This is a genomic window from Priestia sp. FSL W8-0524, from assembly GCF_038005965.1.
GTDB lineage: Bacteria > Bacillota > Bacilli > Bacillales > Bacillaceae_H > Priestia > Priestia zanthoxyli.
Genome location: NZ_JBBOUG010000001.1, coordinates 57,672 through 115,342 on the forward strand (window position 1 = coordinate 57,672; position 57,671 = coordinate 115,342).

Genomic DNA, 57,671 nt, shown 5'->3' on the forward strand with positions numbered 1-57,671 from the left:
AGAAAGCTTAACGGAGCATGTTCACACACTCGTTCGTTATATTAACGAATCCGAGGGGGATATATTAATTCAAAAGCAAAAAGCTGTGAATATTCCATTTCAGCTTGATAAACACACGCTTGATTATAATGAAAGATTTGCAAGGATGCTGCGGACATTGGATCACCAAGTGGGCATGACCAACTCAATTCCAAATAGCGTTTCATTCTTAGAATTATTTAAAGCAAGAGAAATTGGTGAGCTGGATATCGTGCAAAGGTGGCACACCAATGAATCAGCTAAGTCGCTAGCGGTTCCAATTGGTTTAAAAGGAAAAGAAGATATTGTTGAACTAAATCTTCACGAAAAAGCTCACGGCCCTCATGGATTACTTGCAGGTACGACGGGGTCAGGGAAAAGTGAATTTTTACAAACGTACATTCTTTCTCTAGCGGTGAATTTCCACCCCCATGAAGTCGCATTTTTATTGATTGACTATAAGGGCGGAGGAATGGCTCAGCCGTTTAAAAACATGCCTCACCTGCTTGGAACCATTACAAATATTGAAGGAAGTAAGAATTTTAGTACAAGAGCCTTAGCTTCTATTAAAAGTGAATTAAAGCGGCGCCAACGCTTGTTTGATAGATATGAAGTCAATCATATTAATGATTATACAGATTTATATAAGCAAGGTATGGCAGAAGAACCTCTGCCTCACTTATTCTTAATCTCGGATGAATTTGCTGAGTTAAAAAGTGAAGAACCAGAGTTCATTCGCGAATTAGTCAGCGCGGCGCGAATTGGACGTAGTCTAGGCGTTCATTTAATTTTAGCAACACAAAAGCCAGGCGGTGTTATTGACGATCAAATTTGGAGTAATGCGCGCTTTAAAGTAGCGTTAAAAGTCCAAGATGCCGCTGATAGTAAAGAAATCTTAAAAAATGCAGACGCTGCTTCTATTACGGTGACGGGTCGAGGCTATCTGCAGGTTGGAAATAATGAAGTGTATGAACTGTTTCAGTCAGCTTGGAGCGGCGCGCCGTACATGGAAGATACGTATGGAGCTGAAGATGAAGTAGCCATTGTCACGGATCTCGGGTTGATTCCTTTATCTGATGTATCTACTCAGCAGACGTCATCCAAACAAGCGGAAGCAGAAATTGATGTTGTGGTGCAAAAAATCGAACAAATGCAGCAGGAATTAGGTATCAAAAAATTAAATAGTCCATGGCTGCCGCCTCTTAAAGAGAGATTGCTTCGCAGTGAGTACAAAGAGAAGCGAGACGGCGTATTCCCAATTGGCTTAATTGATGAACCTGAAAAGCAAAGTCAAACGGTATATAACTATCAGCTGATGGACGATGGAAACATTGGTATATTTGGTTCGTCAGGATACGGTAAATCGTTTACAGTCATGATGTTGCTTCTTAGTCTAGCTGAAAGACAGAGCCCAGAGCAGCTTCATTATTACATTTTTGACTTTGGGAACGGTACGCTGCTGCCGCTTCGTCAGCTGCCTCATACGGCGGATTATTTCTTAATGGATCAAATGCGTAAAATTGAAAAATTCATGACGATTATCAAACAAGAAATCGCAAGGCGAAAGCAGTTATTTCAACAGCAGGAAGTTAGCAATATCAAAATGTATAATGCTTTAAGTTCAGAAGAGCTTCCTCTAATTTTTATCACGATTGATAATTTTGATCTTGTCAAAGAAGAAATGCAAGATCTAGAAATGCAGTTCACGCAGCTTGTGCGTGACGGTCAGTCTTTAGGAATTTATATGATCTTTACCGCGACGCGCGTGAATTCTATTCGTCAGTCACTTATGAATAACTTGAAAACGAAGGTGGTTCATTACTTAATGGATCATTCAGAAGCGTATTCTATTTTAGGACGTACGCCGTATGCGCTAGAGTCTATTCCAGGCCGGGCTATTATCAAAACGGATCAACCTTATTTTGCACAGCTGTTTTTACCTGCGGAAGGAAAAGATGATTTTGAAATTTTTGATGCAGTTAAGCTGCACATTCAACGATTAAAGAATCAATACGCTGATGCTATTCTTCCGGAGCCGGTGCCAATGCTGTCATCGAAACTTGTACTTGCCGAATTTATGACGGACAGAAGAGTTATTCGCGAAAAAGGAGTTATTCCTCTTGGGTTAGATGAAGAGTTTGTTCGACCGGTGCATATGAACTTTACGAAAAATAAGCATTGTATCGTCATGGGGCAGACGCAAAAAGGAAAGACAAATGTAGTGAAAGTCATACTGCAAACAGCGCTTGAACAAGGCGTGAAGCAAATCGGACTATTTGATTCGGTTGACCGTGGTTTATCAAGCTATGCAGCTGAAGAGCAAGTTGTTTACATGGAAACAAAAGAACAGATCGTCGACTGGCTTGACCTAACCGAAGAACGATTGCAGCGACGTGAAAATAAGTATTTGGAAGCAGTGCAGGAAGGAACCGTACACGGTCTTTCATTTGCCCCAATCATGCTTGTAGTAGACGGATTTGTACGATTCCAGCAAAACTTAGACAGTGTCTTGCAGGATCGTATTACAAAATTGATGAAAAATTATAGCCACCTGGGCTTTAACTTGATTGTTGCAGGGAACAACAATGAGTTTTCAAAAGGATTTGACGCGTTAACAACAGAAGTGAAGCAAATTGGCCAAGCTGTGTTGTTGATGAAGAAAACAGAGCAAAGCTTATTTACACTTCCTTATGACCGAAAAGAAGCCGACGTTAACCCTGGCTTCGGTTATTATATTAAAAGTGGAAAAGAAACAAGAATTCAAATCCCGCTATGTGTAAGTGAAAGGAAGATCTTAACATGACCGAACAGCGTAAGTATACACTTAAAGTCATATTAGCTGTTGTTTTAATTTTGGCTCTTCCTTCTTTCTTTTTCCAGTATATTGGAGACAACCCGCTACAAGTCACAGAAAACTCAACAAGAACGATTGCGGTTGTTAACGAAGATAATGGAGTAAAAGAAAACAGTGAAAAAGCGATAGAATTTGGAGAAAAAGTGACTCCTCTTTTACAGGAGGGGTCGGATTATCAATGGACCGTGCTTGGACGAAGCGCAGCTACAAGCGGTTTACAGAATGGGAAATATGATGCGGTTATTTATATTCCCTCGACTTTCTCACAAAATATTTTATCGTATCAGGAAAAAAAGCCAGAAAAAGCTACTTTGGAATACAAAGTTCAAAGCCAGCTTAACGCAGTTAATAAGGAAAAAGTAGTAGGGGAATTAGAAGATGCTACTACAAAGGTTAATAATGAAATGTCCTCTTTGTACTGGAGTTATGTATCACAGGAAGTGGATAAGGTACGCGGACAGTTCGATAAAATTCTAAATAAAGAAATCGCCTTTCAAAAAACAATGGTCGCTTTTTATAAACCGAATTCAAAAGATTTAGCAGGTGAATTAAATGATCAAAAGAAAATTCTTCAGCAAATCCAAGATAATGTAAATAAAGCAGAAAAAGGTTCTAGCGACAGACAAGGCGACGTAGAACAGGTTGAAAAGAATTTAAACAGCTTCATTGAATATGTAAATCAATATCAAACATATCAAGAAACACAGAAACAAATGCTTGAAAAAACGCAGGCTCAAAGCGTCGCTGCGATTCAACAAGGGTTGTCTTCCCTTGAATCTAATCAGCCAAGCTCTAAGCAAAATTTTAATGAGCAGGCCAATCAAGTGTTTAGTGGCTTATCTTCCATTCAACAGCAGCTGGATGAAAATCAAAAAGCCGTTGGAGAACTTGGAGATCAACAAGCAGATAACGTCAGTGAACAAGAAAAAGCTCTGCAAGATTTGAACGGCCAAATCATCAGTTCATACAAACAGCAGTCTGAGCAAACAACCTTAAATCAAATTGAAAGTAAGCTAAAGCCGCTTCGTGCGCAGCTAGAGACAGCTTCATCAAATGATAGTGGTGGAGGCTCAACAGATCCAGGGGAAAGTGATGGAACTCAGCCAGATCCTAATCAAGACGGAGAGACGCCAACGGACCCTGGAGAAGGTGACGGAACTCAGCCAGATCCTAATCAAGGTGGAGAGACGCCGACGGATCCTGGAGAAGATGATGGAACTCAGCCAGATTCCGGTCAAGGCGAAGGAACGTCAGAACCAATTCAAGTGGATTTATCTCAGCAAACAGCAAAGCTTGATGATATATCAAAAGGGCTTGAAGACTTAGAACAGCAGCTCCAAGGAATGGTAAATGAAACACCTGAAACACCTGAAACACCTGAAGCGCCTGAATCATCTGAAACACCTGAGGGAACAGAAACGCCAGAAACGACTGAAACACCGGACACATCAGGTACATCCGATGCTGTGAAAAGTGCGCTTGAAAAAGTGGCTAATCTGAAAACACAGGTACAGGCAGTCAAAGATGAGCTGCAAAATGTAACCGTTCAGCCTGAAACTTCAGGAGAAAATACGGATGCGCTGAAGCAGAAAATTGTCAGCTTGGAAGCAGACGTTGAGTCTTTGACAGCACAGAAAAACAAAGCAGAGAAAGACTTAGAAGAAGCAACCAAGTCGTCGAGCAGTCAAATTGCTAAGCTTCAAGAAGAAAATGAACGATTAAAAAAAGAGAATGAAAAGTTGAAAGAAGACGGCAAAAAACCTTCTAAAGGCAGTGCGGATGTTGATGGTCTCATTACGATGATTAAAAACAAAGAAGATAAAATCTTATCTTCTCCAAACCTTTCAGCTTCTCGAAAGGAAAAGCTGAGCAATACATTCTCAGGTAAGATTAAAAGCAGCAGTGCCGAAAATCTGTTAAAGTACTACGGTGATTTATCGCAGTATGATTTGACTTTAGCTCAAGTAGGAAATATAGACATACAGAACAGCGTCCTTAACAATGACTCTATTAAAGGAAGTTTGCAGCAGGCGTTAGCTGGAACCGTTTCTTCTCAAGACGCGCGTAAGCAAATCCAACAAAACCTGTCTCTAACAAAAGAAGAGTTAGCACAGTTCCAAAGTTCAGTGCAAGATTTTGCTGATCAATATGGACAAACAGTTGATGCTGAACAAGCATCGATTATGGAAGAGCTATCAGCTATTCAAGAAAAAGCAAATGCAATGAATCAAGAGCTTCAATCTAGCGCAGGTGAAGATCAAGCATTAGAAAAGAAAGAAGCTCCGGACGTAACAGGCTTAATGACGCTGCAGCAAAGCATGGGTCAAGAGTTGAAGGGAATGAACGAACTCATTTCATCTTTAGGTGAAAGACAAGCTAATGTTGTCACGTACACAGATGAATTGCAGAAGCGTGTAAATGAAGTTCAGGATAAGGCTGACACGCTTAACAGCAAGTGGGCCCAAAACGTGGATTCAACGAAGTTGGTGCGAGGCCAGGTATACCGCTTGTTAAATAATACATTAGTAGATGGACAGAATAACGATTACGTTTATCATTATTTAGCAAATCCTCTTCAAGTAAGCGGTGAAGTGCCGGCTGAAAAAGTAAAAGAGGTTCCACCGGTTGTCATTTTGGTTATTATCTTAATCAGCAGCCTACTAATTGGCTATTTCAGTCAATACTACCGACATGCACCGATGCTTGTAAAAGGTACGCTCTTTGGATTATTGAATTTGATTGTAGGGTTAATGGTAAGTATCTTTAGCCTTAATATTTATTCGTTATCGGGAGACCGGGCAATGGAATGGTCAATCTTTACGATCGTCTTATTGCTTGCTTCATCTACACTTGTACGTATTGCTTTCTTATTAGGAAGCTTCGCTGGATGGGTGACGACAGTAGGGTTGATTTTATTTTATATTACCCCGCTTCTTAACTTATCTATGCCAAACTTTAATTACGAAGATCCAGTATCTAAAGTGTACATGTCCATTCAATATGATACGCAGTCTCTGTTTGGACAGGCGCTTATTGTATTACTGGGAATGACTGCCGTTTTAAGTGTTCTGCCATCTATTATTCGTGCTTTAAAGACGACTAAAGAGGTTGAAAATGATGAAACCTATAGTGCTTAGTAAGAAGATTGGAAGTGTTGTTCTTATTTTTTCACTTTTTTGTTTCCCTATAGCAGCAGCGGCTGAAGCTGATGATGGAAACGTTGAAGAGATTAAACCAAATGTATATAAAGATGATCCCATTAACTTAGACCCCGAATCTTTGCTAGAAAATAAAAAAGAAGTAGGAAATATTCCGGAGGAAATAAAGGATCTTACATTTGAAAAAGAGGAAGATGCAGAGAAAGAGAGTTTAAAAGAAAGTCTTTTTGCGAACGCATCAGCTGAAGATAATACGATTTCTGCGAAAGCAAAAGAATATAACTTGTTTTCTTCTAAAAACACTTCCTACAAGAAAGATCGGACAGAACAAACGGCTTCTGAAAAGTCATCAGATCTACAATGGTTTTATTTATTATTGATTGGTGTGGGGGTTGTTGTATTATTTGTGGTTTTAATACCGCGCATTAGCCCTCAGCCTTCTGTGAAAAAATGAAAAAACCTCGCTGTTAATCAACAGCGAGGTTTTTGCGTATAGACGTAAATTTACAGGCGGCGGAAGCCTTCTTCAAACAAATAATCTTCTGCTTCTTCGTAAGATAAAAATGCTGCCTCTAAATTCAAGCCAGAATAAATATTCCACAGGTCATCTTCATGAACAAGTAAAAGCATTGCATTGTCTGGGCCGTTCCAGCGCTGTTCATTTCCATTCCCTACAATAGCTTCTTCTCTAGCTGTATCAGGAAGGGTAGACAAAGATTCAATAGAAGCTTCAATAATTGATCGAAGATCTTCTTCAGTGTAATCACGGATATTCACAAGACCTTTGTCATTTGTTTCATATCCTTTTAAAAAACCTGCATATACAAATCCATTTCCGTTAGGATGCAGATGATGCACAACAACCGTTTTATCGTACACGCTTTCTTCATAATGAAAATTCACGCGTCCTAAAGATACATCTTTTCGATGCAGCTCTGGAAACGATGAAATAATAGCTAATTTTTCGTCAAAACTAAGCATAGACAATCCTCATTTCTATTTAAATCATTTCATTTTCTGAAATGGTATAAGCTCTTTTACGATTCGGTTGATTATACCATATATAAAGAAAGACACATAATGCTTTTTCCAGTGTGGACTTTTAAAAATATAACCCTTCGCATAAAGCAGCCGCCACTGTAAAGAAGAACACATCTTTTTCACTATAAAACTTAACAAAAAACAGGCAGGGAATTCACAGTGAAAAAATAATATAAAGAGGTGGAAGGAAACGAGTTTTCAAACCTATCATAAGGAGGAATAAAAAAGTGAGATTACATGCTCTGTGTAAAAAAACATGGGTAATGTCCCTGCTTGTTTTTGCTCTTGTAGTGAGCTTAACTCCTGTTAGTCAAGCAGCGGCATCTTTATCTGTGTCACAAGCTCTTGAAAATCAAAACAATAGTGTACAAGCTGTTAAAGGATATGTAGTAGGTCAACCTACAGGCACATCTACAGTTATTACGAGCAATTACCCAAACGATTATGCACTTGCTCTCGCTGACAGTGCAAATGAAACCAACACAGACAAGATGGTATACGTTCAAATTCCTTCAAATTTGCGAAGTACATTTGGACTTCAAAGTCGCTCGGAGTTAAAAGGGAAAAGTCTTACTGTTACGGGCACACTCACCCCTTACTTTTCACACCCAGGAATAAAATCAGTTACTTCTATCAGTACAGAAACAGGAGGAACTGATCCGACTCCAGACCCCACAGAGCCAACTGTTCCAGTAGAAGACTATTATCGTACCGCAGCTGGAAAAACAGGAAACACCTTAAAAACACAGCTTCATAACATTATTGACCATCACACAGAACTTTCGTATTCAGCCGTATGGGAAGCTTTAAAGAAAACGGATGAAGATCCAGCTAACGCAAATAACGTTATTTTGCTCTATACGGGGCGTTCACAGAGTAAGAGTACAAATGGAGGCGGAGTGGACGATTGGAATCGTGAGCACGTCTGGGCAAAGTCTCACGGGGATTTTGGAACAGCTATGGGTCCTGGAACAGATCTTCATCATTTACGTCCAACCGATGTGTCTGTAAATGGTACGAGAGGAAACTTAGATTTTGATAACGGAGGGACGGAACATAGCGAGGCACTCGGAAATTATTTTGACAGTGATTCATGGGAACCTCGAGATGAAGTAAAAGGTGATGTGGCTCGTATGTTGTTTTATATGGCCGTACGCTATGAAGGCGATGTAAGTGATGAGCCTGACTTAGAACTTAATAACACAGTGAATAATGGCACTGCTCCTTATCATGGGAAATTATCTGTGCTTCTTCAATGGAACGCCGAAGATCCAGTAGATGATCGAGAACGACGCAGAAATGATATTATTTATTCAGACTATCAGCATAACCGCAATCCGTTTATTGACCATCCTGAATGGGTGAATGAGATTTGGAACTAATGTAGGAGGCGTCCTGGCGGGGCGTCTTTTTTTTATAAAAGAAAAAGGAAAAAACTAAAATCCGCCGAATACCTATAGGTGATTTTGAAAAAATGGAGGGAAGCTATGAAACAGCTATGTAAAAAAGGATTGGCTTTTATTTTGGTGCTCATTTTTGTTAACGCTTTCATTTTGAATCCACTTAATGGAGCGGCTGCCGTAGATGGAAAATCAATGAATCCTGGTTACAAAACCTACTTAATGGCGCCTTTAAAAAAGGTAACAGACTATACAACATGGGAAGCGTTTGAGAACGATTTACGCAAAGCGAAACAAAATGGATTTTATGCGGTGACAGTAGACTTCTGGTGGGGAGATATGGAGAAGAACGGCGATCAGCAGTTTGATTTTTCCTATGCTCAGCGCTTTGCTCAAGCTGCTCGTAATGCAGGTATAAAGATCGTTCCTATTATTTCTACTCATCAGTGCGGCGGTAATGTTGGAGATGATTGTAACGTTCCGCTTCCGTCTTGGGTATGGAACTTAAAAAGTGATGACAGCCTTTACTTTAAATCTGAAACAGGTACGACAAATAAAGAAACGTTAAGCCCGCTTGCAACTGACGTTATTTCTAAGCAATACGGAGAGCTCTATACGGCATTTGCGCAAGCGTTAGCACCTTATAAAGACGTGATTGCTAAAATCTATTTATCCGGAGGCCCTGCAGGTGAAATTCGTTATCCGTCCTATACAGCAGCAGACGGAACCGGCTATCCGTCTAGAGGAAAATTTCAAGTGTATACGAACTTCGCCAAAAGCAAGTTTCAATCATATGCTTTGACTAAATACGGTTCACTCGCCGGCGTCAATCAGGCATGGGGAACCAATTTAACCTCTGCATCGCAAATTTTACCGCCATCAGATGGCTATCAGTTCTTAAAAGATGGTTATTCAACAGCTTATGGAAAAGATTTCTTAGCATGGTATCAAGGAGCTTTGGAAGATCACACAAAACGTATTGGACAGTTAGCTCATCAGGCTTTTGATGCCACCTTTAACGTACCAATCGGTGCAAAAGTGGCGGGAATTCATTGGCAGTATAATAATCCGACGATTCCTCATGCTGCAGAAAAACCTGCTGGATATAATGATTACAATGCGCTTTTAGACGCTTTTAAAACAGCTAAATTAGATATAACGTTTACGTGCTTAGAAATGACGGACAGCGGAAGTTATCCCGAATATTCTATGCCAAAGACGCTTGTACGCCAAGTAGCAGGTATTGCGAATGCAAAAGGAATTGTTTTAAACGGGGAAAATGCTCTAACTATAGGCAGTGAAGATCAATATAAAAAAGCAGCTGAAATGGCCTTTAACTATAATTTTGCAGGATTTACTTTGCTTCGTTTCTACGATGTCATTAACAATGATACGCTGATGGGGCAATTTAAAAATACGCTGGGCGTTACACCAGTTGCGCAAACGGTTGTAGTAAAAAATGCGCCAACTGCGGTAGGAGAAACGGTTTATATTGTTGGAGACAGAGCTGAGCTAGGTCAGTGGGATACGTCCCTTTATCCAATTAAATTAACATATAATTCATCTACAGCCGATTGGAGAGGCACCGTCTATTTTCCTGCGAGTCAAAATGTTCAATTTAAAGCAATTGTGAAGAGAGCTGATGGCTCGTTAAAAGCATGGCAGCCTTCGCAGCAATATTGGAGCGTGCCGTCAACAACAGCAACTTATACAGATAATTGGTAAACAAAGCCGCATAGCAAACGCTATGCGGCTTTGTTTTGAACATAAGAATTATTTCCAGTTCGCTTGAATAAACTCATCTCGACCAGACTTAGCGCGGTCTTCTTTATAATGCTTTGGATTTTTCTTGTGGAAATCTTGGTGATACTCTTCCGCTTCATAAAACGCAGAGGCAGGAAGGATGCTTGTCACGATTGGTTTTTTAAAACGTCCGCTTTTTGCGACCTCTAGCTTTGTCTCTTCAGCTTCCTGCTTTTGGCTATCGTTATGGTAAAAAATTGCTGTTCGATACTGCGAGCCTCGATCTTGGAATTGACCTCCATCATCTGTTGGATCAATTTGCGGCCAATAAAGATCTAACAAACGTTTATACGGAAACACTTCAGGGTCAAATGTGATTTGAACCACTTCGTAATAACCGCTTGTGCCAGATTTTACTTGCTCATAGGTAGGGTTATCCACAGTTCCCCCCATATATCCTGATACAATGCCGTGAATACCTTCTAGCTCTTCAAATGGTGTAACCATACACCAGAAACATCCACCTGCAAATGTAGCTTTTTCCATACGTAATCCCTCACTTAATCCGTTGTTATGAAGGGTATTATAACAAATTTATATTGAAACAGCTAGAAAAGGGTTTGTAGGTTGTGTAAAAGCTGTGGATAAAGATAAATATCCACAGCTTTTACACAATAAACTCGGCTATGTTGAAGATTGAAAAATGCAGGAGAGAAGAAAGAAAAAATGATAGAATAGATGAGGTGTATATATCGATGTAGCAGAGATTAGGCGGCAGAAGCAGGATCTATGCGGCATCTAGATAAATAAAGTTAGTACGTTAGTAACAAGAGGTAAGAAACAGCATATTCGCGCTGTTAAATAAATATACAAAGATAATAGGAGAGTTGAATATGTTACAAGATAATCTCATCCTAGAGCACTATGGATTAAATGAATTAAATTTTGATACGATCAAAAGCTACCGGGATCGATTTGCTGAAGTAAAACCAGCTCATCCTTGGAATGCGCTTGAAACAAAAGAGTTTTTATACAAAGTAGGAGCATGGGGAAAGGTAAGAGATACCCATAAAGAAGGAGTTACGCTCGCAGGCCTGCTTTTATTCAGTGAAGAACGGATTATCACAGAAGTTTTACCACAATACTTTTTAGAATACCGGGAAAGTAAAGGGAATGAAGAATGGACAGAGCGTTTTACCTCTCAAGACGGGACGTGGTCAGGAAATATTTTCGATTTTTATTTCCATATTCATGAAATTGTTCGCAATAGCGAACCCCAGTCGTCAATCGCTTCCTCTTTAACAGAAGTTTTAATCAATATGCTTATTCATGCAGATTATAATGGCGAGGGCGGCGTTATTTTAGAAAAGCAACCTTCTCATTACGTTTTTTCTAATCCAGGTCTTTTGTTAGTACCTACAGATTCAGTTTTTAGTAAAACCGTTAGTCAGCTTCGAAACCCGAATATCGTTAAGCTATTCAGTTTACTAGGGCTATGTGAACGTTCGGGCTCTGGCTTGAAAAAAGTGAAGCAAAACTGGAGCTTGCATCATTATAAAAAGCCTTCTGTTGATCAAGATGTTTCTATGCATCGTACGGTAGTCACGTTATCTCTGTCCACTCAAGAAAGACAGGTTAGTTCTTCTGAAAAAGACACTTATCATACGTCTGTAACTGATTTGGGAAATAATTTTAAAAGTGTCGAAAAATATCAAAACATACCTGAAAACAATGTCGAAAATAACTCCTATAATAAAAATAAAGACTCTTATAATAAAGATTTATTAGAGGAGTTAAACTCATGTAATAACGACAATAACTCTTATAATAAAGAAGAAAACTACTATAATAGTGAACTTAACTCATATAATAAAGATGATTACTCCTATAATAGTTATCAAAGCTCCTATAATAAAGAATCGGAAGATGGTTCTTCTAATTCAGTGAATGGTGAGGATATTGATACCAAGCTATGGGATATTGCAGCGCTGGCTCGTGAAAAAAAACGGCTTTCGCCTAATCAGATGGAGCATATTATTCTTGAATTATGCAAAGAAAAACCGCTCATGCTTAAAGAGTTTGCTTATTTACTAGAAAGAACGCCGGATGGAGTACGTAATAATTATTTAACAAAGCTATTACGAAAAGGACAATTACAGTTGAAATATCCAAATCAGCCAAACCATCCAAAGCAGGCATATTTATTCCATAAGAAAGATACAGGGAAGTAAATCAAGCAACCGCTAGAACAAATAAAGATTAGGCTGAAAAAATTGATAAGGGAGAGTTTGCTGAAAGCTACAGATCTAAGGGAGAAATTCACCATAAAGTTGCCAAGCTGCCAGACTCTCTTTATATGAGTTCTGGCTCGTATAAAGGAGGAAATAGAGTGTGAAAAGCAAGTGCGTTCTTATTTTTCTGGTGGTTGTATGGCTGTTTAATATGGGGAAAGGAACAGGATGTGGATCAAAGGTGAATGCAGAGATGAATATACCGCTGTCGACGTGGGTGTGGGATACAAAGAAATGGATGTTGGACCAAGAAGCTATCCGTGAAAAACTTCAAGAAAAAAAGGTGACAAAGGTTTATTTACAAATTGACGCTCATCTTTCACCTTCTGTATATAGGCATTTTATCCAACAAGCGCAAGTCCAGGGTATAGATGTCTACGCACTTGACGGCGCTCCTTCTTGGATAGGGCCTTCTGGTATAGAAGAGCAAGACGCATTTTTTAATTGGATAACAGCTTACCAAGCAGAAGCGGAAGAACAACAGCAATTTTCAGGGGTTCATTTAGATATAGAGCCGTATTTGTATAAAAGCTGGAAAAATAATCGAGCGAAAAGTATTCTGCAGTATCAATATGTTATTTCTCAAGCTGCAGTACAGTCTCGTCAGTTACACTTGCCGCTTGCTGTAGATATACCGTTTTGGTTTGACGAAGTTCCATTCAAAAATAGCAACGGTTCCGGTTCGCTGGGGCATTGGATTATTCAGTACGCTGATGAAGTCACAATTATGTCGTACCGAAACCATGCAGATAAAGAAGACGGTATTGCTGACATAACGCAAAATGAACGCAAGTGGGGACGTGTACTATCCACTCCGATTGAAATAGGGGTAGAAACGATGGCTTCAGATGAAGGGGAATACATTTCTTTTTCTGCTAAAGGAGAAGAAAAGATGATGCAAGAGCTGGGTAAGTTGCTTACGAAGTGTCAAGCTAAAAACCCTCCAAGCAGTATAGCTGTTCATCATTTTGATAGCTGGCTACAGATGAAACCATGACAACGAAAAGACCGCTGCATCACTGCAGCGGTCTTTTTGGGTTTAGGGAGTATAGATACAATATAGCCATTTTATTAAAGGACTATACATAAAAAAAGTAACCATTTAAAAAATGGCTACTCACACAAAGGGGGGGAACTTAATCTTATCATTCCCACTTTTTCTAAAAGATATGCCTCTTTTAACCCGTTTTTTTAAAATAATTTAGTCGTCCAAGATTCGCAGTTCCACACGTCTGTGACTACATCTTGATAAAATTCAGGTTCGTGACAAATAATTAAGATACTTCCTTTGTATTCTTTTAAAGCTCGTTTTAATTCATCTTTCGCATCTACATCCAAGTGGTTTGTAGGCTCATCCAGTACAAGAATGTTGGTTTCATTGTTAATCAGCTTACATAGACGGACTTTTGCTTTTTCTCCACCGCTTAGAACTTCTACTTTACTTTCAATATGTTTGGTTGTTAAGCCGCATTTAGCTAACGCTGCACGAATTTCATATTGGGTAAAGTGAGGAAACTCGTTCCATGCTTCTTCAATACACGTATTGTAGTTAGCTGATTTAACTTCTTGTTCGAAATAGCCAATATGCTGGTAATCGCCTTTTTCTACAGAGCCTGAAATCGGTTTGATTTCTCCTAGAATACTTTTTAAAAGAGTTGTTTTCCCGATTCCATTTGCTCCTACAAGGGCAATCTTTTGACCTCGCTCCATTTTTAGATTCAGTGGCTTAGAAAGCGGCTCTTCGTATCCAATGACTAAATCAGATGTTTCAAAAATTAATTTGCTTGAAGTACGAGCACTCTTAAAGTTAAACTCTGGTTTTGGACGCTCTTGAGCTAGTTCAATTACTTCCATTTTATCCAGCTTTTTTTGACGGGACATGGCCATATTTCGTGTCGACACGCGCGCTTTGTTTCTCGCTACGAAATCTTTTAAATCTGCCATTTCTTGCTGTTGTTTTTTATAAGCTGCTTCAAGCTGCTGTTTTTTCATCTCATATACTTTCATAAAATCGTCGTAGTCTCCTACATAGCGATTTAACTCTTGGTTTTCCATATGATAAATTAAATTGATCACGCTATTTAAAAATGGAAGATCGTGAGAAATTAAAATAAAGGCATTTTCATATTCTTGCAAGTAGCGTCGTAGCCACTCAATATGCTGTTCATCCAAGTAGTTTGTAGGCTCATCAAGTAAAAGAATTTCTGGTTTTTCAAGCAATAGTTTGGCTAGCAATACTTTTGTACGCTGTCCGCCACTTAAATCCTGTACGTCACGATCTAAGCCGATATCTTCTAATCCTAATCCGCGTGCAATTTCTTCGACTTTTGCATCGATAACGTAAAAGTCATTGTTTGTTAAGAGGTCTTGAAGCGTACCGACTTCTTCTAATAGTTTTTCGAGTTCTTCTGGTGATACATCCGCCATTTTCTCATAGAGGCCATTCATTTGAGCTTCTAAATCAAATAAATATTGAAAAGCACTTTTTAGTACATCACGAATAGAAAGGCCGCGCTCTAATGCCGTGTGCTGATCTAAATAGCCAACGCGCACTTTTTTAGACCATTCTACTTTTCCCGCATCCGGTTCTAGCTTGCCTGTAATGATGTTCATAAATGTTGATTTACCTTCGCCGTTTGCTCCAATTAAGCCGACGTGTTCACCTTTTAACAATCGAAATGATACATCGTTAAAAATCGCACGGTCACCAAAACCATGGCTTAGATTTTTTACGTTTAATACACTCATGCTGACACACCTTTTCTTTTAAAATATCTATCGTACGTTTCGTTATAAACAAATTGATTCATAACGATTATAGCGAACTTATATACATAAATCCATATGAGTTTTCCAGCCTTGAAAGTCATATAAAATTCACTCGCGTCTTCCTTTCACTTGATTCATACTATATATATATCAATGTAGAAAATCCTTCATGACGACGGGACGGTTATATCGAATCATTCAAATAGAGTATATAGAAGAATAAAAAGGCAGGGGGAAAAGAAATGAACATTTATACGATACTAGTGGCAGGAAGAATGCATAAGGAGCTGGAGGAGATAATCAAACAAAAGCAGCTGTCTCAGACGTTTCGATTTATGGAAGAGCAAGACGTTACAATGGAAGATTTAAACTGGGCTGACGCGCTTTTATCCTTCGGTCCAACGAATTACTTTAAAGACCATAGCTTCAAATGGATTCATTCTCTCGGTGCAGGAGTTGATCGGTTCTTAGAAAGTGCGGATTGGAAAAAGAGCGTGATGTTAACACGTACGGTTTGTTCATTTGGTCAGCGGATCAGTGAATATTGTCTTAGCTATATGCTAGCTGAACTTCAGCACCACGCACAGTTTCAGCATCAGCAAAAACAAAAGCGGTGGAAAGCGGTAGAGCCTCAGCAGCTTTCTGCTCAAACGGTCATCATTTATGGAACAGGTGAAATCGGCGGACGTCTTGCAACCGTTTTAAAATCTTTTGGTGTACGAGTGATAGGAGTATCTAAAAGTGGAAATGAAAAGCCGTCATTTGATCAAGTAGTCTCGATTTCAAATGAGAGAGACTTGCTAAAAGAAGCTGATTGGATTATTAGTACAATGCCGCTAACGAATGAAACAAAAAGCTACTTTGACCAAAAATGGATGAATTTAGTTGAGAATGCATACTTTATAAATGTTGGACGAGGTGCAACTGTAGATGAAAATGCGTTAGTAGGGGCTATTGAGCAAAAGCGTATTCGAAAAGCATACATAGACGTATTTGAACGTGAGCCGTTAACGAAAGAATCTTTTTGGTGGAATCATTCACATATCATCATAACACCTCATATTTCGGCGGTGACTACGCCTGCAGAAGCCGTAGAATGCTTTGTTGAAACGCTGCAAAAAGTTGAGCAAGGCGAATTGCCTTCTAACTTGGTTAATATTGAAAGAGGTTATTAAAGCATTATGATGCGCGTTTCCGCTATGAGGATGGTATACTGAAACTTGCTTTTCTTGGACGAAAAGAATGAAATCTGTTCTTCTAGGGGGGAACAAACGTTGAAGCAAGAAGAATTATTTGAACAAGCACGTGTATTTATAGAGACGTGTTACGCTGAACTTGAAAAAAGCGAAGCGGACAAAAACAGGCGATTAAAAGAAATTCATCAGCAAATTATGTCACTCGGACATTATGATCATACATTTGAAGAGTTAGAGCACGGAGCTCGCATGGCTTGGAGAAACAGCAATAAATGTATCGGACGACTATTTTGGCAATCGCTCAATGTATTTGATAAGCGAGAGGTGAGCACAGTTGAAGAGGTAAGAGACGCTCTTTTTCACCATATTGAATATGCAACAAATGACGGGAAAATCCGGCCTACTATTACGGTGTTTAAACCGAAAACGCAAGCAAAAGAACCGATTAGAATCTGGAATCATCAGCTAATCCGCTATGCTGGGTACGAGACGGAATATGGCGTGATAGGAGATCCTGATTCTGTTGCGTTCACGGAAGTTTGCCAAAAGCTGGGGTGGGAAGGTGAGAAAACTCACTTCGATGTTCTTCCTCTGGTCCTGCAAGTTAATGAAGCGTCACCTCGATGGTTTGAGATTCCAAAACATTTAGTGAAAGAAGTAGCTATTACGCATCCAGAACTTCCTGAATTTGAAGACTTACAGTTAAAATGGTACGCTGTCCCGATGATTTCAGATATGAAGCTAGAAATTGGAGGGATTGATTACGTCGCAGCACCATTTAATGGATGGTACATGGGGACTGAAATTGGTGCCCGAAATTTGGCGGATACGTATCGCTATAATCAACTTCCAAAAATAGCTTCTATGATGGGATTGAATATGGATTACAATGCGACGCTTTGGAAGGACAAAGCTCTTATTGAATTAAACGTTGCGGTGCTTTCTTCTTTCAAACGAGAAGGTGTTAGCATTGTAGATCATCATACGGCTGCTCAGCAATTTCACTTGTTTGAAGAAAGAGAACAAAAAAATGGCCGGGAAGTGACTGGGAACTGGACATGGTTAATCCCACCGGTTTCACCAGCTACCACACATATTTTTCATAAGCCTTATAAAAATAAAGTATTATCACCAAATTATTTTTATCAAGACGCAGCTTATTAAATGAACAAAAAAGAGAGTACAAATTTGTACTCTCTTATTACACGTTAATTAATTTTTGTGTTTATCAAGCAAGTTAGCAAGTACATATGTTTTGTACTTTTCCACTTTGCGGCCTTCATGGTTGCGAACTCCTCGTTTTTTAAGTTCCTCAACATACCAACCTTTGCTTCCTACGTGCATACTCAAACACCCTTTCGTCATTTTTTTAGGATGAACAGAATGAGGTTCATTGTCTGCTCGAATGGAGACATCTTGTCTTTCCAATACGTGCCTCATTGTAACATCTTTTATTTTATGATGAAAGGGAAAAAGGTCAAAAAAACGAGAATGATTTCAGGTGAATTTTAGTTTGTTCATTCCTCGTTTTTTTGAGATAGGAGGAGGAGGTTTAATTCGTCTTTATTTTGGATTAGATCTTCTAATGTATACTGATCTAACACTTTAATGAAGGCTTGCATGGCTTCATGCAAAACACTTTTTAACTTGCAGACGGGGCTAATAATGCAGAAGTTTCCTTCACGGTCAAAACATTCAACAATATGAAAATCTTCTTCAGTTTGACGTACCACTTTGCCAATATTAATGTCTTTTGGAAGCTGAGCTAAACGAATACCGCCGTTTCGTCCTCGGATCGTTTCAATTAAGCCAAGTTTTCCAAGTTCGTGAATGATTTTCATAAGATGGTTCTTTGAAATATTATACGCTTCAGCAATTTCTTTTATATTGCTTAGTTTATTATTATCGCGAACGCCTAAATATAATAAAACTCGCAGTGAGTAATCTGTATATTGTGTGAGCCTCATCTTTTTACCTCTTCTCTTATCAGCAGCTGATATATCTATAATAGCATGTCTATATCTAAGAAATACAGAAAGAATGCTCACATTTTTGACAGGGTGAATTTGTGAACATTTCTTTAAATATGTATATAAAATATATCTTTTTAAGTAGGATATGAGTATTATAAAGATGTATTAAAAATATATCTTTTAAAAATGAATCTTTCGGAGGCGAAAGTTATGAAACAAACAACTATTTCTATTGTAAAAAGTACAGTTCCTGTTTTAGAAAAGCATGGTCAAGCAATCACAACTCGTTTTTATGAAATGCTTTTTGAACAGTATCCTTCTTTAAAAAATGTATTCAACCAAACAAATCAAAAAACAGGACGTCAGCAAATGGCGTTAGCTAATACAGTTTATGCCGCTGCGCAGTACATCGATCGGCTTGAAACGCTGCTTCCAGTTGTGAAGCAAATCGCCCATAAACATCGCAGTATCGGCGTGAAAGCAGAGCACTATCCAATTGTCGGCGAGTTCTTATTAAAGGCAATTAAAGATGTTTTAAAAGAAGCTGCGACCGATGAGATTATGGAAGCTTGGAAAGAAGCTTACGGTGCCATTGCAGACGTATTCATAAGTGTGGAGCAAGAGTTATATGAAGAAGCTGAAGAAAAAGGATGGAAAGATTATAAAAAACTAATGGTTCATAAAAAAGTAAAAGAAGCAGAAGGCGTGTACTCGTTTTATTTAGTATCACCTGATCAAAAAGCACTGCCTGCTTTTCTGCCAGGTCAGTACGTGAGTGTACGAATTCCTGGTCAAGAATATTTATCCATTCGCCAGTACAGCTTATCTGGCTATCCAAACCAACCATACTATAAAATTACGGTGAAAAAAGAAAAACAAATGGAAGACGGGGTCGTGTCAACGTATTTACATGATCAATTGAAAGAAGGAGACTTGCTTGAAGTCAGCGTTCCAGCAGGAGATTTTGTCTTAAAAGAAAATAATAAATCAGTATTTATCAGCGGAGGTGTAGGAATTACTCCAATGATGTCAATGCTTCATCAAGCATTGGAAAACAATCAAGAAGTAACATTTATTCACAGTGCTAAAAATGAGCAGTTTCATGCAATGAAACGAGAGCTTCAATCGTTGTCAGAGACATATACGTTTGAACAGCACGTTTTCTATAGTCAAGCGCAAACAGATCAGCATGATGAAAACATAACGTATGGTCGCTTAACTAAAAAAGAGCTAGCTAAATATGCCGGCGATAAACATGCATATTATTATGTTTGTGGATCTTCTTCATTTACACAAATGGTGTTAGAAGGCCTAGATGAAATGGGCATTTCCCAAGCAAATATCATGTATGAATCGTTTGGCCCGAAAATGAGTATGACTCCTTCCGCATAAATGTATGGAAAAAGGGTAAAAAGCTAACAGTAGACAATACTGTTAGCTTTTTTTATGAAAGGGAGTTTAAAGATGACAAATAAGCAGTATGACATGGTGGGAATAGGAATAGGCCCTTTTAATTTAGGCTTAGCGGCCCTTGCTGAGCCTCTTGATGAAATTGATGCAGTCTTCTTTGATAAAGAAGAGAAATTTGAATGGCATCCGGGCATGTTAATTGACGGCACGGACTTGCAGATTCCGTTTCTAGCAGACTTAGTTACATTTGCAGATCCAACAAGCCCCTATTCTTTTCTAAATTATATTCACAAGCAAAAGCGCTTGTATCCGTTCTTTTTCTTTAATCGTTTTGACATTCCGCGTCAAGAATACAACGAGTACGCAAAATGGGTAGCGGAGCAGCTATCTTCCTGCCACTTTTCTTCAAAAGTTGTGGACGTGATACCAAAAAATGAAGAAGAGTATTATGAAGTAAAGGTAGAAACACCTGAGGGAATTCAAACGGTAAATGCTAAACACGTTGTAATGGGAACAGGAAGCATTCCACTTGTGCCTCCGGCTTTTGAAGAAAAGCTAAATGAGCATATTTTACACAGCAGCGGCTATTTACATAAAAAAGAAGAGATTCAAAAAGGAAAGCATGTAACGATCGTTGGTTCAGGGCAAAGTGCTGCCGAGATTTTTCTGGATTTACTAGAAGAACAGACTGAACATCATTACCACCTTACATGGTTTACAAGATCCTCTAATTTTTTTCAGCTTGATCAATCCAAGCTTGCTCAAGAGTTATTTTCGCCAGACTATGTAGATTACTTTCATTCGCTGGCTTTTGAGGAACGTACAAGCACGGTAGAAGATTTAAACCCCCTACGTCACGGAATTGAATCTTCTACCTTAACGAAAATCTATGATTTACTCTATCATCGTTCACTTAAAGGAAGAGTACCCGTTACGATTCAAGCTTCGACTGAAGTAAGTGACATTCATAAAAAAGCAAATGGATATGAGCTGGAGTGTAAACAATTAAAGGCTGATCGCTCTTTTCAATACGAAGCGGATCGTTTGATATTATCCACGGGCTATAAGCCAAAGATTTCGCCGTTCATCGAACGAATAAAAGATGATATCGAATGGGAAGATGACAAGCGTTTCAACGTCACAAAAGATTACCGGCTTGTCTTTAAACAACCCCGTAACCACCACTTTTTTACGTTAACTAACATTGAACATTCACACGGATCTGGCGCAACAAATCTTGGTTTATCCGTTCAGCGTAATCAGCGTATTCTGAACGTAATTGCAGGTAGAGATGTGTATCCAGTTCCAGAAGAGACGACGTTTCAGACATTTAATTTGTTTTGAATGTCTGATTTATAAAAACCTACACTGTGTTTTTTAGATTATTGTAGAAAAGTTTTTTACTCATAAACCATGTTTAAAAGAATAGTGTACGGGTATTTTATTTATAGAACATTAGTACACAAATCAATTAAGGAGTTGCTTAGAATGAGTAAGAAAATTGCAGTATTAGTAACAGATTTATTTGAAGATGTGGAATATACAGATCCAGCCAAAGCCTTTGAAGAAGAAGGCCATACGCTAACAAAAATCGATGTGAAAACAGGCGAAGTAACAGGTAAACAAGGCGAAACAACATTAACAATTGATAAAGCAATTGCCGATGTAACACCAGAAGATTTTGACGCATTGTTTTTACCCGGAGGCTTCTCACCAGATATCTTGCGTGCGGACGATCAAGTCGTAGCTTTTACAAAATCATTTATGGATGAAGGCAAACCGGTTATGGCTATTTGTCACGGGCCACAGCTGCTAATCAATGCTGAAACATTAAAAGGACGTGACGTAACTGGTTTCAAATCAATTGCTATTGATTTGAAAAATGCAGGCGCAAACTTCCATGATAAAGAAGTTGTGGTATGCGGTAATCAACTAGTTACAAGCCGTACACCAGATGATATGGAAGCATTCGTACGTGAATCAGTAAACGTCTTAAAATAAGTAAATAATATTAGTAAAACTTTCTGTAAAAGGCGATAACAGGGTGGTTTACCACTCTGTTGTCGCCTTTTTTGTATGTAACGTTTTTGACGAGGAATTTACAGTTATATTACCGCATTGGATGAAGCTGTTTTTCAAAGTATATGAAAACCTTTTACTATCAATAGCTGGAAGTCGCGTAATATAATCGAAATATTTTTTACATAAGTGTGAGTATAATTTTGGTAGCTTAAAAGACGTTGCGAGTTTCATAGTTTTCGTGCAACAATGAGGATGCATCACGAGGTTGGCTTGCTACAAGCTTAGATGCGTTGCGGTTTTACAAAAAACTTTATTATCACATAGGAGGATTTCAAACATGAAGAAAAGGTTTCGTATTGCCACTGTCGCAGGTGCCGTATCATTAGGATTACTAACAGCAGGACAAGCAAATGCAGCAGCTCCTGATTGCAACACTCCAAAACAAATTACCATTAAAGATGCTCAAGCAGCACAAAATATAAATGTAGACGAGCTATTAAAGAAATTTAACGCTCAAGGACAATCTGCTCAAGCAGCAGCTCCACAGCAAGAAACACAGGCACCAGATCAAGCTGAAGCAGCTCCACAGGAACAAGCACAAGCACCAGAGCAAAGTGAAGAAGCAAAAGCTCCGGAGCAAACACAGCAAAACACAAAAGCTCAACAATCAGAAAATACTGATAAAGCAGAGCAAACAAAAGATGCTAGTCAATTTGAACAAAAAGTAGTAGATTTAGTAAACCAAGAACGTCAAAAACAAGGTTTAAAGCCTTTAACACTTAACAAAAAATTAAGTGACGTTGCACGCACTAAATCAAAAGATATGATGGACAAAGGGTACTTTGACCACAATTCACCAACATATGGTTCACCATTTGATATGATGAAACAATTCGGCATTGAATATACAACTGCAGGTGAAAACATTGCAAAAGGTCAGCAATCTCCTGAAGATGTAATGAATGCTTGGATGAATAGTGACGGTCACCGCAAAAATATTCTAAACCCTGATTTCACTGAAATTGGTGTTGGATACGTAAAAGGTGATACTACGTACTGGACTCAACAATTTATCGGTAAGTAATACAAAAAGAGCAGGATATACCTGCTCTTTTTTGCGTTTTTAGCTGTCCAATTTGGGTATAGTAAAGTAAGAACACGTAAAGGAGTGCCTTACATTGGGACGTATATTAAAAAAAATTCTAGTCGCTGTTTTTCCCATCCTTTTAAAAGAAGGATATCGTCATTATAAAAATCGTAAAACTCGAACTACGCCGTCTAAAGGGTATAAATAAAAAGGACTCAAAAGAGTCCTTTTTGTTTTATGCTTGAACGGGGATATGCTTGAATTCTTTTACGTTAAATAATCCTTTGTCGGTTAATTTTAGACATGGGATAACAGGCAAGCTTAAGAAAGATAACGTCAGCAGCGGGTTGAATTTCTGTGAAATATCAAGCTCATGAAGAGCCCCGTGAAGCTGCTTAAGTAAGCTATTTACTTCATTGTAAGGGTGAGGTGACATTAACCCTCCGATGGAAAGAGGGAGGGAACCAATCACTTCATTATCTTTTACAATAACAATACCTCCGCCGATTTCTTCAATTGCCGCAATCGCTTTTGCTAAATCCTCATCATTTGTTCCTACGGCTACGATATTATGTGAATCGTGAGCAATCGTAGTAGCGATCGCTCCGTCTTTTAACTGAAAGCCTTTTACGATCCCAAGACCAATATTTCCTGTTAGATGATGGCGCTCAACAACAGCCATTTTCAGCTGATCGTTTTCTACAGAAGGCTGAAATTCGTTTTGTTTTACTTGAACTTCTTCTACAAGATGATTTGTAAGCAGGCTGTTTGGATTAATTTCAATAATATTAGCCCGATTGTGCTGAAGTGGTATCGTAAGTTTGTTAATAGAAAACTCTTTCAAATGAACAGAATTCATTAGTTCTGTTGGAAGATCAATTTGTTCTTCTTGCACAGACAGCATCTCTCCATTTTCAGCAATGAGCTCTCCGTTTTGATAAACATGTGCTGCAGATATATCGGTTAAGTCGTCCAACAGAATAAAATCAGCTTTGTAACCAGGAGCAACCGCACCTCTATCTTTTAACCCGTAGCATTCAGCGGCATTTAATGAAGCCATTTGAATCGCAATTAACGGATCCAGCCCGAGTTCAATAGCAAAACGAACATTGTAATCAATAGAGCCTTCCGTTAATAAATCATCTAGATGTTTGTCATCGGTACAGAATAAAAATCTGCGCGCGTTGCGTTCATTTACAGCAGGTAACAATTGTTTCAAATCTTTAGCAACAGAACCTTGGCGGATTAGAACATACATCCCGCGCTGAATACGTTCAATTGCTTCTTCTGCTGTTACGCATTCATGATCTGTTGAAATATTAGCGGTACGATAAATGTTAACGCCCGTGGCATCTAGCCCTGAGCCGTGCCCATCAATTACGCCGTTTGCATCGTTAGCTGCTTGTAATTTATCGAGCATATCGTCATCTCCATCTCGAACAGCAGGGAAATCCATCACTTCTGCTAATCCAAGCACGCGAGAGTGAGAGAAAAATGGCGCTAAGTCAGCTGCTTTTAAGACGGCTCCAGAGCTTTCAAAAGGAGTTGCTGGCACGCTTGAAGGTAAGTTCACAAATACGTCTAAAGGAATGGAATCCGAGTTTTGAAGCATAAACTCAATGCCAGATTTCCCTGAAACATTCGCAATTTCATGAGGATCCGTTACGACAGTTGTAACGCCTCTAGGTACAAGAAGTTTTGAGAACTCTTTAGGTGTAACCATTGATGATTCAATGTGAACGTGTCCATCAATGAACGTAGGCGAAATGTATTTTCCTTTTGCATCAACGACGTTATTCCCGTCGTATTGACCTATTCCAACAATCACTCCATCAGCAATCGCAATATCGGCTTCAATGATGGAAAGCGTAAAGACATCGATAATTTTCCCGTTTTTCACTACAAGATCTGCAGGTATTTTTTTATTGGCAACAGCAAGCTGTTTTTTTAAGGTTGTTTTTGTATTTGACATGAATGTGACTCCTCTCATTGTATAACTGAATAACAATGAAGGACTATGTAAGGGAGAACATAAAGAAGAATAAAAATGCAGTATGAATGATGTTCAACCCTCGTAGTCCAACTATTTACGGTAGTTCGGTAGAAACTCTTGGACCCTATTTCCAAGACTATACGAGCTTTAGGTATTTCGATACATTCTATAGACAAATAATAAAAACGTCAATTCTTAATAAAAAAGAAAGATTTTTGGGAATATTTCATCTATGTGTATGTAAACGATTTAACTCTTATTTGCTCGCTAAAAGGTGCAGCATTCATGTATAGAAAAAAATGTAGAAAAAACCGTCAATGGCTATTAGTCATTGACGGAGGTGTCATTAAGCTTGTTTACGCAGTGTACCTAATTCTTCCGCGATCGCTTGCATTTCACTTGGGCTAAAAGAATCTTTTCTCATTACCATATCGTATAAGTACTTTAAGTCTTCATACATTTCTTCGTCAAAAGCTTCGGCTTTAATTGCTCCGATATTTAGCATGCGCAATTTTTCACTGATGCTATCGACCATATGTTTAATATTCTCTGGAGATTTTACTGATAAATCCACTTTGTTCATCCTTCCAGTTGCGTTTTTTTTATTGTAACATGTTTTTATCGTGTGAACACTTTTATGTCAGGTTCTTATCCACAGAAGAGTGGAAACGATATAAATAAAAGAAAACTATTTTTTAGTTTAAAAATGATTGTATATAATGTTTGTAATAAGGGAAAGGAGTCGAGACTATGATTAACGTATTATTCGTTTGTTTGGGAAATATTTGTCGTTCACCCATGGCAGAAGCGGTCTTTAAAGATATGGTGAAGAAAAAAGGGCTACAAGGACAGATTCACGTAGATTCTGCAGGCACAGGAGGCTGGCACAAAGGAAATCCTCCTCATGAAGGGACGCAATCTATTTTAACGAAAAACAACATTGATTTTAAAGGGCAAACAGCAAGACAAGTGATTCAAGAGGATGTAGCTAAATTTCATTATATTATTGGAATGGATGTCGAAAATGTAGGAAATCTGAGAAGGATGGCTGGACATACTAAAACAGGTTATATTGCAAGACTTTTGGATTTTGTGCCTGGTTTACATATTGAAGATGTGCCTGATCCTTATTTCACGGGAAATTTTGACGAAGTATATGACTTAGTTCAAGAAGGATGCAAGGCGCTTTTAGACGAAATTATAGAGAAGCATTTCTCGGAATAAGTGATACTAAAAAAATAAAAAACGGAGGAGAAACGACAAATGGGTAAACGAAATAAGCTAGTAGAAGGTATGGTCATTGGAGCAATTATAGGAGGAGCTGTTTCTTTATTTGATAAAGAAACCAGAAGTTCCGTTATTCAAGGAAGTAAAAAATTGAAAGACAAAACAACGACTCTTATTCAGCATCCTGAACTTGTAACGGATACTGTGAAAGAGAAATATGAAACGATCCGTACGACCATTGAGCAAGTTTCTGAAGATGTATCATTTGTAGCGGGAAAAGTAGAAAAGTTAAAAGAAACAACCCCTCAGGTGATGGAAATTGTAAACGATACAAAAGAAGCATTTGTAGAGAAGTATGGTGATGAACAAAAATAAATAAGGAGGCACATATGGCTGGAATATACATAAATAACATCGTAAAGTTTGGCAAAGAACTCATGGGCCGCATTCATCGAGATGAGCTGCCCAGCTTATCAGCTGAATTGGCTTATTATTTGCTGCTCTCGCTATTTCCTTTTTTAATTTTCTTAATTACGCTGATTGGATTTTTGCCATTGGAATCAACAGATCTGCTTGACTTGGTCGAAAATGTAGCGCCACAGCAAACGCTGCACATGATTGAAAGCAACGTTTCTCATATCATTGGTTCTCATAATGAAAAACTATTGTCCTTTGGTATCATTGCCACGATGTGGTCTGCTTCAAATGGAATTAATGCGATCGTAAGGGCATTTAACCGAGCGTATCACGTACAAGAAAATCGGCCGTTTTTAGTGGCGAGAGGCATGGCAGTTCTCCTTACTTTTGCGATGATATTTGTTATTATTGTAGCGCTTTTACTTCCTGTTTTTGGTCATATGATTGGTCTTTATTTATCGTCTACGTTTGGATTTTCAGAAACTTTTCTCGCTTTATGGTCTGCTTCCCGCTGGATTATCAGCGGTCTCATTTTGTTTACTGTTTTTACGGGGTTGTATTACTTTGCTCCTAATAAAAAGCTGCTGATTCGAAATGTTGTAAAAGGAGCGGCTTTTGCTACGGTCGGATGGACAGTAGTATCGATGCTATTTGCGTATTACGTCAATCATTTCAATAACTATACGGCTACATATGGAAGCTTGGGCGGAATTATTATCTTGCTTATTTGGCTGTACCTATCGGGTATGATTATCGTTATTGGAGGAGAAATTAACGCTATTTTCTACGACCGCCGAGTCAAATCTTCATAGTCACAAATTGGGATGAAATCATTCGCAAGATATGAGCATACTAACCAAGTGAAAGGGAGGTTTTACATCATGACAAAGCATACGAAAAAAGACGGAAGCAATACAAAGCAAAATAAAAAGAGCCAGCCAAAGCATAAAACAAGCAACAGCCAAAATGGACAAAACGGTTACCATTAAGGCATTGATTTCCATAATAAAAAGCCTAACAAATACGTTAGGCTTTTTTTCGTTAAGATTTTAGCAAGCGAAGGCCGTTTAAGATAACTAAAATGGTGCTGCCTTCGTGACCAATAACACCAAATGGCATATCAAGCACTTGGAAAAAATTTGAACAAATTAATAAAAAGATGACGGCAATAGAAAAAATAACATTTTGCTTCACAATTGAGTTCATTCGTCTGGAAAGAGCTACTGCATCCGAAATTTTTGATAAATCATTTTTCATTAAAACGATATCTGCCGTTTCAAGTGCCACATCCGTTCCTTCTCCCATAGCTACTCCAACGTTAGCAGTAGCGAGAGCAGGTGCATCGTTAATACCATCTCCCACCATTGAAACGGTAGGGAATTTTTCTTTTAACGCTTTAATTTTATCTACTTTCGCTTCAGGCAAGCATTCTGCAATGTATTCATCGACGGCACATTCTTTTGAAATGGCCTCGGCTGTTTTTTCGCTGTCTCCTGTAATCATGACGGTATGAATACCCTGCTCTTTCAGAGATTTAACAGCTTCTACAGCTTCTGTTCGTACAACGTCTTTTAGCGCAAGCAATCCCACAATACCATGCTGGTCTTTTGCGTACACAATCGTTTTTCCTTCACTGGCAAGCGTAGATGAAATCCCATTTTTAAATTCAGCTGCTTCTTCTTTACCTACAAAATCTGCTTTTCCTATCTTCCACGTATCTCCTTGAAGAGACCCAATCACACCGTATCCGGGAACGTCTTCAAGTGAATCTGGCTGAACGAGCGTCAATTCCTGCTTGTTTTTCACAAAGTCAACAATGGATTGAGCAAGCGGATGATTAGACTGACGTTCAATTGAAGCTATTTTAATAAGAAATTCCTGTTCGTTTATATCAGAACGTACAATAACATTTGTCACTTCTGGCTTTCCTTTTGTTAACGTGCCTGTTTTGTCAAAAGCAATTGCGCTTAAATGGCTTAACCTTTCCAAATGCACGCCGCCTTTGAACAAAATTCCTTTTTTTGCTCCGTTTGAAATAGCAGACAGCGAAGCAGGGGTGATAGATGCAACTAGGGCGCAAGGAGACGCTACAACTAAGAGAATCATTGCTCGGTAAAATGTCTCAGTCCAGCTCCATCCAAGCACATAGTGGGGGAGAAACAGCATAACTACCACAACCGATAGAACAATTTTTACGTATGTGCCTTCAAATCGTTCGATAAACAATTGAGAAGGAGACTTTTCACTTTGAGCCGTTTGAACAAGTTGAATGATCTTTTGAAACAGCGTCTCAGCACTTGGCTTTGTCATTTTAATGGTAATGGCGCCTTTCACATTCACCGTGCCCGCGAATACTTCATCATCGAGCTGTTTTAGTACAGGAACAGATTCACCCGTAATAGCCGCCTGATCAATCGTTGTTTGACCTGAGACGACAATACCATCGGATGGCACTCGTTCACCCGGCTTAACTAACAGCAAGTCTCCGATTTGTAAATCTGAAATGGAGACAATTTCTTCTTGATCTCCAATCAGCCGCGTTGCTTCTTGCGGCTGCAAATTCATTAAGGCGCTAATTTCTCGGTTGCTTTTATTCATGGTGTACGTTTCTAATGCACCGCTTAGTGCAAAAATGAAAATAAGCATAGCACCTTCTGTCCAGTAGCCAATTACAGCCGCTCCAATGGCCGCAATAATCATTAGCATTTCGACGTTTAATTCTTTATTTTCAATCGTTTCTTCAATGCCTTCTTTTGCCTTAGCAAATCCACCTATCACATAAGCTAATACAAAGAGCGTAATAGATACAGCTGTATCCTGCTGTTTTGAAATCAGCCAGCCGGCTAAAATAAGCACTCCGCTCAACAGTGCAGCAATGAGTTCACCATGTGTTTTTAATACGTTGACAGCAGAAGATGTTTGCGGCGTTTGTTCTTGTTTTTTAGGTAACGCATTTTCCATACAAATCCTCCTTGAACGATAATTGAGAAAAATAATCACAATCATTACCCCTAAAAAAGCACGAAAGCTGCCATCTCAGCGATAGCAGCACACTTTTTCCATTTATTATCTTTTGAATTGGGATATTTAGTATAGTATAGCACGGAACAAGCAAGTAGGTAACAACTAATGCTTAAAAAATAAAAACAGAATGCAGCTGGACGTCTGCATTCTGTAAAAAACGTACTACATATCTAAATGCTCTTCATAATATTTATAAGCGGAAGTGTAAATGTGCTCGATATCGGCATCCGTCATGTACATTAAGGTTTCACGGTCAATCCCCTTCATTGTTTCAATAAATGTAATCATGTTTTTACGTTCTTGTCTGCTCATTTATTATTCTCCTCTCCATCTGTTTTAATACAGTTTATTATATTTAATTGTATTATATAACAGAAAAAGTATTTTGTGTGGATTTTTTTTAAAATAGGCAAAAAAATTTTGAAAGACGTAAATAATTGACTATAGAGAAAAAGGTATTTTATAATTTATATATGAACATATGCTCATATACTTGCATATAATGAACGGAGAGATGTTATGAAAAAAGATGAACATTCGTTTTTATCACCTCAAACAGTAGAAGAAGCATCAAGAATACTAAAAGCTATTTCAGATCCTACGAGAATGAAGATTCTCTATTTGCTATTTCAAGAAGAGTGTTCAGTCGGTCATATGGTTGAAGTGCTTGGTGTTTCACAATCAGCTATTTCACATCAGTTAACTCACTTGCGTCATTTACGTTTAGTAAAATATCGCCGTGAAGGGAATACGTATTTCTATACGTACGATGATGAACACGTGGTTGGAATACTGCATCAAGTGATTCAGCACGTAGAATGCGCACATAACGATTAGAAGGAGGGGCTTTGCATGAGTCATGATCATCACCACCATCATCATCATGGTCATCATCACCATTTTGATACACAGCGTGAAGGCAACAAAAAAGGTCTGTTAATTGCACTAATTATCACCGCGGGTATTATGGTTCTTGAGTTTGTTGGAGGGCTTTTTACAAATAGTTTAGCGCTATTATCCGATAGCGGACACATGCTGTCTGATACAAGCTCACTTGCTCTTAGCCTCGTAGCCATATGGTTTGCTAACCGAGCTGCGTCGGCTAAAAAAACGTACGGTTATTATCGTTTTGAAATATTAGCGGCTCTTTTTAACGGAGTGGCACTGTTTGTAATAGCAGGGTTTATCATTTATGAAGCCTATCAGCGCGTACTGGAGCCGCAGTCTGTAGCAAGTGGCAGCATGATGCTGATTGCTGCTGTTGGTTTACTCGCTAATTTAATCAGCGCATGGTCACTTATGAGACAAGGCGATGTAAAAGGAAATGTAAATTTGCGCAGCGCTTACTTACACGTATTGGGAGATGCTTTAGGGTCTATTGGAGCTATTGTAGCGGGACTTCTTATGATGCTGTTTGGATGGTATATTGCTGATCCGATTATTTCTGTAGTTGTGTCTGTATTAATTTTAAAAAGCGCTTGGGGCGTGCTTGCTCATAGCGTTCATATTTTGATGGAAGGCTCTCCTGAAGGAGTGGATCACAGTGAAATAAAAAACCTTCTTGAAAACATTGAAGGAGTCAAAGATGTGCATGATTTACACATTTGGACGATTACTTCAGGACTGGACTCATTGAGCTGTCATATGCGCGTAGAAGATGAAAAAGATTGTCAGCAGATTTTGCAAAAAGCCATTGATTTAGTACACGATCACTGTGGTATTGAGCATACGACGATACAAATTGAAAAATCAGCTCTTCAGCACCGGACGCTAAAAGTTTAAAAACAAGCGAGAACTTATAAGTTCTCGCTTGTTTTTTGCTGCATAGGCATTTTTTGTCCGAATACAAAAAGAAGGATAAAAATAAAGCCAAGCATCCCGCTAATAATATTAAAAAAGCTGACATGATGAAAGAACTGAATAAAAGTACCGCCTATGTAAGGACCGGCAAGGCTTCCGATACTAAAAGCAATGCCGCATAGTAAATTACCTGTAGGAAGCAGACGAGTAGGAATCAAATCCGTCATATAGCTGATTCCTAAACTAAACGTAGAACCTACAACCATGCCTGCTATAAATAAACACGCTACTAATGGAATAGCGGTGTCTTCCAAGAGACTTGCTGTAAAAAAAGTCACGGCTCCAATTGATAAAATCCATCCTAATATCAATTTCCGTCCGAATTTATCGCTCAGTATGCCAAGAGGAAGCTGAAACACAATAGCTCCAACTGCAAAGGAAGTCAGCAACAGTGAAATAAACTCTACTTGCAATCCAATTCGTAAACCGTATACAGGAAAGCTGCCGTTCAGTGATGACTCTAAAAAACCATATCCAAAAGGCGGTAAAAAAGCAATCCAAGCATATTTAGCCGCTTTAGAAAATCGCTTAGCCGTTTCTTTTAATGAATTAACCTCAACTCCCTGAAGGGGAAATTCATTTTTTATCAAAAATAAAAATACCCACGTTAGAAGACATAGAGCAGAAGAAATCATAAAAGGCAGCGCTTGATTAATTTCAATTAACGGCGTCATTAAAGGACCAACAGCAAAACCAATACCAAAAAAGAGCCCATACAGTGAAATGTTTCTACCTCTTTTATCAGCAGGGGAAGACGATGTAATCCACGTTTGAGTTCCAAAGTGCAGCGCGTGATCTCCTATTCCAATAAATAAACGGAGCACAAACCAAAATACAACAGATTTCCACAGGGGAAACAAAGCTAAAGATACAATAACTAAAAGTCCTCCTGCTGCGATAATTGGCTTGTATCCGTATCTGCGAAGCGGCGCTTCCATGAACGGAGAAATAAATAAGATGCCCAGGTACAATCCAGTTGCGTTTAATCCGTTTATAGTAGAGGAAAGACCATCTTTCTCAAAAATAATAGCAATTAAAGGAAGCAGCATGCCTTGGCTGAATCCAGAAATGGCGACAAGGCTAACTAAAATCCAGAAACGTTGTTGATGAGTAGCACCCATAGCATTTAACCTCTTTTTATCTATATTTTGTCAATCCAACTGTTTAATCGTACAAGGAAAACGCTTTATTGACAAGGATATAAACAGGCCGTGCTGTCCATTTGACATCTTTATGTAAGGGGAGTAGAATAAAACGTGTAAATATTTACATGTTTTTATTTACAATTAAGAGGTGATTGCTATGATAGAACCAGGGCTGAAGAAAATAGCAACATTCACAATTAATGTTGGTACACCCGTCGTTATTGGTCATACAGGATTAGGAAAAAAACAGTTTATTCCCATTAAGTCAGGTACTGCAGACGGGGAAATAAAAGGCTTAATTCTTCCAAGTGGAGCGGATTCTCAAATTATTCGTTGGGATGGCCGCGTCGATTTATCTGCACGATATGTCATTCAAACAGAAGATGATGAACTTATTTATATTGAAAACAATGGAATACGTCAGGTTAGTGAAGAGTTTAGAGAACAGGCTGCTGAAGGTGAAATTATACCCCCAGAGCACGTTTACTTTCGTACGATTCCTGTCTTTGAAACTGGAAGTGCAAAGTATAAGTGGTTACAGGACCGCATGTTTATAGGCGCTGCTGTAAGAAACCCAGAAAGCGTTGTGCTAGACATATACGAAGTTTTATAAATCAAATCAAAGGAGAGGTATAGACATGGAAAAATTTATTGGAAATCATATGATTTACACATACGAAAACGGATGGGAATATGAAATCTATATTAAAAACGAAAATACAATCGATTATCGTATTCATAGCGGAATGGTGGCAGGACGATGGGTTCGTGACCAAAAAGTAGATATTGTGAAATTAACAGAAGGTGTATATAAAGTATCTTGGACTGAACCAACGGGGACAGATGTATCTTTGAACTTTATGCCTGATGAAAAACGCATGCACGGAATTATTTTCTTCCCAAAATGGGTACATGAACATCCTGAAATTACCGTGTGCTATCAAAATGATTATCTTGATTTAATGCATGAATCCCGTGAAAAATACGAAACATATCCGAAATACGTGGTTCCCGAATTTGCTGACATTACATTCATCACAAATGTCGGAGTAAACAATGAGGAAGTTATCGCTCAAGCGCCTTACGAAGGAATGACGGATGATATTCGCGCTGGAAAATTAATTTAATACGGAGTCATACAAAAGGCTAGGACAAAAGTATATTAGTTGAAGGAAGATCCGAACGAAGTTGATTCTTGATCAAGAATCAACTTCGTTCGGATCTTTTTATTGTGATGGTGCCCGGAAATAAACCGCGGTGTAACAAGTGATCTATAGTGAGAGTAGTTGGTTATATAAAAAACGGTTTATAATGAAGGAAAGGAGTGAAGAAAATGGAATTTAACATGAAAAAAGAGGCGGGGTTTACGACAGATTTTCCTTATGGAGAGCTACATATCGCCGGAGATGAAGAGCATGGCTTTCGTCCGTATCAGCTAATGACATCATCCATTGCCGTGTGCAGCGGAGGCGTGTTAAGAAAGATTCTAGAGAAAAAAAGAATCGCTTTTTCCGATTTACGCATCCAAGCTGATGTAACGCGCAATGATGAAAAAGCGGGGCGAATCGAAAAAATTCATTTGCACTATATCATCACGGGAAAAGACCTGCCATTAGACAAAATTGAAAAATCGATTGAGCTAGCCCGAAAAAATTGTTCAATGCTACAGTCGGTTATTGACAGTATAGAAGTGACAGAAACCTTCGAAATAAAATAAAAGTGGACATTGTCCACTTTTATATTTCTTTTGGTTTGCTTCCGGCTTTATCAAAATAGCGCATGCGTTCAGGAGTCAGCTGAAGAAGCAAAAAATTTGGGTCATCTGGACTTTTAATCCACTCTTTTAACTTTTCATTCCAAAATTTCTTTTTTAACTCTTCGTTTGTTTCTACATTTACTTTGGCTTCTACCTCTACATACGGATCACTCCAACCTTGCCCATCATAGCCTAACAAAATATGAACGTAAGGGTTTTTTTCTAGTTCTTCGACTTTGTGGGTATCTTTATTGGTGGCGGTGTAAAGCACAAGATCTTCATGAAAAAACATCATAAAGCGTGAATAAGGTTTTCCATCTTGAATCGTAGCTAACGTTCCGATTGTATAGTCATCCAGTACCGATAAAATTTGATTTTTTACATCATTACTCATTTTTTCACTCCTCATTCTATCTCATCATCCTTGGTAGTTTGGCTGATTTTTAAATATCTTAATCAAAAATCAATTAGAGGTTTATCATTTATAAAAATAGGTTAAAAATACTAACATTGACGGTGAGTCTATACAAATTCCATTAATTTGATATGATTGATTTTGTTGTCAAAAAATGAATAAGGTAGGTGTACATATCGATGATCAATCGGATTTTTCTGATAGCGGTTATTCTTGGGGTGCCGCTATCTGTTATTGGGCACATGATGCACTGGTCAGATGTTCTTATGTTTATTATTTACTGTTTAACAATCATTGCCCTCGCAGCTTTTATGGGAAGAGCTACAGAGAGCTTAGCTGTTGTAGCTGGTCCTCGAATAGGCGGTCTATTGAATGCTACCTTTGGTAACGCTGTAGAATTAATCATTTCGATTTTTGCTTTAAAAGAAGGCCTTACAGCCGTGGTGCTTGCATCGTTAACCGGTTCTGTATTAGGAAATCTCCTTCTTGTAGGCGGTCTTTCATTCTTTATCGGGGGACTTAAATTTAAGCGTCAAGAATTTAATGTCTATGATGCAAGACATAATTCTGGATTATTGATCTTTGCCGTTATCGTTGCGTTTGTTATTCCTGAAGTGTTTGCTAGCGAAATGGACGAAGCGAAGACCATGTCTCTAAGTGTCGGAATTTCCATTATTCTCATCATCTTATACTTAGCGGCGTTATTCTTTAAGCTGGTCACGCATCGAGGCGTGTATCAGCATAAAAGTGAAGAAGTGGAAGAACATGAGGAGCCAGAGTGGTCAATGTGGAAAGCGATTGCGGTTCTCTTTTTGTCTACGTTAGCGGTGGCTTATGTATCCGAAAGCTTGGTAAGTACAATCGAAATTGTCTCGGAAAGCTTTGGCTGGAGTGAGCTGTTTATCGGGGTCATCATTGTAGCGATTGTTGGGAACGCGGCAGAGCATGCTTCCGCTATTATTATGGCCGTTAAAAATCGCATGGGTGTAGCTGTTGAAATTGCTGTTGGATCAACTTTACAAGTAGCGATGTTTGTAGCACCAATATTAGTACTTGTTTCGCTAATGTTCGAAAGCCAAATGTCTCTTGTTTTTACTTGGCCTGAGTTGATTGCGATGGTAACAGCCGTATTTTTAACAATTGCGATTTCTAATGACGGAGATACAAACTGGTTTGAAGGCGCAACTCTTTTAGGTGCTTATATTATTATGGGAATTGGTTTTTATCTCATTTAAAAAAGAAACGTTCACTTTATGTGGACGTTTCTTTTTTGTGAGTGAATAGAAGAATTTCCCTTTTGGTATTCAGGATAAAACAGGGGATGTTTGAAAAAACTATGGTTGCATTCATTAACGATGTTGAAAGGAGTTTCTAGATGTTACGTAAATTGCTTTTATTTGTGTTTACCATCATTATTTCGTTTTCATGTTCAACGAAGATCGCCATTGCAAAAACAGCTCAGCCTACCATCAACGTGCCTTCTTCAGCTTTAAATATTTCAAAAGAAAATACGTATCCAAATGCTAGTCAAGACACGCCTTATTTGCAGCCGAGTGAGTTCACAAAAGAGCTCATTGAAACGTCAAATGTAAAAATTGAAAACCCTGATTTAATTCGTATATTAAATGAATCAAACATTTCTAAAACTCCATGGGCAATTGGATTTAGAGCAACCATTTTTTTAGGACAGTGGCCGTTAAATTATGAATCAACAGAAACAAACGTTAACTGGCAGCACCAGCGAATCAATACGAATCATTATGATAACAGAGCAGGAAAAACTCAGTACAAAATGATGTACAGTCAGGAAAATCAAAGCCATGTAAAAGGCGGATTAACGGCAAAAGTGCCTCAGCCTGATCATGTTAAACAAATGATGCTAATTGAAGCAGCTAAAAAAACAAAGCTCACTTTATCATTTCAAACGTTTGTAGGTGCCGGAACGAAAAAAGACCAGGTGTATAACGTAGCTCCTAAAAAAGTAGGTTATCTCTATGCGTACACGCCTGCTGTAAGTGAAAAGGGAAAAGTAACGTATGGGGAAGTATATGTAACGGTAAAAGGCAGCAAGCGTTCAATTGTGGTGAGAAATGTAACGTCTCAAGGAATTGGAGCATGGATTCCAGTACAAGATTATGTCTCCTTAAGTTTCGGGGCTTACGATCAGCCGAGATAACAAAAAAAGAGATTCCAGTGGTGGAATCTCTTTTTGTTATTTTGTAATGTTCGCTTGGAGTTTGCTAAAATCAGTATCTTGATAATAGCTGTTTTTTACCAAAATATTAGGTCCCAAACAAGAGACCGCTGAACAATGGCAGCTAAGTTCTTTAGAAATTGTGCTTTGCTGCCACGTATCAAAAGCGTCTGTAAGCTTTGTATCTTGAATGTTGCCAAGAGGAGGCGTATCACCAAAATCAGTTACGATAATATCTCCGTCGAAAATATTTACATTTAGGCGAGAACGTCCGTCAGGATCGTTTCGAACGGTTACATTTTTACTGCTATACAAGCGCTGTAAAAGCGTTAAGTCTTCCTCGTTATTACTGCATGCATAAAACGGCAGCGTGCCGAATAGCATCCACACATTTTCATCTCGAATATCAAGAAGGTGATGAATCGCTTGACGCATTTCAGGAAGAGATAATGTCTCTAAGGTGCTGGCAAAGTCACTTGGATACATAGGGTGTACTTCGTGACGCTGACAAAGCATTTCATCCACAATTTGACGATGAATTTTTTCCATGTGAGGAAGCGTACGTTTATTTAACATCGTTTCAGCTGATACCGTTACACCTGCTTTTACAAGCGCGCGGCTGTTTTCAATCATACGGTCGAAATATTTGGCGCGCTGCTCATAAGTAGGCTTTCGCTCCATCATTGCAAAGCCAGCTTCCACAAAATCGTCCATCGTTCCCCAGTTGTGAGAAATATGTAAAACATCTAAATAAGGAATGATTTGTTCGTAACGAGCAAGATCTAATGTTAAATTTGAATTAATCTGTGTACGGACACCTCGTTCGTGTGCATACTTTAATAAAGGCACCACATAATTTTTCACAGAAGATAGAGACATCATAGGCTCTCCGCCCGTGATGCTTAACGCTCGAAGTGTTGGAATTTCATCGAGACGTTTTAAAATTAAATCAAGAGGCAGTGCGTTTGGGTCTTTTGGCTGCAGCGTATATCCAACTGCGCAGTGCTCACATCGCATATTACAAAGCGTCGTTGTTGTAAATTCAACGTTTGTGAGCGTCGGTTTGCCATATTGTTTCATATCTAAATACGCTTCCCACGGATCGAACTCCGGGGTAATTCGTTGTAAAGTGGCCATAAAAAAACTCCTTTTATTTTTCCGTAAAGTGAAATGATGATGAAAACATCTCACGGTCCGTCCTGCTAGACTAAATTATACGTCCCATTCAAAACGGACACCAGTGACTATTATGGATTTTATTGCTTTTAGTTGTCAAATATGAAAGTATTCGTTAGGATATAAGGAAATACGAATGAAAAGCTACATCAGGAGGGTTTAAAATGGGAAACGCCGTTCGAGATAAAGATTCACAAGTACGTTATTTAAAAGATCGTTTAAATATGTTTGTACATGTATTAGACTCTATGGAGCCTGAAAACACAGATCTAGAAGATATTGACCGTTTGATTACAATGATTGATGACTTAGAAGCAAAATGTGAGCAGTTTAAAAAAGATAAAGAATGAAGAAGAAAAAAGCGCTAGAAAAACTAGCGCTTTTTTGCTTGAAGTAGAAATCCTCCTATAAAGGTCTTTCGAAACAATTTTTGAAGGAGTATAATAAATTTTGAAAGTTGTACGACAGATAGATAAATACATACATTAGCGGGATATGGGAGGAATTAAGTGATGATTGAAGCTTTAAAACAAAGCATGTACGATTTAATTGTTGAAACATCTACAAAATTGCCAAAAGACGTTCGACGTGCTATCGCAAAGGCAAAAGCGCGTGAAAATGCAGGAACGCGTGCAGCAATGTCTTTAGCGACCATTACCAATAATATTAAGATGGCGGATGATAATTTATCGCCAATTTGTCAAGATACAGGTATGCCAACATTTAAAATTAAAACCCCTGTAGGAGTGAATCAGCTTCAAATTAAAGAAGCGATTTATTGGGCAATTGAAGAAGCAACAAAGCACGGAAAGCTTCGCCCTAACTCTGTAGATTCGTTAACGGGAGAAAACAGCGGTAATAATTTAGGCGGAGGCACGCCGGTTATTAAGTTTGAACAGTGGGAAAATGACTATATTGATGCGCGTCTTATTTTAAAAGGCGGCGGCTGTGAAAATAAAAACATTCAGTATAGCCTGCCTTGTGAAGTAGAAGGGTTAGGCCGAGCTGGCCGTGATTTAGACGGTATTCGTAAATGTGTGATGCACTCAGTATACCAAGCGCAAGGCCAAGGCTGTAGCGCCGGCGTCATTGGTGTTGGAATCGGTGGCGACCGTACAACAGGCTATGAATTAGCAAAAGAGCAGCTGTTCCGAAACTTAGATGACGAAAATCCAAACGCTCAGCTGAAAGAATTAGAAGAGTATGTAATGGAAAATGCTAATAAGCTAGGAATCGGTACAATGGGCTTTGGCGGAGAAACGACATTACTTGGCTGTAAAGTCGGCGTAATCAATCGTATTCCTGCTAGCTTCTATGTGTCAGTTGCGTATAACTGCTGGGCTTACCGTCGCTTAGGTATTAAAATCAACGCTGATACAGGAAGCGTTCAAGAGTGGCTGTATCAAGAAGGCGAAGAAGTAGATTTTAATAAAAATGCAGGTGCAGAAGAGAAACAAAATGCGGATGAAACAAAAGAAGTTGTATTACAAGCACCTATTACAGAAGAGCAAATTCGTGAATTAAAAGTTGGTGACGTAGTGCGCATTAACGGTATGATCTACACAGGACGCGACGCTATTCATAAACATTTAACAGACCACGATGCGCCAATTGATTTAAATGGACAAATCATTTATCACTGTGGCCCGGTTATGTTAAAAGACGAAGATGAAAAATGGCACGTAACCGCTGCAGGACCAACAACAAGTATCCGTGAAGAACCTTACCAAGGAGATATTATGAAGAAATTTGGTATCCGCGCGGTTATCGGTAAAGGCGGTATGGGTCCTAAAACGCTTGCTGCTCTTCAAGAGCACGGGGGCGTATACTTAAATGCTATCGGAGGAGCTGCGCAGTACTATGCTGATTGTATCAAGAGCGTAGAAGGCGTTGATTTGATGCAGTTCGGTATTCCTGAAGCAATGTGGCATCTAAAAGTAGAAGGCTTTACAGCTGTAGTAACGATGGATTCACACGGAAACAGCTTGCATGCAGATGTAGACAAGTCTTCATTTGAAAAGCTTGAGCAATTTAAAGAACCGGTATTTAAATAAACATACGTCGGGAACGTATGGTAAAAAGTAACGTTCATGAACGAGAAAATTGAGTGGATACTAAGCGTAAAATGACTTCCGAAAGGAGCTTCTTATGCGCCGGTTCACCTTTTTTCTCGTTTTTTTATTCGTGATGTCAACAGGCATAGCATCTGTTGAAGCACAAATGTATCCAAACACTCCGATCAGCTGGGGATTTCAAAAAAGTAAAAATCACAAGCCCGCATCCGCAGGTACAGCTTATGAACACATTCTTGCTAAGTATGATGCGTTTTACCTCGGCGATACAACTAAAAAAAATATTTATTTAACGTTTGATAACGGTTATGAAAATGGCTATACACCGCAGGTATTAGACGTGCTCAAAAAAAGAAAGGTTCCTGCGACGTTTTTTGTAACAGGACACTATTTAAAAGAAGAGCCTAAGCTAATTAAGCGAATGGTAAAAGAAGGGCATATTGTCGGCAATCATTCATGGCATCACCCTGACTTAACTCAAGTGGATGATGCACGTTTTAAAGAAGAGCTGCAAAAAGTAAAAGATGAATACAAGAATATTACCGGTCGTGATGAAATGAAGTATCTCCGCTCACCTAGAGGTGTATTTAGCGAACGAACGCTAGCTCTTTCAAAGCAAGAAGGCTATACGAATGTATTTTGGTCACTAGCATTTGTTGACTGGAAAGTGAATGAACAAAAAGGCTGGCGCTACTCATACGACAATATGATGACTCAAATACATCCAGGTGCGATCATGCTTCTGCATACCGTTTCAAAGGATAACGCAGATGCGTTAGATCAAGCGATTGTGGATTTAAAAAAGCAGGGCTATACGTTTAAAAGCATTGATGATTTAATGAACGAACGTAAACAATTGAAGAAAAGTCCTTCTAAAACGAAATAAAGATAAAAACCGACGGGAATATTTCTTCTGTCGGTTTTTTGCTGTTGAAGTGTTATAATATGCGTTGATGTCTTTTTTAAAGCGATACGGTCCAATAGGTTTTAAGCAGCTAAAGACCGTTAATAACTATATAAAGAATTTAAACTAATCGGAGTTGGTCTCATGAATAAACCAAAAACTGAAATGAAAGTTCAAAAAGGACAAACGTTTCCGTTGACGATAAAAAGACTCGGCATTAATGGAGAAGGCGTAGGCTATTTTAAGCGCCAAGTCGTCTTTGTACCGGGAGCATTGCCAAATGAAGAAGTGGTTGTAGAAGCAACAAATGTTCAGCATAAGTTTGCCGAAGGGAAAATCAAGCGAATTCGCAAAAAATCTCCTCATCGCGTAGAAGCACCCTGTCCGATTTACGACCAGTGCGGAGGCTGCCAGCTTCAGCACTTATCTTATGAAGGTCAGCTAGAATCCAAGCGGGATATTGTTCTGCAAGCGTTCGAACGTCACAGTTCATTAAAAAAAGTAGAGGAAAAAACTCGCCAAACGATTGGTATGGAAGATCCGTGGCGCTACCGTAATAAATCTCAGTTTCAAGTCGGTGTGGACAAACAAAAAGTCATTGCTGGTTTGTATGGACTGAATTCTCACCGCTTGATTGATATTGAAAACTGTCCCATTCAGCATAAAGCTACAAATCACGTGACAAAAGAAATAAAACGAATTTTACAAGACCTTCAAATTCCTATCTACAATGAGCGTAAACGCCGTGGAATTGTGCGTACCATTGTATCTCGAGTAGGATTTGAAACGGGTGAAGTTCAAATTGTCTTGATTACGGCTAAAAAAGAAATTCCGAAAAAAGAGCTGCTGATGAAAGAAATTCAGCGCCGCCTGCCGGAAGTGAAATCACTCGTACAAAACGTAAACGGTCAAAAAACATCGCTTATTTTTGGAGACGAAACGTTTACACTCGCTGGAAAGTCGGTGATTCAAGAAACGTTAGGTGATATCTCATTCGAACTTTCAGCGCGTGCATTTTTCCAGCTGAATCCTCTCCAAACGGTGAAGCTATACGACGAAGTAAAAAAAGCAGCTGCGCTAACAGGCAGTGAAAAAATCGTAGATGCTTACTGCGGAGTAGGGACAATTGGCTTATGGCTTGCTAAAGATGTCAAAGAAATTCGCGGAATGGACACGATTGAAGAATCCATTGTAGACGCGCGAAAAAATGCCAAAGATCATGGATTTGAGCATGCCACGTATGTAACAGGTCCGGCTGAAAAATGGATGCCGCAGTGGGTAAAAGAAGGCTGGAAGCCAGACGTTATCGTCGTTGACCCGCCGCGAACAGGCTGTGATGACAAGCTTCTAAAAACAATTTTACAAGTAAAGCCAAAGAAAGTGGTTTACGTATCTTGTAATCCATCCACATTAGCCAAAGATGTGCAGCAGCTGTCGAAGGCTTATAACGTTGATTACATTCAGCCTGTTGATATGTTCCCTCATACAGCGCACGTGGAGAATGTGGTGAGTTTGACGTTAAAGAAATAAATAGATGAAGAGTAAAGGGCAGATTTGGTTCTGCTCTTTTTTTATTTGAATTGGACTCTTGTTGGAAGAAAAAATATTCTAATATATCTAATTTGAATTATTGGAAAGTTAGGTTTTAGAAAGCATTGGAGCACCGAAAAGAAGTTTTATTAGTACTTATATTTCAGTAAATGAACTGAAATTTCATTTTTTATAGAGATGATAAACGCCAATCTAGTCTTGAAAACCCACACCCTCAACCACCCCAAGAATACTATAGTAATAAAACTGATAAAAAGTATATACAGAGGGGCAGAGGTCAAATGAACTCAATGTTTTTGAAAGGGCTTACGGGTGAAGTGCTAACGCCGAAAGACCCCATTTATGAGGAAGCTCGTCAGGAGTGGAATCGTGCTATTGATAAATTTCCGCTTGTGATTGTGTACTGTGAAAAAAAGCAGGATGTTGTAAATGCAATTCAATGGGCGCGCAAGCATCGTGTAGACATTCGCATTCGATCTGGCGGTCATCATTATGAAGGGTATTCTACGGGTGACTGTGTATTAGTCATTGATATCAGTCGGTTAAACGGGTTGAAATTGGATAGGAAACGGAACATCTTAAAGATGGAGGGAGGAGCAAAGAATACGGAAGTGTATGATTTTATCGGTTCGAACGGATATGTGTTTCCAGGAGGAACGTGTCCGACTGTTGGGGTGTCTGGCTTTACGCTCGGAGGAGGCTGGGGGCTTTCGAGCAGACTTTACGGATTAGGCTGTGACAGCTTGATAGAGCTAGAGTTGGTCAATTATGAAGGAAAGATTATTAAAGCAAACCAATCGTGTAACGCGGATCTTTTTTGGGCATGCCGAGGTTCTGGTGGCGGTAATTTTGGCGTTGTGGCAAGCATGACGTTTCAGCTTCCAAAACCGACGAACAGCTCTGTGACGCTTGTTCGCTTCTTTTATGTAGGTACTACAAGAGAAAAACAGGCACAAGTGATGAATATATGGCAAAGCTGGCTGCCTGAATTGGACAAACGTATGACGCTAGTTGCCAGTTTTTATAATGCAGAAGGAGAAGGAATGGGCATATTTGCGAACGGCTTCTTTTACGGATCTCCAGAAAGAGCTCGAAAGATCTTGCAGCCTTTTGCAGAGGTGGAGGGGTTCCGAGTCGAGCTAGAGTCATTATCTTTTCTTGAAGCGGTACAAAAGATAGAAGCAACCTATCCTCCGTCTGAAAAATTTAAGTCAACGGGAAGATTTGTGCAAAGAAGTTATTCAGTTGGCGAGCTTGAAAATCTTGCAGATCTCATACAGCGTCCAGCAGAAGGTTCCGTTTACGCCGCGATTTCTTTTTATGCACTAGGAGGAGAAATTCGCAGTGTTGGTAACAGAGAAACGGCCTTCTTTTACAGAAACGCTAGATATATCCTGGGCTTTCAATCTGTATGGACAGACGATGCGTTTGCACGAGCAAACAGAGAGTGGCTGTACAAGCGATTTCAATATATTAAACGTATTACGAAAGGCTCCTATGTGAATTTCCCTATCAGCAACCTTAGAAACTACGAGTATGAGTATTTTGGAGACAACGCAGAGCGGTTAGAAAGAGTAAATAAAAAGTACGATCCATTTAACGTATTTAGGTTTCCGCAGGGACTCAGGTAGCATGTAGAAAAGGATACTAAGTTGACGATTGAACCTGTTTCATTACCTTCTTTCGAAGAAGGTAAATAAATGAAAGTCATCTTTCTTGTTGACAAAGCATCCAACTGGTATTAGAATAAACAACTATTCGACAGTCATTATCTTGATCGGAAAATTTAATACGTAGAAAGCTATGATTGCTATGGATCACACTATAGCAGGAGCAGCTTCTGGAGAGATCGCGATAGTTTCGCGACGCCGAAGGGTTCACAATCTCAGGCAAAAGGACAGAAGAGTACCGGATATTTATTTGGCATGTTACTAATTGGTAGCATGTACCATAATATTTGTTATTCTTATGACCATGAGATTGGAGCGCATCCAATCTCTTTTTTTATTGGACTTTATTTTGTAGTCCGCACGATCGCATCAAAGGTTTTATTGTTAGGAGGAGTTAGAGTTGGAACAACGAGAATTAAAGAGGGATTTATCCAATCGTCATGTTCAGCTAATCGCGATTGGAGGAACCATTGGGACAGGATTATTTTTAGGTTCTGGTAAAGCCATACAGCTTGCAGGTCCCTCTATCATCTTTGCTTATTTAATTGTGGGTATTGCGCTTTTCTTTGTGATGAGAGCGCTAGGAGAACTACTGCTGTCTAAAGCAGGTTATCAATCGTTAACAGATATTGCTGAAGAGTATCTTGGACCATGGGCTTCATTTGTCACAGGGTGGACGTACTGGTTTTGCTGGATCATGACAGCTATGGCTGATGTGATTGCCGTTGGCGTATATGTGAAATATTGGTTCAATATTCCTCAGTGGATTCCTGCACTTATTTGTGTAATCATTTTATTAGGACTTAACTTATTAACCGTAAAATTATTTGGAGAATTAGAGTTTTGGTTTGCTTTAATAAAGGTTATTACGATTCTTGCGTTAATTGTTATTGGCGTTATTTTACTGGTAATCGGATTTAAAACAGATGCAGGATCCGTTACGGTTCAAAATCTTTGGAATCATGGAGGACTGTTTCCAAACGGTGTTTCAGGTTTCTTACTTTCATTCCAAATGGTTATTTTCGCATACGTCGGGGTTGAATTGGTAGGGGTATCGGCAGCGGAAACATCAAATCCCCAAAAAAATATTCCATCGGCCATTAATAAAATTCCGCTGCGAATCTTATTTTTCTATGTTGGAGCGCTTATCGTCCTTTTATTTATTAACCCGTGGATGGAATTGAATGCAGCAGAAAGCCCATTTGTTAAAACCTTTAGTTTAGTCGGAATTCCGCTTGCTGCTGGAATTATTAATTTTGTTGTATTAACTTCAGCCGCTTCTGCTTGTAATAGCGGAATGTTTTCAACAAGCCGTATCTTATATAACTTAAGTAAAAATGACCAAGGGCCATCTACGTTTGCAAAACTGAACAAAAACCACGTACCAAGCAACGGATTGTTTGTATCTACGCTGGTTATCTCGGCGGGAGCTTTGCTAAGCAAACTGATACCAGATCAAGCTTTTGGCATCGTAACAACCATCAGCGCTATTTGTTTCATTTGGGTGTGGAGTATCATTTTGATTTGCCATCTAAGATATAAAAAAACGCGTCCGCAGCTGCATGCAGCATCAACATTCAAAGCACCGTTAACACCATTTATAAACTATGTTGTGCTAGCGTTGTTTGCAGTGATTCTTATTATTATGCTGTTTTCTGATGCGACGCGCCCAGCCTTATTGTTGACACCCGTTTGGTTTATTCTCTTATTTGGTTTTTACGGGGCTAGAAGGAAGAAGAAATAGTAAATGGGTGACCTCATCATTTCGTGATGGGGTCTTTTTATTGGAAGATAAATAATTGATTTCTACTGTATGAAGAAAATGCAGTAAGCAAAGTTTATATAAGAACCCTAAAAAAGTTTTAGCAGAAAATACAGTGAAAAAGCTCATAGTTTTCTGATAGTAATGTAGAACCAAATGCTTTTCTTCTATGTCTAAAGGTGGAATTCTATCATTTACATGGAAAAGTTTTCATTTTGCAGTACAATGGAGGTAGACTTCATTGAATTAAGGTGAACAAACATGAAATGGTTTAAATCTCATACGTTTTGGAAAATCTTCACGATTAATGTGCTTCTTATTTGTACCGTACTGACGCTAATGTTTATAGTTTCAAGAGTGATGCTGCCTAATATTTCTCAAGATCAATATCGACAGGTAACTGATAAAACCGTCAAGAGAATGAAAGAGCAAATTAACATCGTTATTAAAGATATTTGGAGCTTGGGCGACGAGGTACAGCAAGATCCTATTTTTTTATCAGATGATGAACAAGAGATAGACAAAGAACTGCAGAAAATAGTTAATATTTCACCGTATATCGATAGCGGAACCATTTTTAATACAAAAGGGTATGTGGAGCATTATTACCCAGATGATTTAAAGAGTATGAAGCACGTGAACTTAAGTAAAAGAAAATATTTTCAAGAAGCGCTGCGAACTAAAAAAATATATTTAAGCGATGTCGTTTCAGCAGACACAAAGCATTACATTGTGGTGATGGCAATTCCTATTTTGGATGAGCAGCAAAATGTAAAAAAAGTTATAAATTTAGCGCTGCGCATTGAAGAAAATAAAAGCTTTCAATCCATTTTTCAAACGTTCGATATAGGAGAAAACGGCTATACGTTTATTGTAGACCGCAATGGTAGAATTATTTCACACCCTGAGAAACAGAGAATCGGTGAAAATGCCAGGGAAAATGAAATCGTTCAGGAAACGATGAATCATAAATCAGGATATCAGCGCGTTGTGAACACCGAAGGTAAGTACTTCTTTGCGTCATTTGAATATATTCCTGTTTTGGATTGGGGAATTGTCGCTGAATTACCCGTTGAAGAAATTTACAGGCCTTATGAAACGTTTGAAAAAACGCTTTGGACCGTTTCAGGTATTACAATTTTACTGCTTTCTTTTTTTACTGCGTTATATGCAAGGCAAATTGTGAATCCTATTCGTAAACTATATGAATTGGCGGGACAAGTAGCGCGCGGGAATTTTAATCAAAAAATTCCGGAACGAGAAATTGAGCGGGGGGAAATCGGTACTTTATCTAAACAGTTTAATGAAATGATTAGCTATATACGCCATTCTAAAGCAAATTTACAGCAAAAAGAAAATCAGCTGCAGGAACAAAAAACGTTTTTAAGACAAGTCATTGACATTAATCCAAGCTATATTTATGCCATTAATCAAAAAAGGGAGTTCATTCTTGTTAATGAATCTTTTGCGATGCTGCTAGGTGAAAAATCTGATGACTTGATTGGACAACCAATTGATAAATATCAATTCAACCTTCAATCAGATCTTTTATATAAAGGGACGTTTTCAAACTGTACGCAAAACGGGATGGTATTAGAAGAACAGTTTAAAGATTCGAAAGGAAACCGGCGCTGGGTCGAAACAGCAAAACTTCCTATTATGAATGAAAAACAGGAAGTGATTCAAATGCTGTGCGTATCGACAGATATTACGGAGCGTAAAAAAGCAGAAGAGAAGCTTAGAACTTCTGAGAAGCTTGCCGTTGTAGGAGAACTTGCAGCTGGAGTTGCTCACGAGATCAAAAATCCTTTGACTTCTTTAAAAGGTTTTGTTCACTTATTAAAAGAACAAAATCCCAAAGATGCTTTGTATATAGATATCATGGAAACTGAATTAGAACGAATGAATGGAATCGTAGAAGAATTTTTGATGTTAGGAAAACCTCAGGTTATGAATGTTGAACCCTTAAATATGCAAGCGCTTGTTCAAGAAGTGTGCTCGCTTCTTGAACCTGAAGCAGTAGAAAAAAAGGTAGCTTTCATATTTGAAAGGGATGAGCAATTACCGCAGGTATATGGAGATAAAAATCAGTTAAAACAAGTATTTATTAATATTATTAAAAACTCTATCGAAGCAATGCCTGAAGGAGGGGGTATTCATATTACGATTAAAGCAAAAGAAAACCACCTTTGGCTGCAGCTTGCTGATGAAGGGCAAGGTATTCCTCCTGAACGGTTAGCGAAGATAGGTGAGCCTTTTTATAGTACAAAAGAAAAAGGTACAGGTTTAGGGCTAATGGTCAGCTATCGGATTATTAAAGCTCACCATGCGCAGATGACATTTTCTAGTCAGTTAAATCAAGGAACAAGTGTGGATATATTGTTTCCAATCATAAAAAAGTAGGGGAAGTTCCCCTACTTTTTATTATTATACTTATAATATATCAAAAGCTTTCATGTTACTGAAACAAACGAAAGTGCTAAAGAAGATATCCACAGGTTAACAAGAAGTTAACTGCTTAATTGTATAGGATATTCACAACTTTATCCACATTATTCACATTTTTTCAGAAAATTTACATAAAAATTACCCACTGTCATTTCAAGTTATGAAAGCGGTAATATACATATCTGATAAAGTTATGCACATTATCCACATAATTGTGGGTAAACTTTGTGGATATAGTAAAATATTAAAAAATCGTAAATCATACGCATGAAATCTTCGCGTTATTATCTTTACATAATATAAAACGTCCTTCCGATACACAGTGTACAGAAAGGACGTTGGGATGATCAAGCGTTGGATAGAGATGTTTTGCCTCACTTATTTTTTCGTGTAGCCGCCTGCACGGTCTGCTTTTTTAAACTCGCGGCCGTAATAGATTTCTTGAGCGCTACTTAACGTATTTTTTGCGTTTTCTTTTCGTTTTTTTTCAGACATAAAAAAACCTCCAATTAACGTTTTTCGATCATGCTACTTATTTTTTCCAGAATCTCTCGTTTTTAATCATAAAAAAAGCTCTCCGTGTAACGGAGAGACTCTTACGCTTCTTTAAGCTGGTGATCTTCTTGAACGTCTTGTTCGTGACGCAGGTAGTATAATGTATACAAGTCTTTTGGAATTTCGTATAAATCATATACGTCTTCATGTTGATTAATTTCATCGTATAAAGCTTTGTGTGTTTCATTCGCAAGTACTGCATAAGGCAGTTTTTCGGCAGCCTTAATAGACCTGATGTTGATTTTGCGGATTCGCATAAAAATTCGCTCTATATTTAACTCAAAGAACAGTTCATTAAAGAACGCTTCTTTTGCAATTTGATTATATCCTTTTCCATGAAACGGTTTGCCAAGCCAAGTGCCTAAAAAACCAGCTTGATCCTGTACATCAAATAAATTAATGGTGCCGATAGGGTTACCCCATTCATCTAAAATCGTGCGAGAAATAATTTCTCCATGATCTTCTGCTTCCATCGTTTGTTTAGTCACAAATAAAAATTCTTCATAGGAATGGGCTTTATGACGAACAAAAGGGAAGACATCAGGATGTACCATGAGTTCGTATAGAGATTGACAGTCATTTAGGTCACGTTTTTTTAACATAACTTTTCCCTCCTGATCGAGGGTATATACAGACTCCAATCAAGTCCCCACCCTCGAAATTTTTTAATAATTAAAAAAATTTCGGGGTGGGAATCGAACCCACTAGAACCAGTTACCTGGTGGCGCACCATTTGCCTTCCCATTACAAGTCAACAAACATAAAAAGTCAACGTGTGATGTTTATGCTTTTGTGAAATTCACATGCTTCTAAACGTATCATACTAAAAAAAATAAAAAAAGAAAATAGGTAAAATGTTAATTTTTTTTAAATAATATTTTACCATCTATCATGGTGAAAATAGGCTTTGCTAAGTAGTGAAAGGGATGATGGCTCCATAGCACTAAATCAGCGTCTTTTCCTGCTTCGATACTGCCGATTCGATGATCAATACGGAGATTCCGAGCAGCAGTAATCGTGATGCCTTCTAATGCTTTTTGCTCTTCGAGTCCTTCACGTACGGCAATGGATGCGCAAATATTTAAATACTGAATAGGCGTATAAGGATGGTCCGTTGTAATGGAAACTTCTACTCCTTCATTGCAAAGAGCTTGATAGGTTTTCCACGTTTTATTCTTAAGTTCAACCTTTGAGCGGCGTGTTAAAGTTGGACCTACGCTCACTTTTAAATTTCTTCCACCCAGCTCTTTAGCAATTAAATGGCCTTCTGTACAGTGCTCAATACGGACGTCTAAATGAAATTCATCTGCTAAGCGAAGAGCTGATAGAATATCATCGGCTCTATGAGCATGAATCCGAACTGGAATTTCTCTATTCAGTGCTTGAGTGAGAGGTTTGATGCGCAAATCATCTTTGTTGTCACTGCTTGCTGCGTGATAAAAGGCTTCTCGCAGCATCCCCATAATACCCATTCGCGTAATCGATTCTTTATTGCCGTGGCTGTGAATTCGTTTTGGATTTTCTCCTAGCGCAATCTTAAGTCCAGCTGTCTCTTGAATTAACATTTGAGAAATGCTTGTTCCAGCTGTTTTAATAACGGAAGTTGTGCCTCCAATCACATTTGCACTTCCTGGCATAATGTGTACAGACGTAATACCCGCTTCAATGGCATCTTTAAACCCAGGATCTAAAGGATGTACACTGTCAAAAGCTCGGATATGTGGAGTCATAGGTTCAATGGTTTCGTTAGCATCATTCCCGGCCCAGCCGGTTCCTTCATCATATAATCCTAGATGTGTATGAACATCAATAAATCCAGGGAATAAATAACGCTGTTTGCAGTCAATGACTTCTACTCGAAGAGGTGGCTGCAAGTTTGGCCCAATTAAAACAATTTTTCCATCTTGAATGAGCACATCACTATTATAAATAGGTTTTGACGTAATAGGATAGAGCGTTGCATTTTTTAAGAGAATGGTTTTCATAAAGTTACTCCTATCTATCGGCAGCTTAGTCACCTGTTTTAGGGAAATAACAGAAAATAACTAGAGTAAATCTCGCAATGCATCTTCTAATACAGTATATGTAAAAATGTAATTCTGTTGAATCAATTTTTCAGGTAAAACGCGCTGTCCCTTTAAAATAATCATACTCATTTCTCCCATCAGCAGCTGAAGGCCAAAGCTAGGTACGGGCATCCAATGAGGACGATTCAACACTTTTCCAATCGTCTTTCCAAACTCTTTCATTTGAACGGGATTTGGGGCAGTGACGTTAACAGCTCCCTCTATTTGTTCGGTATGAATACAGTAATCAATGATCTTCACGACGTCTTGAAGATGCACCCAAGACATCCACTGTTCTCCGGAACCGACTGTTCCTCCTGCAAATAATTTATAAGGAAGGGCCGTAGAAGGAAGTGCTCCGCCATCTTTCCCTAATATAACGCCGAATCTTGTTAAGACAGTACGAATATTGAGTTCCATGGCTTTTAGCGCTTCATTTTCCCACTTTTTTACCGTTTCAGCCAAAAAGTCTGTCCCGATCGATGGAGAAGCTTCTGTGAACGTTTCTTTCGTTGATGTCCCGTAATAACCAACGGCGCTTGCATTTACATAAAGTGACGGTTTTTCGGGTAAAGAAGCCATAATGCGAAGAATTTCTTGAGTAGAAGAAAGGCGACTTTCCACGATGGCTTTTTTGCGTTCGTCCGTCCAGCGGCCGCTGTTAAGTGAAACGCCAGCTAAATTGATAAAAACGTCTGCTCCTTCTACATGCTCTTCAGGTTGGCTGTTTTCTTGCATCCACTCTACATATTTAAGTTTCGGATCTCTTGCAGCTTTATCTGCATTGCGTGTTAAAATATATACATAATGTTTTTGTGTTAAAAAATGTTTTGTTAAAGCTTTACCTACGAATCCAGTTCCTCCAGCAATAACAATTTTCATACGAATTTCCTCCTTTATTGAGATAAATAAAAACGTGTATGATACGTTTGGCGGTTCTTCAGCCATCAATTTAAATAAGAAATATGAGGTGAAGGTTAATGCCTGTTGTCACAAAGATCACAACGCAAAAGAATAGCGGTGAACGTTATAATGTGTATTTAGATTACGGTAAAGGTGAAGAGTTTGGCTTTGGTGTTGACGAAAATGTCCTCATCAAATATGACTTAAAAAAAGGTCGTGAGCTTGATGAATTTGAATTAACGGAAATTCAGTACGCAGATGATGAGAAAAAAGCTTATAATTTAGCGATCACTTACTTATCTTATCGAATGCGCTCTGAAAAAGAGGTACACGATTATTTAAAGAAAAAAGAAATTAACTCTACTATTATTCAACAAGTTATTCAGAAACTAGTCAGCCACCGTTATTTAAATGATGAAGAGTTTGCCAAAGCATTTGTGTTAACTCAGATGAACACAACACCAAAAGGACCAAATGTGATTCAAAGAGAATTAAAAGAAAAGGGGATTTCTGATTCCATTATTACCCTTAGTTTATGTGAATACCCTGAAGAACAGCAAATTCAAACTGCTGTAAAATTAATTGAAAAGTTAAAAGGGAAATATAAAAAATTATCTCAAGTAATGATGAAACAAAAAATGGAACAAGCATTGGCAGTGAAGGGCTATTCGTTTTCTGTTATTCAAGAAGCATTTCAGCGAACGGATACAGAAAAAGAAAGCGATGAGGTTTGGGAAGCTCTGCAATATCAAGGAATGAAAGCTCATCGTCGTTTTTCAAAGTATGAAGGCTGGGAATATCAGCAAAAAATGAAGCAGGCTCTTTATAGAAAAGGATTCTCCATTGAACAAATTCAATCATTTTTAGATTCTATTGAAGAGGAATAGAGCGGGGAAAAAAGTATGTTAGTTGAAGGAAGATCCGAACGATGAATCGAGATTCTTGATAGAGAATCCAACTCGTTCGGATTTTTTTATTGTGATGCTTCAATCTTTTTAAAACAAAATATCTTCTGAGTCATTCTGCTGTTTATAAATAATCTCAGCGATTTCTGAAGCTGAGCGCAAGCGGCTTTTATCTTTAATGTGGTTGTTGTGATCCCAAAAAGGAGTATTCATGCCTCCCATATAAGCTGCCGTCACATGAAGGTTGGTATCTTGGTACTCCACTTTTAAACTTTCTGTAAATCCCCTTACGCCAAATTTACTTGCCACATAGACGCTTTCATTGGCTTTCCCTCGAAGTCCTGCAGTTGAAATGATATTCATAACTTTAGGTTCAGGTCTCGTCAAGAGATGAGGCATAAGCGCTTGCGTTAGAAAAATAGTTCCTTTTACATTTGTATCGATGACTTCATCGATTGCTTGTTTTGTATAATCTGTCAAAGGACCAAAATGTCCAATGCCTGCGTTGTTGATAAGGATATCTACTGAATGCTGCATCAGCAGTTTTTCTACAGATTTTCCTACTTCTTCATACTGTGTAATATCTACAGACATCGTATATACGTTTTCTCCTAGCTCATGCTGCGCCTCAGTTAATTTCTGTTGATTGCGTCCAGCTAGAATGACGTTGCAGTCTTTTGCGTAAAGTTTTGCGAGTTCTTTTCCAAGACCCGTCGCACCGCCTGTGATTAGCACTGTTTTCATTCCCAAAACTCCCTTTTCATAGTCTCCCTTTAGTTATACCTTTTGTTATAATAAAATGAAAGCAAACAAGGGGGAAAACAGCATGTCTGAAAAACGTTACAGTGATATGACGACGTATGAACTTCAACAAGAAATTGGGTCTCTTCAAGAAAAAGCACGAAAAGCTGAACAGCTTGGCATGGTCAATGAGTATGCAGTATTAGAAAGAAAAGTAACAATGGCTAGATCGTACTTATTGGATCCTGAAACGTTTCAAGCAGGGGAAGTATATGAAATTCAAGGAGATCCGGGTTCATATTTTAAAATTGATTATATGAACGGAGTTTTTGCATGGGGGTTTAGACTTGGCTCACCGCAAAACGAAGAGGCATTGCCTATTTCCATGTTGAAAAAATAAAGGGACGAACAAGCAGCACGAAGTGTGCTGCTTGTTTGATATCTATATTCGCTTTACTTTTAAACAAATAAGCAAAGCAAGCGGTTATTCTTCGCGCTCATTAGAAGCATGCATACGTTCTTGCGGATGCGTATTGATCGTTCCATTTGCACGTTTTGAAGCGTATTCTGCTTTTGCTCGAGGTTCGCCTTCAAACTTAGTATGATGTTGGTTTGTAAAATCTTTTGCTTTATTGCGCATCGATACCTCTCCTTTTACAACAGAAAGCGTTGCGGTTATGATATAGTACATGAGGGAGTGAATAACTCCGCATTTATAGTGTAAGTTAAAAGTGCAAACATACTCATAAAGAATTTTGGTAATCGAGGTGTTCTTATGAACGATATATTCGAAAGATTAACGAATCAGCTATTAAGCAAAAATAGTTCGCTTTCATACGCTCAAGCCCGTACATGGGTCGAACTTTTCTGGGAAGATTTTGAGTCATCTTACGCAAAAGCAGGATATGATTATAAAGGGAAAGAAGCGACGGAAAAGGTTGTTACGATGTACATCAACAGCTACGGTGACAAACTTCATGAAATCGCGGTTAAAAACCCTAAATATCAGCATTTATTAAATAACGATGACTATTTAAAACATTAAATAAAAACGAACCGTCTTCTCAAGACGGTTCGTTTTTGGGTTTCATATTTGTTCTTGTTATGATTAGTGCGGGAGGTAATCAAGCTTTTTACGCAATTTTTTCTCACTGAAAATCCAACCAGTGTACGAACAAATAATATTTAAATCGTAATCAAGCTGGACCACGGCTACAAATGGATAGTAGTCTTTGCTGCGGTAGCGTAAATCAATAAAGCGCACTTCAATGTGGTCGTTATATTCGTCCAGTTCCCATCTATAAATAGGTGAAAAGGAAAGAAAAGCAGATAAATTTTCATCTTTTTTCGCTACTTCAATTACGGCCGATTCAGGAATTGGAACTTTATCAAACGTATCATAAATAAAAATTTCTTCTCCGATTGCTCTTCCTACATGAAAGTACTTTTCAGTCGTCACGGCTAAGTGCCAGTGAGTGAAACGCAGCGTAGGAGAGATATTGAGCTTGATAACATCAGGAAACTGTTTTCGAAGCTTTTTGGCGATTTGGTGGCGCATATAAAAGCGCAGTCCATAGTAAAACGCCAATAACACATATAGCGTAATGAATGTTGGTCCTGGCTCTGCTCCAATAAACCAGATTAAAATTGCGAGCACGTGGGCTGAGAAAATCACGTAATCAAACGTGTTGATTACGCCAAGAGCAATCCATTTATTTGTGAAAGGCCGTAAAGCCTGCGTGCCATAAGCGTTAAAGATATCAACAAAAACGTGAATAATGACGCCTGCAAAGGTCCACATCCATAGGTGCAGCAAGTTAGCTCCTGGCAGCAGAAGCGAAAGAATGAACACGATAAGCAAAGGCCATAAAATAACAGCCGGGATAGAATGTGTAATTCCACGGTGATTGCGGATATACTGTGCATTATTTCGCAGCTTTAAAACAGTGTCTAAATCAGGTGCTAATGACCCGGCCATTACGCCAATCATCACAGCATCCATTGTGGCTGTATTCGCAGATACAGTGGGGTCTAATGTTGCAAGGCCGCCCAGAGCGATTCCCATTGCAATGTGTGTACCAGTATCCAGAGCGAACTCCTCCTTTGTAAGATGATGACGATCTTAGATTATTCTAATTCAGCATGAAAGCTTGATTTAAAGCAAAAAATCTCATTTTATTATTAACGCAGCAAATCGGCTGTTTTTATTCATTATTTGAACAATTCATTTTACTATTCATATTTGTAGTTGTTATAAGGTTATCATAAAGTTACTAAGATTCAAAAAGCAACACATTGTATATGTATAGTTAATACCTCGGAGGCTATGACGTGAAACAAAGTAAAGATATTGTACAAAATTTTGATATTCAAGCATTTCAAAATGACTTAATCTCTTGGTTTGAGCAGGAACAGCGCATTTTACCTTGGCGTCAAGATCAGGATCCTTATAAGGTGTGGGTATCTGAAATTATGCTTCAACAAACGAGAGTAGATACGGTCATTCCTTATTTTAATAATTTTATTAGCAAATTTCCCACTATCAAAGACTTAGCTTATGCGAATGAAGATGATGTGTTAAAAGCGTGGGAAGGATTAGGCTATTATTCTCGTGCCCGTAATTTGCAAACTGCGGTTCGAGAAGTTCACGAACAATACGGGGGAGAAGTTCCAAATACGCCAGCAGAAATCTCCAAACTAAAAGGAGTGGGTCCTTATACAACAGGGGCCATTTTAAGTATTGCATACGGAGTGCCGCAGCCTGCTGTAGATGGAAATGTCATGCGTGTGCTATCGCGCATTTTATCCGTTTGGGATGATATTGCAAAACCGAAAACAAGAAAGTTGTTTGAAGAAATCGTGCATGAAATTATTTCAACAGATAATCCTTCCTATTTCAATCAAGGTATGATGGAACTTGGTGCCATTGTCTGTACACCAACTTCTCCTTCCTGTTTGTTATGTCCAGTTCGCGAACACTGCCGCGCTTTTGAAGAAGGAGTGCAGAATGAGCTTCCCGTTAAATCAAAGAAAAAAGCGCCGCGTGCTCTTCAGCTTGCTGCAGCGGTGATTAAAGACGGTGAAGGAAATTATCTAATTCATAAGCGTCCAAGCAAAGGACTTTTAGCTAATCTATGGGAATTTCCAAATATAGAAGTAGATCTTAGTATAGCGCCAGATCATCAGCAGCTTCAGGCATTTATTCAAAACGAGTACGGAGCTGATATTAAAATTCATGCGCCGTTTACCACAATTCAGCACGTGTTTTCTCATATCGTCTGGAACATCACAGTATATGAAGCAGAGCTTGCAAGTGATATCAGTGCATTAAAAAATTTGAAAGTAGTTTCTGAAAAAGACTTAGAACAATATGCATTTCCGGTTTCCCATCAAAAAATCTTAAAAGAATATTTGCTTGTTAAATAAAAGAAGCGTGGATAAACTCCGCGCTTCTTTTTATTTAATCATATGATACGTGCGTGCCGTGTGTATAATCTGCTTCGTGGCGCTGTAACCCGCCTCGTGCTTCAATTTCTTTAATAATTTGCTGATGAATACTTTGTCCTTCAGCATTTAAATACGGCGTCATTTGCTGTAAAGAGTGATGGAAAAACGCAAGCTCGCTGTCTTTCCACTCGCTTTTAGAAATCATTGAAAGAGCCGTCATGTCTCGACCTACATACATTCTATTCACCTCGTTCATTTTATCAAGTTTTATCTATTTTCCCTATATTACTTGTTTCTTATGCGATAAAATCAGTACAATGTAAAGATAATATGATACATAAGGGAGATGACATCATGTCACAAAAGGTAGCACTAGTTACGGGAAGCAGCAGAGGTATTGGTAAAGAGATTGCCTTACGTCTTGCTAAAGAAGGATACGATATTGTATTAAACTATGCACGAAGCAAAAGTGCAGCGC

Annotated in this window: 55 protein-coding genes and 2 riboswitches (2 of these 57 cut by a window edge); of the genes, 35 read left to right on the forward strand and 20 right to left on the reverse strand. The window is 38.6% G+C overall.

The features are described from left to right. The 3 genes in view from essC to essA are tightly spaced (each overlapping or abutting the next) and all read left to right on the forward strand, a layout consistent with a single transcriptional unit that may run on beyond the window. A protein-coding gene (essC, locus tag NST66_RS00285; RefSeq protein ID WP_340843018.1) for a type VII secretion protein EssC crosses the window boundary here: on the forward strand, positions 1-2,821 show its 3' portion. 1,658 nt of this gene lie to the left of the window's left edge; only the last 2,821 of its 4,479 coding nucleotides appear in the window; its start codon lies off the left edge, out of view; the stop codon is at positions 2,819-2,821. After that, positions 2,818-6,009: a type VII secretion protein EsaA gene (esaA, locus tag NST66_RS00290; protein ID WP_340843019.1), complete on the forward strand. Its 3,192-nt coding sequence runs from the start codon at positions 2,818-2,820 to the stop codon at positions 6,007-6,009. Before essC ends, esaA begins: the two co-directional genes overlap by 4 nt. After that, positions 5,987-6,484 carry a type VII secretion protein EssA gene (essA, locus tag NST66_RS00295; RefSeq protein WP_033580728.1) on the forward strand — a complete coding sequence of 166 codons (498 nt, stop codon included), beginning with the start codon at positions 5,987-5,989 and terminating at the stop codon, positions 6,482-6,484. Before esaA ends, essA begins: the two co-directional genes overlap by 23 nt. A 50-nt stretch (positions 6,485-6,534) precedes the next feature. Here the strand turns inward: essA and NST66_RS00300 are convergent, their stop codons facing one another. Next, positions 6,535-7,011 (reverse strand): hypothetical protein, encoded by a 477-nt coding sequence (locus NST66_RS00300; protein WP_328158095.1) that lies wholly within the window; start codon positions 7,009-7,011, stop codon positions 6,535-6,537. A 287-nt stretch (positions 7,012-7,298) separates the two neighbouring features. Between NST66_RS00300 and NST66_RS00305 the strand changes: the two genes are divergently transcribed. Beyond that, on the forward strand, positions 7,299-8,453 hold the full coding sequence (locus NST66_RS00305) for an endonuclease (protein ID WP_049162755.1): 1,155 nt from the start codon (positions 7,299-7,301) through the stop codon (positions 8,451-8,453). A gap of 105 nt (positions 8,454-8,558) precedes the next feature. After that, positions 8,559-10,196, forward strand: a complete 1,638-nt coding sequence (locus NST66_RS00310; RefSeq protein WP_033580731.1) for a family 14 glycosylhydrolase — start codon at positions 8,559-8,561, stop codon at positions 10,194-10,196. A 48-nt stretch (positions 10,197-10,244) separates the two neighbouring features. Here NST66_RS00310 and msrA read toward each other — a convergent pair whose 3' ends face one another. After that, positions 10,245-10,760, reverse strand: a complete 516-nt coding sequence (gene msrA, locus NST66_RS00315; RefSeq protein ID WP_028412466.1) for a peptide-methionine (S)-S-oxide reductase MsrA — start codon at positions 10,758-10,760, stop codon at positions 10,245-10,247. Between the two features lie 347 nt (positions 10,761-11,107). On the opposite strand from msrA, the gene NST66_RS00320 reads away from it, so the two are divergent. After that, on the forward strand, positions 11,108-12,445 hold the full coding sequence (locus tag NST66_RS00320; RefSeq protein WP_328158092.1) for an ATP-binding protein: 1,338 nt from the start codon (positions 11,108-11,110) through the stop codon (positions 12,443-12,445). 160 nt (positions 12,446-12,605) lie between these two features. Continuing rightward, positions 12,606-13,502 (forward strand): amidase, encoded by an 897-nt coding sequence (locus NST66_RS00325; protein WP_155008624.1) that lies wholly within the window; start codon positions 12,606-12,608, stop codon positions 13,500-13,502. A gap of 194 nt (positions 13,503-13,696) precedes the next feature. Here NST66_RS00325 and NST66_RS00330 read toward each other — a convergent pair whose 3' ends face one another. Further along, the gene (locus NST66_RS00330; protein WP_028412463.1) at positions 13,697-15,253 is read right to left on the reverse strand and encodes an ABC-F family ATP-binding cassette domain-containing protein; all 1,557 of its coding nucleotides are present in this window, start codon (positions 15,251-15,253) and stop codon (positions 13,697-13,699) included. Between the two features lie 263 nt (positions 15,254-15,516). Here NST66_RS00330 and NST66_RS00335 point away from each other — a divergent pair, with 263 nt between their 5' ends. Next, the gene (locus NST66_RS00335; protein ID WP_033580734.1) at positions 15,517-16,449 is read left to right on the forward strand and encodes a D-2-hydroxyacid dehydrogenase; all 933 of its coding nucleotides are present in this window, start codon (positions 15,517-15,519) and stop codon (positions 16,447-16,449) included. Positions 16,450-16,548: 99 nt separating this feature from the next. Continuing rightward, positions 16,549-17,634, forward strand: a complete 1,086-nt coding sequence (locus tag NST66_RS00340) for a nitric oxide synthase oxygenase (protein ID WP_034267010.1) — start codon at positions 16,549-16,551, stop codon at positions 17,632-17,634. A 48-nt stretch (positions 17,635-17,682) separates the two neighbouring features. Here NST66_RS00340 and NST66_RS00345 read toward each other — a convergent pair whose 3' ends face one another. Together NST66_RS00345 and NST66_RS00350 are read right to left on the reverse strand one after the other, a co-directional pair. Beyond that, on the reverse strand, positions 17,683-17,814 hold the full coding sequence (locus tag NST66_RS00345) for a YflJ family protein (RefSeq protein ID WP_016762840.1): 132 nt from the start codon (positions 17,812-17,814) through the stop codon (positions 17,683-17,685). A gap of 173 nt (positions 17,815-17,987) precedes the next feature. Further along, positions 17,988-18,437, reverse strand: coding sequence for an Rrf2 family transcriptional regulator (locus NST66_RS00350; RefSeq protein WP_028410145.1), 450 nt, complete (start codon positions 18,435-18,437; stop codon positions 17,988-17,990). A 216-nt stretch (positions 18,438-18,653) separates the two neighbouring features. Between NST66_RS00350 and hmpA the strand changes: the two genes are divergently transcribed. The 4 genes from hmpA to NST66_RS00370 all read left to right on the forward strand — a co-directional run bounded on the left by hmpA (position 18,654) and on the right by NST66_RS00370 (position 22,959). Further along, positions 18,654-19,835 (forward strand): NO-inducible flavohemoprotein, encoded by a 1,182-nt coding sequence (gene hmpA / locus NST66_RS00355; protein WP_033580736.1) that lies wholly within the window; start codon positions 18,654-18,656, stop codon positions 19,833-19,835. A gap of 72 nt (positions 19,836-19,907) precedes the next feature. Further along, positions 19,908-21,197, forward strand: a complete 1,290-nt coding sequence (locus NST66_RS00360; RefSeq protein WP_028412459.1) for a lysine N(6)-hydroxylase/L-ornithine N(5)-oxygenase family protein — start codon at positions 19,908-19,910, stop codon at positions 21,195-21,197. Positions 21,198-21,341: 144 nt separating this feature from the next. Further along, entirely contained in the window at positions 21,342-21,854 is a 513-nt protein-coding gene (locus NST66_RS00365; protein ID WP_033580738.1) for a type 1 glutamine amidotransferase domain-containing protein, read from the forward strand. 358 nt (positions 21,855-22,212) lie between these two features. Beyond that, positions 22,213-22,959 carry a CAP domain-containing protein gene (locus NST66_RS00370; RefSeq protein ID WP_033580739.1) on the forward strand — a complete coding sequence of 249 codons (747 nt, stop codon included), beginning with the start codon at positions 22,213-22,215 and terminating at the stop codon, positions 22,957-22,959. Positions 22,960-23,197: 238 nt separating this feature from the next. On the opposite strand, the gene ade is transcribed toward NST66_RS00370, so the two are convergent. Continuing rightward, complete coding sequence (gene ade / locus NST66_RS00375; RefSeq protein ID WP_034267013.1) at positions 23,198-24,934, reverse strand: adenine deaminase; 1,737 nt, start codon at positions 24,932-24,934, stop codon at positions 23,198-23,200. 83 nt (positions 24,935-25,017) lie between these two features. Further along, positions 25,018-25,119, reverse strand: a riboswitch (purine riboswitch). A gap of 182 nt (positions 25,120-25,301) precedes the next feature. Further along, positions 25,302-25,529, reverse strand: coding sequence for a DUF1128 domain-containing protein (locus tag NST66_RS00380; protein WP_013055127.1), 228 nt, complete (start codon positions 25,527-25,529; stop codon positions 25,302-25,304). A gap of 176 nt (positions 25,530-25,705) precedes the next feature. Between NST66_RS00380 and NST66_RS00385 the strand changes: the two genes are divergently transcribed. From NST66_RS00385 to NST66_RS00395, 3 genes are read left to right on the forward strand one after another with little or no spacing between them, the layout of a single operon-like run. Next, positions 25,706-26,179, forward strand: a complete 474-nt coding sequence (locus NST66_RS00385) for a low molecular weight protein-tyrosine-phosphatase (protein ID WP_098112304.1) — start codon at positions 25,706-25,708, stop codon at positions 26,177-26,179. A 39-nt stretch (positions 26,180-26,218) separates the two neighbouring features. Then, complete coding sequence (locus tag NST66_RS00390) at positions 26,219-26,557, forward strand: YtxH domain-containing protein (protein WP_098112305.1); 339 nt, start codon at positions 26,219-26,221, stop codon at positions 26,555-26,557. A gap of 14 nt (positions 26,558-26,571) precedes the next feature. Further along, positions 26,572-27,411, forward strand: coding sequence for a YihY/virulence factor BrkB family protein (locus NST66_RS00395; protein ID WP_034267022.1), 840 nt, complete (start codon positions 26,572-26,574; stop codon positions 27,409-27,411). A 229-nt stretch (positions 27,412-27,640) separates the two neighbouring features. Here the strand turns inward: NST66_RS00395 and NST66_RS00400 are convergent, their stop codons facing one another. Then, positions 27,641-29,560: a heavy metal translocating P-type ATPase gene (locus NST66_RS00400; RefSeq protein WP_340843020.1), complete on the reverse strand. Its 1,920-nt coding sequence runs from the start codon at positions 29,558-29,560 to the stop codon at positions 27,641-27,643. 225 nt (positions 29,561-29,785) lie between these two features. Further along, positions 29,786-29,935, reverse strand: a complete 150-nt coding sequence (locus NST66_RS00405; protein WP_013055132.1) for a BH0509 family protein — start codon at positions 29,933-29,935, stop codon at positions 29,786-29,788. 207 nt (positions 29,936-30,142) lie between these two features. On the opposite strand from NST66_RS00405, the gene NST66_RS00410 reads away from it, so the two are divergent. Continuing rightward, on the forward strand, positions 30,143-30,460 hold the full coding sequence (locus tag NST66_RS00410) for an ArsR/SmtB family transcription factor (RefSeq protein WP_034267028.1): 318 nt from the start codon (positions 30,143-30,145) through the stop codon (positions 30,458-30,460). A 15-nt stretch (positions 30,461-30,475) separates the two neighbouring features. Beyond that, positions 30,476-31,405 (forward strand): cation diffusion facilitator family transporter, encoded by a 930-nt coding sequence (locus NST66_RS00415; RefSeq protein WP_049162767.1) that lies wholly within the window; start codon positions 30,476-30,478, stop codon positions 31,403-31,405. Positions 31,406-31,419: 14 nt separating this feature from the next. Here the strand turns inward: NST66_RS00415 and NST66_RS00420 are convergent, their stop codons facing one another. Beyond that, on the reverse strand, positions 31,420-32,604 hold the full coding sequence (locus tag NST66_RS00420) for an MFS transporter (RefSeq protein ID WP_033580744.1): 1,185 nt from the start codon (positions 32,602-32,604) through the stop codon (positions 31,420-31,422). A 181-nt stretch (positions 32,605-32,785) separates the two neighbouring features. Here NST66_RS00420 and NST66_RS00425 point away from each other — a divergent pair, with 181 nt between their 5' ends. The 3 genes from NST66_RS00425 to NST66_RS00435 all read left to right on the forward strand — a co-directional run bounded on the left by NST66_RS00425 (position 32,786) and on the right by NST66_RS00435 (position 34,345). After that, positions 32,786-33,241, forward strand: coding sequence for a DUF3237 domain-containing protein (locus NST66_RS00425; protein WP_028412450.1), 456 nt, complete (start codon positions 32,786-32,788; stop codon positions 33,239-33,241). Between the two features lie 25 nt (positions 33,242-33,266). Further along, the gene (locus NST66_RS00430) at positions 33,267-33,755 is read left to right on the forward strand and encodes a phenolic acid decarboxylase (RefSeq protein WP_048021570.1); all 489 of its coding nucleotides are present in this window, start codon (positions 33,267-33,269) and stop codon (positions 33,753-33,755) included. Between the two features lie 206 nt (positions 33,756-33,961). After that, entirely contained in the window at positions 33,962-34,345 is a 384-nt protein-coding gene (locus NST66_RS00435) for an OsmC family protein (protein WP_034263756.1), read from the forward strand. 19 nt (positions 34,346-34,364) lie between these two features. Here NST66_RS00435 and NST66_RS00440 read toward each other — a convergent pair whose 3' ends face one another. Continuing rightward, the gene (locus tag NST66_RS00440; protein ID WP_034263743.1) at positions 34,365-34,778 is read right to left on the reverse strand and encodes a pyridoxamine 5'-phosphate oxidase family protein; all 414 of its coding nucleotides are present in this window, start codon (positions 34,776-34,778) and stop codon (positions 34,365-34,367) included. A 200-nt stretch (positions 34,779-34,978) separates the two neighbouring features. On the opposite strand from NST66_RS00440, the gene cax reads away from it, so the two are divergent. Both cax and NST66_RS00450 read left to right on the forward strand, forming a co-directional pair. After that, entirely contained in the window at positions 34,979-36,034 is a 1,056-nt protein-coding gene (gene cax, locus NST66_RS00445; RefSeq protein ID WP_034263745.1) for a calcium/proton exchanger, read from the forward strand. A gap of 140 nt (positions 36,035-36,174) precedes the next feature. Then, the gene (locus NST66_RS00450) at positions 36,175-36,975 is read left to right on the forward strand and encodes a YfkD famly protein (protein ID WP_028412446.1); all 801 of its coding nucleotides are present in this window, start codon (positions 36,175-36,177) and stop codon (positions 36,973-36,975) included. 36 nt (positions 36,976-37,011) lie between these two features. Here NST66_RS00450 and yfkAB read toward each other — a convergent pair whose 3' ends face one another. Continuing rightward, entirely contained in the window at positions 37,012-38,130 is a 1,119-nt protein-coding gene (gene yfkAB, locus NST66_RS00455; protein WP_034263747.1) for a radical SAM/CxCxxxxC motif protein YfkAB, read from the reverse strand. A 203-nt stretch (positions 38,131-38,333) separates the two neighbouring features. On the opposite strand from yfkAB, the gene NST66_RS00460 reads away from it, so the two are divergent. From NST66_RS00460 to NST66_RS00490, 7 genes are all read left to right on the forward strand, one after another. Next, positions 38,334-38,519, forward strand: coding sequence for an SE1561 family protein (locus NST66_RS00460; protein ID WP_013081532.1), 186 nt, complete (start codon positions 38,334-38,336; stop codon positions 38,517-38,519). A 162-nt stretch (positions 38,520-38,681) separates the two neighbouring features. Further along, positions 38,682-40,223, forward strand: a complete 1,542-nt coding sequence (locus NST66_RS00465) for a fumarate hydratase (protein ID WP_098627107.1) — start codon at positions 38,682-38,684, stop codon at positions 40,221-40,223. A 94-nt stretch (positions 40,224-40,317) separates the two neighbouring features. Continuing rightward, on the forward strand, positions 40,318-41,127 hold the full coding sequence (pdaA, locus tag NST66_RS00470) for a delta-lactam-biosynthetic de-N-acetylase (RefSeq protein WP_165635413.1): 810 nt from the start codon (positions 40,318-40,320) through the stop codon (positions 41,125-41,127). Positions 41,128-41,289: 162 nt separating this feature from the next. Beyond that, on the forward strand, positions 41,290-42,675 hold the full coding sequence (gene rlmD, locus NST66_RS00475) for a 23S rRNA (uracil(1939)-C(5))-methyltransferase RlmD (protein WP_098112311.1): 1,386 nt from the start codon (positions 41,290-41,292) through the stop codon (positions 42,673-42,675). A gap of 302 nt (positions 42,676-42,977) precedes the next feature. Next, a complete protein-coding gene (locus tag NST66_RS00480; protein WP_340843021.1) occupies positions 42,978-44,327 on the forward strand; it encodes an FAD-binding oxidoreductase in 1,350 nt (449 codons plus the stop codon). A gap of 199 nt (positions 44,328-44,526) precedes the next feature. Beyond that, a riboswitch (glycine riboswitch) is annotated at positions 44,527-44,607 on the forward strand. A gap of 159 nt (positions 44,608-44,766) precedes the next feature. Beyond that, a complete protein-coding gene (locus NST66_RS00485) occupies positions 44,767-46,110 on the forward strand; it encodes an amino acid permease (protein ID WP_028412440.1) in 1,344 nt (447 codons plus the stop codon). 279 nt (positions 46,111-46,389) lie between these two features. Further along, positions 46,390-48,531, forward strand: coding sequence for a PAS domain-containing sensor histidine kinase (locus NST66_RS00490; protein WP_049162785.1), 2,142 nt, complete (start codon positions 46,390-46,392; stop codon positions 48,529-48,531). 423 nt (positions 48,532-48,954) lie between these two features. Here NST66_RS00490 and NST66_RS00495 read toward each other — a convergent pair whose 3' ends face one another. The 4 genes from NST66_RS00495 to NST66_RS00510 form a co-directional block, all read right to left on the reverse strand. Next, entirely contained in the window at positions 48,955-49,071 is a 117-nt protein-coding gene (locus NST66_RS00495) for a YfhE family protein (RefSeq protein ID WP_013055148.1), read from the reverse strand. Between the two features lie 101 nt (positions 49,072-49,172). Beyond that, positions 49,173-49,733: a GNAT family N-acetyltransferase gene (locus NST66_RS00500; protein WP_013055149.1), complete on the reverse strand. Its 561-nt coding sequence runs from the start codon at positions 49,731-49,733 to the stop codon at positions 49,173-49,175. A 255-nt stretch (positions 49,734-49,988) separates the two neighbouring features. Next, positions 49,989-51,116: an amidohydrolase gene (locus tag NST66_RS00505; RefSeq protein WP_033580772.1), complete on the reverse strand. Its 1,128-nt coding sequence runs from the start codon at positions 51,114-51,116 to the stop codon at positions 49,989-49,991. 60 nt (positions 51,117-51,176) lie between these two features. After that, entirely contained in the window at positions 51,177-52,079 is a 903-nt protein-coding gene (locus NST66_RS00510) for a TIGR01777 family oxidoreductase (RefSeq protein WP_028412437.1), read from the reverse strand. A gap of 98 nt (positions 52,080-52,177) precedes the next feature. Between NST66_RS00510 and recX the strand changes: the two genes are divergently transcribed. Then, entirely contained in the window at positions 52,178-52,987 is an 810-nt protein-coding gene (recX, locus tag NST66_RS00515; RefSeq protein WP_028412436.1) for a recombination regulator RecX, read from the forward strand. A 108-nt stretch (positions 52,988-53,095) separates the two neighbouring features. Here recX and NST66_RS00520 read toward each other — a convergent pair whose 3' ends face one another. Continuing rightward, positions 53,096-53,749 carry an SDR family NAD(P)-dependent oxidoreductase gene (locus NST66_RS00520; RefSeq protein WP_028412435.1) on the reverse strand — a complete coding sequence of 218 codons (654 nt, stop codon included), beginning with the start codon at positions 53,747-53,749 and terminating at the stop codon, positions 53,096-53,098. Between the two features lie 82 nt (positions 53,750-53,831). Here NST66_RS00520 and NST66_RS00525 point away from each other — a divergent pair, with 82 nt between their 5' ends. Further along, positions 53,832-54,146 (forward strand): YfhH family protein, encoded by a 315-nt coding sequence (locus NST66_RS00525; RefSeq protein ID WP_028412434.1) that lies wholly within the window; start codon positions 53,832-53,834, stop codon positions 54,144-54,146. Between the two features lie 84 nt (positions 54,147-54,230). Here NST66_RS00525 and NST66_RS00530 read toward each other — a convergent pair whose 3' ends face one another. Next, positions 54,231-54,386, reverse strand: a complete 156-nt coding sequence (locus NST66_RS00530) for a small, acid-soluble spore protein K (protein WP_028412433.1) — start codon at positions 54,384-54,386, stop codon at positions 54,231-54,233. Positions 54,387-54,521: 135 nt separating this feature from the next. Here NST66_RS00530 and NST66_RS00535 point away from each other — a divergent pair, with 135 nt between their 5' ends. After that, on the forward strand, positions 54,522-54,791 hold the full coding sequence (locus NST66_RS00535) for a YfhJ family protein (RefSeq protein WP_028412432.1): 270 nt from the start codon (positions 54,522-54,524) through the stop codon (positions 54,789-54,791). Between the two features lie 63 nt (positions 54,792-54,854). Here the strand turns inward: NST66_RS00535 and NST66_RS00540 are convergent, their stop codons facing one another. After that, positions 54,855-55,835 (reverse strand): metal-dependent hydrolase, encoded by a 981-nt coding sequence (locus NST66_RS00540; protein WP_028412431.1) that lies wholly within the window; start codon positions 55,833-55,835, stop codon positions 54,855-54,857. 242 nt (positions 55,836-56,077) lie between these two features. Here NST66_RS00540 and mutY point away from each other — a divergent pair, with 242 nt between their 5' ends. Continuing rightward, positions 56,078-57,172: an A/G-specific adenine glycosylase gene (gene mutY, locus NST66_RS00545; protein WP_028412430.1), complete on the forward strand. Its 1,095-nt coding sequence runs from the start codon at positions 56,078-56,080 to the stop codon at positions 57,170-57,172. Between the two features lie 34 nt (positions 57,173-57,206). Here mutY and NST66_RS00550 read toward each other — a convergent pair whose 3' ends face one another. Continuing rightward, entirely contained in the window at positions 57,207-57,431 is a 225-nt protein-coding gene (locus NST66_RS00550) for a hypothetical protein (protein WP_014461827.1), read from the reverse strand. Between the two features lie 116 nt (positions 57,432-57,547). Between NST66_RS00550 and fabL the strand changes: the two genes are divergently transcribed. After that, on the forward strand, positions 57,548-57,671 hold the 5' end (the start) of the coding sequence (gene fabL, locus NST66_RS00555; RefSeq protein ID WP_028412429.1) for an enoyl-[acyl-carrier-protein] reductase FabL. Its footprint extends 626 nt past the window's final position; the window shows 124 of its 750 coding nt (coding positions 1-124); it begins with the start codon at positions 57,548-57,550; its stop codon lies off the right edge, out of view.

What these genes read in the sequence shown, in the direction of transcription:
- ade (WP_034267013.1), bottom strand. Translation starts at nt 24,934, where the DNA reads ATGTCAAATACAAAAACAACCTTAAAAAAACAGCTTGCTGTTGCCAAT.
- NST66_RS00430 (WP_048021570.1), top strand. Translation starts at nt 33,267, where the DNA reads ATGGAAAAATTTATTGGAAATCATATGATTTACACATACGAAAACGGA.
- NST66_RS00425 (WP_028412450.1), top strand. Translation starts at nt 32,786, where the DNA reads ATGATAGAACCAGGGCTGAAGAAAATAGCAACATTCACAATTAATGTT.
- esaA (WP_340843019.1), top strand. Translation starts at nt 2,818, where the DNA reads ATGACCGAACAGCGTAAGTATACACTTAAAGTCATATTAGCTGTTGTT.
- NST66_RS00385 (WP_098112304.1), top strand. Translation starts at nt 25,706, where the DNA reads ATGATTAACGTATTATTCGTTTGTTTGGGAAATATTTGTCGTTCACCC.
- NST66_RS00465 (WP_098627107.1), top strand. Translation starts at nt 38,682, where the DNA reads ATGATTGAAGCTTTAAAACAAAGCATGTACGATTTAATTGTTGAAACA.
- NST66_RS00495 (WP_013055148.1), bottom strand. Translation starts at nt 49,071, where the DNA reads ATGTCTGAAAAAAAACGAAAAGAAAACGCAAAAAATACGTTAAGTAGC.
- NST66_RS00410 (WP_034267028.1), top strand. Translation starts at nt 30,143, where the DNA reads ATGAAAAAAGATGAACATTCGTTTTTATCACCTCAAACAGTAGAAGAA.
- NST66_RS00550 (WP_014461827.1), bottom strand. Translation starts at nt 57,431, where the DNA reads ATGTATGTAGGTCGAGACATGACGGCTCTTTCAATGATTTCTAAAAGC.
- NST66_RS00520 (WP_028412435.1), bottom strand. Translation starts at nt 53,749, where the DNA reads ATGAAAACAGTGCTAATCACAGGCGGTGCGACGGGTCTTGGAAAAGAA.
- NST66_RS00395 (WP_034267022.1), top strand. Translation starts at nt 26,572, where the DNA reads ATGGCTGGAATATACATAAATAACATCGTAAAGTTTGGCAAAGAACTC.
- recX (WP_028412436.1), top strand. Translation starts at nt 52,178, where the DNA reads ATGCCTGTTGTCACAAAGATCACAACGCAAAAGAATAGCGGTGAACGT.
- NST66_RS00530 (WP_028412433.1), bottom strand. Translation starts at nt 54,386, where the DNA reads ATGCGCAATAAAGCAAAAGATTTTACAAACCAACATCATACTAAGTTT.
- NST66_RS00405 (WP_013055132.1), bottom strand. Translation starts at nt 29,935, where the DNA reads ATGAGCAGACAAGAACGTAAAAACATGATTACATTTATTGAAACAATG.
- NST66_RS00360 (WP_028412459.1), top strand. Translation starts at nt 19,908, where the DNA reads ATGACAAATAAGCAGTATGACATGGTGGGAATAGGAATAGGCCCTTTT.
- NST66_RS00490 (WP_049162785.1), top strand. Translation starts at nt 46,390, where the DNA reads ATGAAATGGTTTAAATCTCATACGTTTTGGAAAATCTTCACGATTAAT.
- NST66_RS00525 (WP_028412434.1), top strand. Translation starts at nt 53,832, where the DNA reads ATGTCTGAAAAACGTTACAGTGATATGACGACGTATGAACTTCAACAA.
- essA (WP_033580728.1), top strand. Translation starts at nt 5,987, where the DNA reads ATGATGAAACCTATAGTGCTTAGTAAGAAGATTGGAAGTGTTGTTCTT.
- NST66_RS00400 (WP_340843020.1), bottom strand. Translation starts at nt 29,560, where the DNA reads ATGGAAAATGCGTTACCTAAAAAACAAGAACAAACGCCGCAAACATCT.
- NST66_RS00420 (WP_033580744.1), bottom strand. Translation starts at nt 32,604, where the DNA reads ATGGGTGCTACTCATCAACAACGTTTCTGGATTTTAGTTAGCCTTGTC.
- NST66_RS00335 (WP_033580734.1), top strand. Translation starts at nt 15,517, where the DNA reads ATGAACATTTATACGATACTAGTGGCAGGAAGAATGCATAAGGAGCTG.
- NST66_RS00450 (WP_028412446.1), top strand. Translation starts at nt 36,175, where the DNA reads ATGTTACGTAAATTGCTTTTATTTGTGTTTACCATCATTATTTCGTTT.
- NST66_RS00370 (WP_033580739.1), top strand. Translation starts at nt 22,213, where the DNA reads ATGAAGAAAAGGTTTCGTATTGCCACTGTCGCAGGTGCCGTATCATTA.
- NST66_RS00505 (WP_033580772.1), bottom strand. Translation starts at nt 51,116, where the DNA reads ATGAAAACCATTCTCTTAAAAAATGCAACGCTCTATCCTATTACGTCA.
- NST66_RS00350 (WP_028410145.1), bottom strand. Translation starts at nt 18,437, where the DNA reads ATGAGGCTCACACAATATACAGATTACTCACTGCGAGTTTTATTATAT.
- NST66_RS00435 (WP_034263756.1), top strand. Translation starts at nt 33,962, where the DNA reads ATGGAATTTAACATGAAAAAAGAGGCGGGGTTTACGACAGATTTTCCT.
- NST66_RS00345 (WP_016762840.1), bottom strand. Translation starts at nt 17,814, where the DNA reads ATGCACGTAGGAAGCAAAGGTTGGTATGTTGAGGAACTTAAAAAACGA.
- NST66_RS00300 (WP_328158095.1), bottom strand. Translation starts at nt 7,011, where the DNA reads ATGCTTAGTTTTGACGAAAAATTAGCTATTATTTCATCGTTTCCAGAG.
- NST66_RS00500 (WP_013055149.1), bottom strand. Translation starts at nt 49,733, where the DNA reads ATGTTAAAAAAACGTGACCTAAATGACTGTCAATCTCTATACGAACTC.
- NST66_RS00460 (WP_013081532.1), top strand. Translation starts at nt 38,334, where the DNA reads ATGGGAAACGCCGTTCGAGATAAAGATTCACAAGTACGTTATTTAAAA.
- NST66_RS00535 (WP_028412432.1), top strand. Translation starts at nt 54,522, where the DNA reads ATGAACGATATATTCGAAAGATTAACGAATCAGCTATTAAGCAAAAAT.
- msrA (WP_028412466.1), bottom strand. Translation starts at nt 10,760, where the DNA reads ATGGAAAAAGCTACATTTGCAGGTGGATGTTTCTGGTGTATGGTTACA.
- NST66_RS00415 (WP_049162767.1), top strand. Translation starts at nt 30,476, where the DNA reads ATGAGTCATGATCATCACCACCATCATCATCATGGTCATCATCACCAT.
- NST66_RS00510 (WP_028412437.1), bottom strand. Translation starts at nt 52,079, where the DNA reads ATGAAAATTGTTATTGCTGGAGGAACTGGATTCGTAGGTAAAGCTTTA.
- NST66_RS00365 (WP_033580738.1), top strand. Translation starts at nt 21,342, where the DNA reads ATGAGTAAGAAAATTGCAGTATTAGTAACAGATTTATTTGAAGATGTG.
- pdaA (WP_165635413.1), top strand. Translation starts at nt 40,318, where the DNA reads ATGCGCCGGTTCACCTTTTTTCTCGTTTTTTTATTCGTGATGTCAACA.
- NST66_RS00320 (WP_328158092.1), top strand. Translation starts at nt 11,108, where the DNA reads ATGTTACAAGATAATCTCATCCTAGAGCACTATGGATTAAATGAATTA.
- yfkAB (WP_034263747.1), bottom strand. Translation starts at nt 38,130, where the DNA reads ATGGCCACTTTACAACGAATTACCCCGGAGTTCGATCCGTGGGAAGCG.
- rlmD (WP_098112311.1), top strand. Translation starts at nt 41,290, where the DNA reads ATGAATAAACCAAAAACTGAAATGAAAGTTCAAAAAGGACAAACGTTT.
- NST66_RS00390 (WP_098112305.1), top strand. Translation starts at nt 26,219, where the DNA reads ATGGGTAAACGAAATAAGCTAGTAGAAGGTATGGTCATTGGAGCAATT.
- hmpA (WP_033580736.1), top strand. Translation starts at nt 18,654, where the DNA reads ATGAAACAAACAACTATTTCTATTGTAAAAAGTACAGTTCCTGTTTTA.
- NST66_RS00330 (WP_028412463.1), bottom strand. Translation starts at nt 15,253, where the DNA reads ATGAGTGTATTAAACGTAAAAAATCTAAGCCATGGTTTTGGTGACCGT.
- cax (WP_034263745.1), top strand. Translation starts at nt 34,979, where the DNA reads ATGATCAATCGGATTTTTCTGATAGCGGTTATTCTTGGGGTGCCGCTA.
- NST66_RS00440 (WP_034263743.1), bottom strand. Translation starts at nt 34,778, where the DNA reads ATGAGTAATGATGTAAAAAATCAAATTTTATCGGTACTGGATGACTAT.
- NST66_RS00310 (WP_033580731.1), top strand. Translation starts at nt 8,559, where the DNA reads ATGAAACAGCTATGTAAAAAAGGATTGGCTTTTATTTTGGTGCTCATT.
- NST66_RS00480 (WP_340843021.1), top strand. Translation starts at nt 42,978, where the DNA reads ATGAACTCAATGTTTTTGAAAGGGCTTACGGGTGAAGTGCTAACGCCG.